General features: G+C 62.6%; 53 protein-coding genes and 2 tRNA genes (1 of these 55 only partly in view). 22 read left to right on the plus strand and 33 right to left on the minus strand.

Annotation, left to right across the window (positions count from 1 at the left end):
- Positions 1-48 precede the first annotated feature (48 nt).
- Together L8V01_RS07490 and L8V01_RS07495 are read right to left on the minus strand one after the other, a co-directional pair.
- A tRNA-Thr gene (locus tag L8V01_RS07490) sits at positions 49-124 on the minus strand.
- 76 nt (positions 125-200) lie between these two features.
- Positions 201-1,439 (minus strand): DNA polymerase III subunit delta', encoded by a 1,239-nt coding sequence (locus tag L8V01_RS07495; RefSeq protein WP_269946474.1) that lies wholly within the window; start codon positions 1,437-1,439, stop codon positions 201-203.
- Between L8V01_RS07495 and L8V01_RS07500 the strand changes: the two genes are divergently transcribed.
- Positions 1,438-2,970, plus strand: coding sequence for an adenylate/guanylate cyclase domain-containing protein (locus tag L8V01_RS07500; RefSeq protein WP_269946475.1), 1,533 nt, complete (start codon positions 1,438-1,440; stop codon positions 2,968-2,970). The two genes, L8V01_RS07495 and L8V01_RS07500, sit on opposite strands and share 2 nt — an antisense overlap.
- An 11-nt stretch (positions 2,971-2,981) precedes the next feature.
- Positions 2,982-4,220, plus strand: a complete 1,239-nt coding sequence (locus L8V01_RS07505; RefSeq protein ID WP_269946476.1) for a DUF418 domain-containing protein — start codon at positions 2,982-2,984, stop codon at positions 4,218-4,220.
- On the opposite strand, the gene L8V01_RS07510 is transcribed toward L8V01_RS07505, so the two are convergent.
- Entirely contained in the window at positions 4,170-4,766 is a 597-nt protein-coding gene (locus L8V01_RS07510) for a hypothetical protein (RefSeq protein WP_269946477.1), read from the minus strand. The two genes, L8V01_RS07505 and L8V01_RS07510, sit on opposite strands and share 51 nt — an antisense overlap.
- Before the next feature lie 18 nt (positions 4,767-4,784).
- A complete protein-coding gene (topA, locus tag L8V01_RS07515) occupies positions 4,785-7,760 on the minus strand; it encodes a type I DNA topoisomerase (RefSeq protein ID WP_269946478.1) in 2,976 nt (991 codons plus the stop codon).
- Positions 7,761-8,008: 248 nt separating this feature from the next.
- On the opposite strand from topA, the gene L8V01_RS07520 reads away from it, so the two are divergent.
- Entirely contained in the window at positions 8,009-8,638 is a 630-nt protein-coding gene (locus L8V01_RS07520; protein WP_269946479.1) for a DedA family protein, read from the plus strand.
- 44 nt (positions 8,639-8,682) lie between these two features.
- Here the strand turns inward: L8V01_RS07520 and L8V01_RS07525 are convergent, their stop codons facing one another.
- Entirely contained in the window at positions 8,683-8,886 is a 204-nt protein-coding gene (locus L8V01_RS07525; RefSeq protein WP_269946480.1) for a cold-shock protein, read from the minus strand.
- A 179-nt stretch (positions 8,887-9,065) separates the two neighbouring features.
- Here L8V01_RS07525 and L8V01_RS07530 point away from each other — a divergent pair, with 179 nt between their 5' ends.
- A complete protein-coding gene (locus tag L8V01_RS07530) occupies positions 9,066-11,429 on the plus strand; it encodes a Zn-binding domain-containing protein (RefSeq protein ID WP_269946481.1) in 2,364 nt (787 codons plus the stop codon).
- Between the two features lie 23 nt (positions 11,430-11,452).
- Here the strand turns inward: L8V01_RS07530 and L8V01_RS07535 are convergent, their stop codons facing one another.
- Genes L8V01_RS07535 through ssd form a run of 7 tightly spaced genes read right to left on the minus strand, consistent with a single transcriptional unit; the run spans position 11,453 to position 15,971 of the window.
- A complete protein-coding gene (locus tag L8V01_RS07535; protein ID WP_269946482.1) occupies positions 11,453-11,779 on the minus strand; it encodes an Rv3654c family TadE-like protein in 327 nt (108 codons plus the stop codon).
- Positions 11,772-12,086 (minus strand): hypothetical protein, encoded by a 315-nt coding sequence (locus L8V01_RS07540; RefSeq protein WP_269946713.1) that lies wholly within the window; start codon positions 12,084-12,086, stop codon positions 11,772-11,774. Before L8V01_RS07540 ends, L8V01_RS07535 begins: the two co-directional genes overlap by 8 nt.
- A 55-nt stretch (positions 12,087-12,141) precedes the next feature.
- Positions 12,142-12,330: a DUF4244 domain-containing protein gene (locus L8V01_RS07545; protein ID WP_269946483.1), complete on the minus strand. Its 189-nt coding sequence runs from the start codon at positions 12,328-12,330 to the stop codon at positions 12,142-12,144.
- Positions 12,331-12,354: 24 nt separating this feature from the next.
- Positions 12,355-12,951, minus strand: coding sequence for a type II secretion system F family protein (locus tag L8V01_RS07550; RefSeq protein WP_269946484.1), 597 nt, complete (start codon positions 12,949-12,951; stop codon positions 12,355-12,357).
- On the minus strand, positions 12,948-13,736 hold the full coding sequence (locus L8V01_RS07555) for a type II secretion system F family protein (RefSeq protein WP_269946485.1): 789 nt from the start codon (positions 13,734-13,736) through the stop codon (positions 12,948-12,950). Before L8V01_RS07555 ends, L8V01_RS07550 begins: the two co-directional genes overlap by 4 nt.
- A complete protein-coding gene (locus L8V01_RS07560; protein WP_269946486.1) occupies positions 13,729-14,907 on the minus strand; it encodes a TadA family conjugal transfer-associated ATPase in 1,179 nt (392 codons plus the stop codon). Before L8V01_RS07560 ends, L8V01_RS07555 begins: the two co-directional genes overlap by 8 nt.
- Positions 14,904-15,971, minus strand: a complete 1,068-nt coding sequence (gene ssd, locus L8V01_RS07565; protein ID WP_269946487.1) for a septum site-determining protein Ssd — start codon at positions 15,969-15,971, stop codon at positions 14,904-14,906. Before ssd ends, L8V01_RS07560 begins: the two co-directional genes overlap by 4 nt.
- A 464-nt stretch (positions 15,972-16,435) precedes the next feature.
- Between ssd and L8V01_RS07570 the strand changes: the two genes are divergently transcribed.
- Positions 16,436-17,302: an HAD family hydrolase gene (locus tag L8V01_RS07570; RefSeq protein ID WP_269946488.1), complete on the plus strand. Its 867-nt coding sequence runs from the start codon at positions 16,436-16,438 to the stop codon at positions 17,300-17,302.
- On the opposite strand, the gene L8V01_RS07575 is transcribed toward L8V01_RS07570, so the two are convergent.
- Positions 17,299-18,015: an oxidoreductase gene (locus L8V01_RS07575; RefSeq protein WP_269946489.1), complete on the minus strand. Its 717-nt coding sequence runs from the start codon at positions 18,013-18,015 to the stop codon at positions 17,299-17,301. The two genes, L8V01_RS07570 and L8V01_RS07575, sit on opposite strands and share 4 nt — an antisense overlap.
- 108 nt (positions 18,016-18,123) lie before the next feature.
- Here L8V01_RS07575 and L8V01_RS07580 point away from each other — a divergent pair, with 108 nt between their 5' ends.
- Positions 18,124-18,627 (plus strand): phage holin family protein, encoded by a 504-nt coding sequence (locus L8V01_RS07580; RefSeq protein WP_259887062.1) that lies wholly within the window; start codon positions 18,124-18,126, stop codon positions 18,625-18,627.
- A 137-nt stretch (positions 18,628-18,764) separates the two neighbouring features.
- Positions 18,765-19,679, plus strand: a complete 915-nt coding sequence (locus tag L8V01_RS07585; RefSeq protein WP_269946490.1) for an alpha/beta fold hydrolase — start codon at positions 18,765-18,767, stop codon at positions 19,677-19,679.
- Here the strand turns inward: L8V01_RS07585 and L8V01_RS07590 are convergent.
- Genes L8V01_RS07590 through nth form a run of 4 tightly spaced genes read right to left on the minus strand, consistent with a single transcriptional unit; the run spans position 19,676 to position 22,855 of the window.
- On the minus strand, positions 19,676-20,872 hold the full coding sequence (locus tag L8V01_RS07590) for a MarP family serine protease (protein WP_269946491.1): 1,197 nt from the start codon (positions 20,870-20,872) through the stop codon (positions 19,676-19,678). The genes L8V01_RS07585 and L8V01_RS07590 overlap by 4 nt on opposite strands.
- 55 nt (positions 20,873-20,927) lie before the next feature.
- Positions 20,928-21,629 carry an NUDIX hydrolase gene (locus L8V01_RS07595; protein ID WP_269946492.1) on the minus strand — a complete coding sequence of 234 codons (702 nt, stop codon included), beginning with the start codon at positions 21,627-21,629 and terminating at the stop codon, positions 20,928-20,930.
- Positions 21,626-22,189, minus strand: coding sequence for a TlpA family protein disulfide reductase (locus L8V01_RS07600; protein WP_269946493.1), 564 nt, complete (start codon positions 22,187-22,189; stop codon positions 21,626-21,628). The genes L8V01_RS07595 and L8V01_RS07600 overlap by 4 nt, the downstream gene beginning before the upstream one ends.
- A 9-nt stretch (positions 22,190-22,198) precedes the next feature.
- Positions 22,199-22,855 (minus strand): endonuclease III, encoded by a 657-nt coding sequence (gene nth, locus L8V01_RS07605; protein ID WP_269946494.1) that lies wholly within the window; start codon positions 22,853-22,855, stop codon positions 22,199-22,201.
- A 340-nt stretch (positions 22,856-23,195) separates the two neighbouring features.
- Between nth and glxR the strand changes: the two genes are divergently transcribed.
- The gene (glxR, locus tag L8V01_RS07610) at positions 23,196-23,879 is read left to right on the plus strand and encodes a CRP-like cAMP-activated global transcriptional regulator GlxR (protein WP_269946495.1); all 684 of its coding nucleotides are present in this window, start codon (positions 23,196-23,198) and stop codon (positions 23,877-23,879) included.
- 248 nt (positions 23,880-24,127) lie between these two features.
- Here glxR and L8V01_RS07615 read toward each other — a convergent pair whose 3' ends face one another.
- Genes L8V01_RS07615 through L8V01_RS07630 form a run of 4 tightly spaced genes read right to left on the minus strand, consistent with a single transcriptional unit; the run spans position 24,128 to position 25,947 of the window.
- The gene (locus L8V01_RS07615; RefSeq protein ID WP_259887055.1) at positions 24,128-24,943 is read right to left on the minus strand and encodes an MBL fold metallo-hydrolase; all 816 of its coding nucleotides are present in this window, start codon (positions 24,941-24,943) and stop codon (positions 24,128-24,130) included.
- 18 nt (positions 24,944-24,961) lie between these two features.
- Complete coding sequence (locus tag L8V01_RS07620) at positions 24,962-25,420, minus strand: RidA family protein (RefSeq protein ID WP_269946496.1); 459 nt, start codon at positions 25,418-25,420, stop codon at positions 24,962-24,964.
- Complete coding sequence (locus L8V01_RS07625; protein WP_259887053.1) at positions 25,421-25,579, minus strand: Sp36 family protein; 159 nt, start codon at positions 25,577-25,579, stop codon at positions 25,421-25,423.
- Positions 25,580-25,623: 44 nt separating this feature from the next.
- Complete coding sequence (locus tag L8V01_RS07630; protein WP_005323132.1) at positions 25,624-25,947, minus strand: WhiB family transcriptional regulator; 324 nt, start codon at positions 25,945-25,947, stop codon at positions 25,624-25,626.
- 144 nt (positions 25,948-26,091) lie between these two features.
- Here L8V01_RS07630 and L8V01_RS07635 point away from each other — a divergent pair, with 144 nt between their 5' ends.
- A complete protein-coding gene (locus L8V01_RS07635; protein WP_269946497.1) occupies positions 26,092-28,584 on the plus strand; it encodes a transglycosylase domain-containing protein in 2,493 nt (830 codons plus the stop codon).
- A gap of 27 nt (positions 28,585-28,611) precedes the next feature.
- Here L8V01_RS07635 and L8V01_RS07640 read toward each other — a convergent pair whose 3' ends face one another.
- The gene (locus L8V01_RS07640; RefSeq protein WP_269946498.1) at positions 28,612-29,076 is read right to left on the minus strand and encodes a GatB/YqeY domain-containing protein; all 465 of its coding nucleotides are present in this window, start codon (positions 29,074-29,076) and stop codon (positions 28,612-28,614) included.
- 33 nt (positions 29,077-29,109) lie between these two features.
- Between L8V01_RS07640 and L8V01_RS07645 the strand changes: the two genes are divergently transcribed.
- Both L8V01_RS07645 and L8V01_RS07650 read left to right on the plus strand, forming a co-directional pair.
- Complete coding sequence (locus L8V01_RS07645; RefSeq protein ID WP_269946499.1) at positions 29,110-30,000, plus strand: metallophosphoesterase; 891 nt, start codon at positions 29,110-29,112, stop codon at positions 29,998-30,000.
- Positions 30,001-30,077: 77 nt separating this feature from the next.
- Positions 30,078-30,154, plus strand: a tRNA-Pro gene (locus tag L8V01_RS07650).
- A gap of 35 nt (positions 30,155-30,189) precedes the next feature.
- Here the strand turns inward: L8V01_RS07650 and L8V01_RS07655 are convergent.
- Both L8V01_RS07655 and L8V01_RS07660 read right to left on the minus strand, forming a co-directional pair.
- Positions 30,190-31,554, minus strand: coding sequence for a CitMHS family transporter (locus L8V01_RS07655; protein WP_269946500.1), 1,365 nt, complete (start codon positions 31,552-31,554; stop codon positions 30,190-30,192).
- A 448-nt stretch (positions 31,555-32,002) separates the two neighbouring features.
- Positions 32,003-33,451 carry an ABC transporter permease gene (locus L8V01_RS07660; protein ID WP_269946501.1) on the minus strand — a complete coding sequence of 483 codons (1,449 nt, stop codon included), beginning with the start codon at positions 33,449-33,451 and terminating at the stop codon, positions 32,003-32,005.
- Between the two features lie 86 nt (positions 33,452-33,537).
- On the opposite strand from L8V01_RS07660, the gene L8V01_RS07665 reads away from it, so the two are divergent.
- Positions 33,538-34,140 carry a hypothetical protein gene (locus L8V01_RS07665; RefSeq protein ID WP_269946502.1) on the plus strand — a complete coding sequence of 201 codons (603 nt, stop codon included), beginning with the start codon at positions 33,538-33,540 and terminating at the stop codon, positions 34,138-34,140.
- 89 nt (positions 34,141-34,229) lie between these two features.
- Here L8V01_RS07665 and L8V01_RS07670 read toward each other — a convergent pair whose 3' ends face one another.
- A complete protein-coding gene (locus L8V01_RS07670) occupies positions 34,230-35,780 on the minus strand; it encodes a catalase (RefSeq protein WP_269946503.1) in 1,551 nt (516 codons plus the stop codon).
- 106 nt (positions 35,781-35,886) lie between these two features.
- Here L8V01_RS07670 and L8V01_RS07675 point away from each other — a divergent pair, with 106 nt between their 5' ends.
- Both L8V01_RS07675 and L8V01_RS07680 read left to right on the plus strand, forming a co-directional pair.
- The gene (locus tag L8V01_RS07675) at positions 35,887-36,429 is read left to right on the plus strand and encodes an RNA polymerase sigma factor (protein ID WP_269946504.1); all 543 of its coding nucleotides are present in this window, start codon (positions 35,887-35,889) and stop codon (positions 36,427-36,429) included.
- 285 nt (positions 36,430-36,714) lie between these two features.
- Entirely contained in the window at positions 36,715-38,127 is a 1,413-nt protein-coding gene (locus tag L8V01_RS07680; protein ID WP_269946505.1) for a YkvI family membrane protein, read from the plus strand.
- A gap of 100 nt (positions 38,128-38,227) precedes the next feature.
- Here the strand turns inward: L8V01_RS07680 and L8V01_RS07685 are convergent, their stop codons facing one another.
- On the minus strand, positions 38,228-39,259 hold the full coding sequence (locus L8V01_RS07685) for an aspartate-semialdehyde dehydrogenase (protein ID WP_269946506.1): 1,032 nt from the start codon (positions 39,257-39,259) through the stop codon (positions 38,228-38,230).
- 33 nt (positions 39,260-39,292) lie between these two features.
- Positions 39,293-40,558 (minus strand): aspartate kinase, encoded by a 1,266-nt coding sequence (locus L8V01_RS07690; protein ID WP_269946715.1) that lies wholly within the window; start codon positions 40,556-40,558, stop codon positions 39,293-39,295.
- A gap of 264 nt (positions 40,559-40,822) precedes the next feature.
- On the opposite strand from L8V01_RS07690, the gene L8V01_RS07695 reads away from it, so the two are divergent.
- Positions 40,823-41,665, plus strand: a complete 843-nt coding sequence (locus L8V01_RS07695) for a DMT family transporter (protein ID WP_269946507.1) — start codon at positions 40,823-40,825, stop codon at positions 41,663-41,665.
- On the opposite strand, the gene L8V01_RS07700 is transcribed toward L8V01_RS07695, so the two are convergent.
- Positions 41,662-42,789, minus strand: a complete 1,128-nt coding sequence (locus tag L8V01_RS07700; protein WP_269946716.1) for a mannosyltransferase family protein — start codon at positions 42,787-42,789, stop codon at positions 41,662-41,664. The two genes, L8V01_RS07695 and L8V01_RS07700, sit on opposite strands and share 4 nt — an antisense overlap.
- 217 nt (positions 42,790-43,006) lie before the next feature.
- Between L8V01_RS07700 and leuA the strand changes: the two genes are divergently transcribed.
- From leuA to L8V01_RS07735, 7 genes are all read left to right on the plus strand, one after another.
- Complete coding sequence (gene leuA, locus L8V01_RS07705) at positions 43,007-44,824, plus strand: 2-isopropylmalate synthase (RefSeq protein ID WP_269946508.1); 1,818 nt, start codon at positions 43,007-43,009, stop codon at positions 44,822-44,824.
- Between the two features lie 44 nt (positions 44,825-44,868).
- Positions 44,869-45,645 (plus strand): hypothetical protein, encoded by a 777-nt coding sequence (locus tag L8V01_RS07710; protein WP_269946509.1) that lies wholly within the window; start codon positions 44,869-44,871, stop codon positions 45,643-45,645.
- A gap of 108 nt (positions 45,646-45,753) precedes the next feature.
- Complete coding sequence (locus L8V01_RS07715; protein ID WP_269946510.1) at positions 45,754-47,937, plus strand: hypothetical protein; 2,184 nt, start codon at positions 45,754-45,756, stop codon at positions 47,935-47,937.
- A gap of 198 nt (positions 47,938-48,135) precedes the next feature.
- The gene (locus L8V01_RS07720) at positions 48,136-49,431 is read left to right on the plus strand and encodes a DNA polymerase III subunit epsilon (protein WP_316987071.1); all 1,296 of its coding nucleotides are present in this window, start codon (positions 48,136-48,138) and stop codon (positions 49,429-49,431) included.
- 27 nt (positions 49,432-49,458) lie between these two features.
- Positions 49,459-50,736 carry a Mur ligase family protein gene (locus L8V01_RS07725; RefSeq protein ID WP_269946512.1) on the plus strand — a complete coding sequence of 426 codons (1,278 nt, stop codon included), beginning with the start codon at positions 49,459-49,461 and terminating at the stop codon, positions 50,734-50,736.
- A complete protein-coding gene (locus L8V01_RS07730; RefSeq protein ID WP_269946513.1) occupies positions 50,729-51,502 on the plus strand; it encodes a type 1 glutamine amidotransferase in 774 nt (257 codons plus the stop codon). Before L8V01_RS07725 ends, L8V01_RS07730 begins: the two co-directional genes overlap by 8 nt.
- A 109-nt stretch (positions 51,503-51,611) precedes the next feature.
- The gene (locus L8V01_RS07735; protein ID WP_269946514.1) at positions 51,612-52,640 is read left to right on the plus strand and encodes an HNH endonuclease signature motif containing protein; all 1,029 of its coding nucleotides are present in this window, start codon (positions 51,612-51,614) and stop codon (positions 52,638-52,640) included.
- Between the two features lie 52 nt (positions 52,641-52,692).
- Here the strand turns inward: L8V01_RS07735 and recR are convergent, their stop codons facing one another.
- The 5 genes from recR to L8V01_RS07760 all read right to left on the minus strand — a co-directional run.
- On the minus strand, positions 52,693-53,349 hold the full coding sequence (gene recR / locus L8V01_RS07740; protein WP_005323161.1) for a recombination mediator RecR: 657 nt from the start codon (positions 53,347-53,349) through the stop codon (positions 52,693-52,695).
- A 72-nt stretch (positions 53,350-53,421) separates the two neighbouring features.
- Positions 53,422-53,790: a YbaB/EbfC family nucleoid-associated protein gene (locus L8V01_RS07745; RefSeq protein ID WP_005327377.1), complete on the minus strand. Its 369-nt coding sequence runs from the start codon at positions 53,788-53,790 to the stop codon at positions 53,422-53,424.
- 63 nt (positions 53,791-53,853) lie between these two features.
- The gene (locus L8V01_RS07750) at positions 53,854-56,151 is read right to left on the minus strand and encodes a DNA polymerase III subunit gamma and tau (protein ID WP_269946515.1); all 2,298 of its coding nucleotides are present in this window, start codon (positions 56,149-56,151) and stop codon (positions 53,854-53,856) included.
- Positions 56,152-56,169: 18 nt separating this feature from the next.
- Positions 56,170-56,766 carry a suppressor of fused domain protein gene (locus L8V01_RS07755; RefSeq protein ID WP_269946516.1) on the minus strand — a complete coding sequence of 199 codons (597 nt, stop codon included), beginning with the start codon at positions 56,764-56,766 and terminating at the stop codon, positions 56,170-56,172.
- Positions 56,714-56,898, minus strand: the 3' portion of a protein-coding gene (locus L8V01_RS07760) for an aspartate aminotransferase type Ic (protein WP_269946517.1). 1,087 nt of this gene lie beyond the right edge of the window; only the last 185 of its 1,272 coding nucleotides appear in the window; its start codon lies beyond the right edge, outside the window; its stop codon occupies positions 56,714-56,716. The genes L8V01_RS07755 and L8V01_RS07760 overlap by 53 nt, the downstream gene beginning before the upstream one ends.

A 56,898-nucleotide genomic window follows, 5' to 3' on the forward strand; every position in this document is an offset into this window, starting at 1 on the left:
TTTCCCCAAAACCGCGAAAGGCCGCAGGCTATACACCTGCGGCCATTGTGGAGCCGCCTGCGAGAATCGAACTCGCGACCTTTTCATTACGAGTGAAATGCTCTACCGACTGAGCTAAGGCGGCACGCTGCTCGGCATGCGCCAGTGCAGCAAGAGAGAGTTTAACCTAGGGGCGCCGCGGAATAGAAATCGGGCCCCACCTACAGGCACGCGCGGCGCAAGCGGCCCACTAGGCCGTCGAAGGCAATCTGCGTGCCGACGTTTTGGGTCAGCTGCTCGCGGCACAACGTGATGGCCGCCTGACAGTCCAGCAAGCCCTCCTCGCTCACGCGCTGCGCAATCTCACCAGAAAGTCCAGCGAAGTCCGGGTGGGTGAGATCCACCTGCGCGCCCACCTTCTGCATGAGCGCATCGCGGTAGACGCCGGAGAGATCAACAAGCACCAGATCCAGATTGTCGATCACGCGGCGCTTCGCCCGCTTTTTGTGCTGGTCCTGCAGGTCCTTGATGGCGGAGCGGGCGTCGCGCTGCGCCTTGGCCGCGCCCTTGCCCTTCGCACCCACGCCGAGGGTCTGTTCCAGCTTCGCCAGCTCGGCCTCTTCCTGGTCCTTATGCGACTCCTTCGCCTCCGAGTCCACCAGCTTCAGCAGCGAGGTCACCGCCTGGAAGCCTTGGGAGCCGTGGAAGACGTCCTCTGCCAGGTTGATGGCCACCGCGCGGCGTTTTTGCACCGCCGGGTCGTTGACTAAGCGCCGCGCCCGGCCGACGTGGCGGAGGGAGGTAAGGGCGGCCAGGTGGGCGTCGTGATCCGAAGCGCCCTCGCTGACCAGCTGGGCGGTAATGCTCTCCACCGACGGGGAGGGAATGTAGAGGTGGCGGCAGCGCGAGCGGAGGGTCTGGGAGAAGTCCTCGGGGGCGTCGGAAGGAGCACACATGATGATCACGGTGCGCGCCGGCGGCTCCTCCACCGTCTTGAGCAGGGCATTCGCGCCGTTATTGTTCAGGCGGTCAGCATTATTGAAGATCACCACGCGCCAAGGGGCCACCGTGGGCAGGCTCGCCGCGCGGCCGATGACCTCGCGCACCGTATCCACGGGAATGATGACCTCCTGTGGATCCACGAGGACCAGATCGGTGTGCTGTTTGGTTTCTAGCACCGCGCGGCAGGCCTCGCACCGGCCGCAGCCCGGCTCCTCCGGGTCCGTGCACATGAGCGCGGCCGCAAAATCGATGGCGGCCAAGGAACGGCCGGAGCCCGGCGGGCCGGTAAATAGCCAGGAATGGCTCATCGCCCGCGGGTCTGCCCCCGGCATCCCCCGAGCTGCCCGGGCGGCGCCCAGGATAGTGCGGGCCACACCTGGGGTATCTGCCAATCTTTGCGCAACGCTTCCGGTATTCACTCGCCCTAGCCTACTGGTCTTACTAAAGTATGAAAGCATGAATAGACTACTGCGCGGCGCACGATGGCTCATGGGTACCCAATGGCCGGTCTACGCCGCCTTAGTCCTTGGCGCGAACCTCATCGGTGCCATCGCGATTATGACCTTTGTCCTTTATTTCTTGCCGATGCCGGAGATTAAGGATTTTGCCGCCGAGCTGCCCAGCCTGATGGGCGTCGCCGCGGTGTACCTCATCTTTGCCGTGGTCATCGGCATCGCCGTCACCCTGCTGCTTTTCCGCCCGGTGCTGGACTGGCAGCGCAACCCGGACGAGCATGATCCGAATATGGTGCGCAACCTGGTGCTGCGCATCCCTGTCTACCAATCCGTGGTGGCGGCCGCGGTGTGGCTCATCGGCATCATTTTGGCCGTAGTGATTTCCGGCCGGGAATCCGGCCGCCTCGGGCTCGTCGTGGGCGTGTCCGCCACCCTGGCCGAGTTGGTGGTGGTCATCTTGACCTACCTGCAGGCAGAGCGCCTCGTGCGCCCGGTGGCCGCCCAAGCAGTGGCGCGCCGCTTTGAGGATGCCACCCTGGAGCCGCCCATCAAGTACCGCCTCATTTCAACCTGGCTGATGACCTCCGGCGTGCCGCTGGTGGGCATCTTGCTCGTGCTCATCGCCCAGCGCACCGGGCTCTTCTCCGGCACCGCAGGAGACCTGGTTCCCGCCATCACAGCCCTGGCGCTAACCGCCCTGGGCACCGGGTTTATTGGTACTAGCTTCGCGGTGATGAGCGTGGTGGACCCGATCGTGGAGCTCCAAGACGCCATTAACCGGGTGCGCCGCGGCGAAAACAATGCCGAGGTCGATATCTATGACGGTTCCGAGCTGGGCGTGCTGCAGGCCGGTTTCAACGAAATGATGCGCGGCCTGCGCGAGCGCCAGCGTGTGCGCGATATCTTCGGCCGCTACGTCGGCGCCGAGGTGGCGCAGCGCGCCCTAGAGGAGCGCCCCGAGTTGGGCGGCGAGGACCGCAAGGTCGCGGTGCTTTTCATTGACGTCATCGGTTCTACTACCTTCGCCGTCAACCACTCCCCCGAGGAGGTAGTGGAGGAGCTCAATAAGTTCTTCGAGCACGTCGTCAAGGTGGTGCACCGCAACAAGGGCATCATTAATAAGTTCCAGGGCGATGCCGCGCTGGCCGTCTTTGGCGCGCCGCTCAACGTTTATGATTCCGCCTCCATGGCCCTGCAGGCCGCCCGCGAGCTGCGCGGCGAGTTGCGCGGGCTGGAGCTGCAAGCAGGCATTGGCGTGGCGGCGGGGCACGTCGTCGCCGGGCACATCGGCGGCGCGGATCGCTTCGAATACACCGTCATCGGTGACGCCGTGAACGAGGCCGCGCGCCTAACCGAGCTCGCTAAGGACACCCCGGGCCAGGTTCTTACCAACGCCGCCACGCTCAAGACCGCCAATGAGGCCGAGCAGGCCCGCTGGACTATGATGAAATCCATTGAGCTGCGCGGGCGTCACCGCATGACCCAGCTGGCTCGCCCTATCCGCGCTACCCTGGCAGAACGTTCCGAGGTATAACGAGGTTTTCAGTGAGCTCAGCTCCACGGCCCCGCATGATCGTGCCCGATGTGGCGCGCGGCATGGCCCTTTTAGGCATCGCCATGGCCAATATGACCACGGCATGGATCATCACCACCGACCGGCCGGGCAGCTATTTCGGCGGCATCATCGATGGCAGCGCGTGGGATAAGGCGGCCGTCGTCTTCGGCGCCTTCTTTGTCCACAATCGCGGCCTGCCCATGTTTTCTACCCTGCTCGGCTTTGGCGTGGGGCTCATTGCGATGAGTCTGTGGCGGCGTGGGTTTCCGGTGCGGGCGGCACGCGGGGTCATCGCCAAGCGCTATGCCTTCTTGGCGGCGATGGGCGCAGTGCACCTGGTGCTGCTGTTTTGGGGCGACATTATGTTCTTCTATGGCGTGGCCGGAATTATCATCGCATTCCTGCTGCGCAAGCGGGATTCTACCCTCATGCTCATTGCCTATATTTTATTTGCACTGTGCGCGCTGGGCGGGGTGGTAGCCTTCATTTCCGGCGCTATGGATCCCCTCGGCGTGGTGGCCACGGAAGGCATTGGCACCATCGAGTCTTACCCAGATCTGCTCCTCAGCCAGCTTATTACCCTGGGCAGCCAGGCCGTTGCCACGCCGATCATTATGCTGATGTACCTGCCCGTCATGCTGGTGGGCTTTGTATGGGCGCGCCAAGGCGTGCTTGCCGACGTCCCCTCTCACCGCCCCACCCTCCTGCGCTGGGTCGCCATCGCGGTGGCCATTACCGTCGTAATCGGTACCTTATGGTCTTTGAGCACGCTGGGGGCCATCGGGCCGCGCTGGGCCAATGCGGCTAATAATGCCAACGCTTTCATCGGCGTCTTTACCGGGCCTGGCATCCTGGCCGGGCTCGCGCTGCTGCTGCAGCCGGTGCAGGAGCGGCTTTCAGCCGGCGCGCCGCTGCCCGCAGTGCTGTGGCCCTTTGCGGCCCTGGGCAAGCGCTCCATGAGCGGCTACGTGGGGCAGTCCATTCTCTTTTTCTTCCTCGTGCACCCGTTCACGCTGAACTTCGGCCACGATCTGGGCGCCTTCGGCCAGGCCGCGCTGGCCTTCGCGGTGTGGTTGGCCACGCTTATCGGGGCGTGCGTGCTGGAAGTCTTCGACCTCCGCGGGCCGTTCGAGGCGGTGCACCGCCGGCTGTCCTACGGTCCGACGATGCAGCCGCAGCTACCGCGTGCGGCACAAGCCATCAATAAGCAGCAGGTGGCCGACAACTAGGGCGCCCGCCTCGGCCGCGCCCACCAGGCGCGCCCCCTGCTTCCGCTTACCGCGATATTCCTGCGCGAGCCCCGCGCGCAGGGCCGTCAGCCCCTCGGCCGCGACGAGCAGGTTGGCGCCGTGGCTGATGCCCTTGCCGGCATCGGTGCGCAGCGCTGGATCCCCCGCTAAAGCCGAGGTCGTGAGCACGGCTGCGCCGCCCACCGCGACCGCGGCGGCTGTCGGCTGTGTGCGAGTGGCAGCAACGCCCGCGCCCCATGCGGCCGCGCGCAGGCCCCAGCCCAGGGCATCGTTGCGCGAGCCGCGGCGATAGAGGCTCCACGCATAGGCGGCGTGGTTCGCAGTTACGGCCGCCACGCCGAGCGCCGAAGGACGGGTCAGCCGGCGGGCCTTTTCCACCTGGCCAATCGCTCCGGCTACAACTCCGGCGCCTACGGCGGGCTCTTCGCGAACCGAAGCCAAAAGCTGCGGCCGCGCGCTGATGTCGGTGACGGCGCGCCACAGGGCCGCGGCGCCTTCTTGGGTGCGGGCAAGAAAATCGTTCATGCCCGCCACCTTACGCGGTTACTTCTTGCGCGAGCCGGCCTTTACCACGTTCTTCGTGCCGGGCGAAGGCTTCTTAGTTGCCTTCTTGCCAGCCTTCTTCGTGGATTTTTTGGTGGCCTTCTTGGTTGCCTTCTTCTTCGTCGTCTTCTTAGAGGACTTCTTGGTGGACTTCTTCTTGGTCTCGCCGGAGGCTTCCTTGGCGCGGCGCTCGGAAAGGAGTTCGTTCGCGCGGGCGTCGGTAAGCTGCTCCGGGTCATCGCCGCGGCGCAGGGAGGCATTGGTGGTGCCATCGGTGACATACGGGCCGAAGCGGCCGTCCTTGACGGTCATGGGCTTGCCGGAGACGTCGTTATCGCCCAGCTGCTTAATCGGCGGCTGGGCCGCAGCGCGGCCGCGACGCTTCGGCTCGGCGTAGATGCGGCGGGCCTCGTCCAAGGTGATGGTGAAGATCTGCTCTTCCTTAGCCAGCGAGCGCGAATCGGTACCCTTCTTCAGATACGGGCCATAGCGGCCGTTCTGCGCGGTGATCATCACGCCGTCGTCCTCTCCCACCTCGCGCGGCAGGGAAAGCAGCTTGAGGGCCTCCCCCAAAGTCACGGTGGAGGGTTCCATGGAGCTAAACAGCGAAGCCGTACCCGGCTTGAGCTTGTTCTCGATGTACTCCTTGACGCGCTTTTCTTTCTGCTTTGCGGCCGTCTTGGTTTCCCAATTCTTGGCGCGCTTGCCTTCCTCGGCGCGTTGCTTGTCTTCCTCGGCACGCTCCTTAGCGACGACCTCCTCGGCCTCACCCTCGGCCTTCTCCCGCTCATCGTCGCGGACGATTTCGGTGACATACGGGCCGAAGCGGCCCTCCTTGGCCACGATCATGCGGCCGTTTTCCGGGTTCTCGCCCAGCTCGCGGCCGCCCTGCGGAGTGGCGAAGAGTTTTTCCGCCAACTCCTCGTTCAGGCCGTCCGGGGTGACGGTCTCAGAGAGGTTGGCGCGCTGGTACTCAATACTGCCGTCGTCGTTAGTGCCAACGGCGCGCTCGATATACGGGCCGTAGCGGCCTACGCGCACGAAGACATCGCGGCCTTCGGCGTCGGTATAAAGCAGTAGCGAGTTGACCTTGCGGGCATCAATGGCTTCCAGGTTGACGTCGATAAGCGACTTCAGGCCGCCGTGACGGGCAATGGAGGCCGCCTTTTGCTCGTTGGCCTCGGCATTGCCAAAGTAGAAGCCGTTAAGCCAAGCGGTGCCGTCCTCGATACCGGTGGCAATCTGGTCTAGCTCGTCTTCCATGGAAGAGGTGAAGTCATAGTCCACCAGCTCGGTGAAGTTCTCTTCCAACAGGCCCACGACGGCGAAGGCAACCCAGGAGGGCACCAGCGCATTGCCGCGCGAGACCACATAGCCGCGGTCCTGGATGGTCTTGATGATGGACGCGTAGGTGGACGGGCGGCCGATGCCCAAATCCTCCATCTTCTTGACCAGGCTGGCTTCGGTATAGCGCGCCGGCGGGTTGGTGGAGTGGCCCTCCGCGGAAATCTCCTTGGCGGTCAGGGCGCGGCCCTCCTCCAAGTGCGGCAGGCGGGTCTCGCCCTTCTTGTCACCCTTGGCGTCATCAGCGCCGTAGGCCTTCAAGAAGCCGGGGAAGGTAATGGTGCGGCCGGTGGCGGAGAATTCCACGTCATAGCTGCCGTTATCCGTAGTGGCATTGCCCGCCACGGTGACCTTCATGGAGGTTCCCTTGGCATCGGCCATCTGGGAGGCGACGGTGCGCTTCCAAATCAGGTCATAGAGCTTAAACTCTTCCGCATCCAACTGGCCGGAGAGCTGGCCTGGGGTGGCGAAGGACTCGCCGGCGGGGCGGATGGCCTCGTGAGCTTCTTGCGAGTTTTTGACCTTGCGGTCATACACGCGCGGGGAATCAGAAACGTACTCTGCACCATAAATGCTGGTAGCAGAGTTGCGCGCGGCGGACAAGCCCTGCTTGGACAGCGAGGTAGAGTCCGTACGCATATAAGTAATGTGGCCGTTTTCGTACAAGCGCTGAGCAATGCGCATGGTGCGCTCGGAGGTAAAGTGCAGGCGGCGGCCGGCCTCCTGCTGCAGCGTGGAGGTCATAAACGGCGCATAGGGCTTGCGCGTATAGGGCTTGTGTTCCACCCCGGCGACCTGCATATCCGCACCGCGCAGCGCGGTTTCTAGCGCCTTGGCCTGCGGCTCGGTAATGACGATGACGTCCTTGCTCTTGACGTTTCCGCGGTCATCAAAGTCGCGGCCCAAGGCCACGCGCTTGCTATTGACGGCCGTGAGGCGGGCGTCGAAAGTAGCGGGGTTATCCGCATCCGCCGCGCCGGTATCCAAGGTGGCGGCCAGATCCCAGTAGTCGGCCGGGATGAACGCCATGCGCTCGCGCTCGCGCTCGACGATGACGCGGGTGGCCACCGACTGCACTCGGCCTGCAGAAAGCCGCGGCATAACCTTCTTCCACAGCACCGGGGAAACCTCGTAGCCGTAGAGGCGGTCGAGGATGCGGCGGGTTTCCTGGGCGTCGATAAGGTTGTAATCCAAATCGCGGGTATTGTCCGCGGCCTCCAGGATGGCGGACTTGGTGATCTCATTGAACACCATGCGGCGCACCGGCACCTTAGGCTTTAGGACCTCCAGCAGGTGCCAGGCGATGGCCTCGCCCTCGCGGTCGGGGTCTGTTGCGAGGTAGAGCTGATCGCACTGCTTCAGCTTGGATTTTAGGTCCGCGACCTTTTTCTTCTTATCGGGGCTCACCACATACAGCGGCGCGAAGTCATCCTCCGGGTTCACGCCGAGGCGCGCCCAGGATTCCTTCTTATACTTAGCCGGCACGTCCGCAGCGCCGCGGGGAAGATCGCGGATATGGCCCACGGAGGCCTCCACGATGTAGTTATCTCCGAGGTAAGGCTGGATCTTCTTCGCCTTCGTCGCCGACTCGACGATCACCAAGGTCTTTCCCGGCCCGGCTGCTTCTGCCACTTCGACTTCATCCCTTTCGATGATGCGAACAATAAGGTATGCACGCTTTCAGCAATCGCCCCTAGCGTACACAGTTGATCTGCATTTCCTTTCTCGCACCATATACGCGGTACTGCCAAAAGGCCGTTTTCAGGGGCACTATGTACCCCCACGGAACGGGTCTATACTGGCCTACTTAGAACGCCCAGTAGCTGTGAAAGCATTGTGGGGCACAATAGCACACCCAAGACGACGCCCGGGGAGGATTCATGGTTGACACCATCACTATGTGGATCGAAACCGTCATGTCCACAGAGTGGATCTACCCGCTGGTCGGCGTGCTGATCTTTGGTGACTGCTTCTTCCCCGTCCTGCCGTCTGAAATCCCGCTCAATATGGCCGGCGCGTGGTCCGGCTCCCAAGGCTTTCCACACCTGCCCACCATGTTTTTCGTGGCACTGATTGCCGCCATGATGGGCGATAATCTCTGCTTCCTGCTAGGCACACGGTTTATGCCCCTGCTCAAGCGCGTGCCTAAAGGCTCTAAGGCCTACGAGGGGCTGAACTGGGTAAGGCGCAATATGCGCCGCGGCGGCGGTGCGGCCATTATTATTGCCCGCTTCATTCCTTCAGCGCGCCTGTTTATGACCATCCTGCTGGGATCAATGCGGTTCCCATGGATCGTCTTTGTTTTCTTCGACACCATCGGCGTCGCGCTCTGGGCCAGCGAGGCGCTCGCCATTGGCTACCTCGGTGGCATGGCCTTTTCCAATTCACCGGTCCTCGCCGTAGTGGTCAGCATCATCGCCGCGATCATCATCGGCGTGGGGCTACAAAAGCTGCAGAATAAGTTCACCGAATGGTGGGATACCCGCCGCGGCTACGCAGAAACGCCGTAGCGGGAAGACCGTAGCGAGAAGGCCATAGCGAGGGAGCAGGCCGGCTAGAGTACGGACACGGACTGGGCTTGATCGCCCTTCGGGCCGGAGCCTACCTCGAAGGTGACCTGCTGGTTTTCTTCCAGGGTACGGAAGCCGCTGCCCTGAATCTCGGAGTAGTGGACGAAGATATCGCCCTCGCCGTCCGCGCGCTCGATAAAGCCGTAGCCCTTTTCAGAGTTAAACCACTTAACGGTTCCTTGTGCCATGGTGTGCAGTCCTTTTCTTGATTATCGGTGCGGCGATTCCGCACCAAGGGAGGTTTCGGTAAATGCGTCCTTTAGCAGTACCTTAAAGGGTAAACACCGCACCAAGACATCATTGGCCTCATATCAGTGTGACACGTTCCACGCCAAAGCGATAGACCAAACTCACGAGGGGGTAGAAATTGGCTCACCCGGAAACGGATAATCCCCTGGGAGAAGGGCTCCTCGAGTTCATCCAGCGCCGCCTCAATGAGTCCACTCTCACATTTCAGACCACCCTGCCGCCGCAGCGCGCGCAGTATGCCGAGTGGCCCGAGTGGGTGCTGCCGCAGTTGCGGGAAAAGCTGGTAGAAGGGGGCGTCGGCAAGCTGTATAGGCACCAGGCCGAGCTCGCGCAGGCCGCCTGGACGGGTAAGGATGCGGTGATTTCTACCGGCACTTCCTCGGGAAAGTCCCTGGGCTACCAGCTGCCCATCCTGAGCCGGCTGGCGCAGGAGCCGACCGCCTGCGCGCTCTATCTCACCCCCACTAAGGCGCTGGGATCGGACCAGCTGCAGGCGGTGCTCGAGCTGTGCCGGGGCATTCCGGCGCTCAAGGACGTAGTGCCCTCGCCCTATGATGGCGATACCCCGCAGGAATCCCGCGCGGGCGTGCGCGATCATTCGCGGTTCATTTTCTCCAATCCGGATATGGTGCATATGTCCTTGCTGGCGGCGCATGCGCGGTGGGCGCGGTTGCTGCGGCACCTGGAGTTCATCGTCATCGATGAATGCCATTCCTACCGGGGCGTTTTTGGTGCGAACGTGGCGCTCGTGCTGCGGCGCCTGCTGCGCCTGTGCGCGCACTATGGCTCGCGGCCGACGGTTATTTATGCCTCGGCCACCATGAAGGACCCGGCCCGGCATGCGCAGCGCCTTACCGGCCGGCCCGCCCGCGCGATTACAGAGGACACCGCCCCCACCGGCGCGCGCACCGTGGCGCTATGGGAACCGGGCTTCATCGAGGGTGCCGAGGGCGAGCACGGGGCGCCGGTGCGACGCGCCGCCACCACCGAAGCGGCCGAGATGATGGCCTCCTTCATCGCAGAAGGCGCGCGCACCATGACCTTTGTGCGTTCGCGCCGCTCGGCCGAGGTCGTGGCCATGCGCGCGGCCGAGGTGCTCTCCGGTAGCCTTGGCCGGCCCGATTTTGCCCAGCGCATCGCCACCTACCGCGCGGGCTACCTGGCCGAGGACCGCCGCAAGTTGGAGCGCGCGCTTGATGACGCCTCCTTGCTCGGCGTCGCCACCACCTCCGCCCTCGAGTTGGGTATCGACGTCGGCGGTCTCGATGCCGTGGTCACGGCCGGTTTCCCGGGGACTGTCGCAAGTTTTTGGCAGCAGGCAGGGCGCGCCGGCCGCCGCGGGCAGGGCTCGCTCGTAGTGCTCATTGCCCGCGACGAGCCGATGGATACCTATCTGGTCCACCACCCGGAGGCACTGCTGGGTCGGCCCGTGGAGGCCAGCGTATTCAACCCGGCCAATCCGTATATCCTCTTCGGCCATGTCTATTGCGCCGCGGTAGAAAAGCCGCTGGATGATGCCACGATTGCCGCCTGGGGCGCCCAGGACGTGGTTTACCAGCTGGCCGAGTCTGGCCTGCTGCGCCGCCGCGAGCGCGGCTGGTTCGCCGTGCCCATCCCTGCGCATTCGCCGGAGGAGCTCTCCCCGGAGACGGCACATACCGCGGTTTCGCTGCGCGGCGGGGCGGGCGAAGAAGTAATGATCGTGGATTCCTCCGACGGCCGACTGCTCGGCACCATCGATGCCGCCCGCGCCACCAGCCAGGTCCACCCCGGCGCGGTCTACCTGCACCAAGGCGAGAGTTTTGTCATTGAGGAGCTCATCCTCAGCGATTACCTGGCCCTGGCCCGCCCCGAGGCACCGGATTATTCCACGACTCCGCGCTCCACCACGGATATCCGCATCCTGCGCGAGGCCGATAACCTGGTCAATTACTCCCCGGGGCTGTGGGTAGCGGACGTGGAGGTAGAGGTCACCGACCGCGTCACGGGCTACCAGGTGCGGCTTGCCGACGGCACCATTGGCGATGACATCCCCCTCGATCTCCCCGAACAACGCCTGGTCACCCGGGCAGTGGCCTATACCATCGACCCAATGGCGCTTTCCGCCATGGGTGTGACGGCCTCCGATACGCCCGGTACCTTGCACGCGGCCGAGCACGCCGCCATTGGCCTGCTGCCGCTTATCGCCACCTGTGACCGCTGGGACATCGGCGGCGTTTCCACCGCGCTGCACCCCGATACGCAATTGCCTACCGTCTTTGTCTACGACGGCCACCCCGGCGGCGCCGGTTTTGCCGAGGAGGGCTTTCGCCGCTTCCCCGAATGGATCGAGGCCACCTTCGAGGCGGTGCGCTCCTGCCCTTGTGAATCCGGGTGCCCGTCGTGCGTGCAGTCGCCCAAGTGCGGTAACGGAAATAACCCGCTGAGCAAGGATGGTGCCATCAAGCTACTGGGTGCGCTGGTCACCATGACGCAGGGCTAGCCGCACCATTGCCTCCTGCCAGCTCATACCGGACCGGCCTTCGCCTGAGTGGACCGGCCACGGACCGTGGCGGTGACGATGACGTCGCGGCCGGATTCGGTGCAGGTTTCTAGGGTGGCGTCGTTCAGCGCGGCGGTATCGCTTGCGGCAGTGCAGGCATCCTCGCCGGTGGCGAGGGCCCAGGCACCGGCGACCGCCGCGAGATCGGCCGCCACTTGGGCCTCGTGTCGCGCGGCCACGCGCGAGCCCACTGCCGCCACGATAAGCAGCAGGCTCACAATCGCGACGATGATGCCGGCCGCGGCAATGGTGGCATAGCCTTCCTCGCCAAGGCGCCTCGGCCTATTCATGTCCGCCCACCTCGGCTGGAAATACGGCCTCGGAGCGCATGGTGCCAATGGGAGCATCCACGCTTACCGACGCCCTCACCAGCCCACCGTTTTCCTCCACGCTGACCTGGGCATCCTCGCGCGCGGGGTAGTATTCGACGCCGATGGCGTGCGAACGCGCGGCCGCGCCCGCCATGTCCACCGCGGCGATATAGGACGCCATCGTGGCAATGGCACCCACTATTCCCGCCGCAACCAAGACCAGGGAGCTTAAAGCCAAGGCGGCCTCGATGGTCACGGAGCCATCGTCATCAAATACCCTGTGCATCATTTCTCCTTTCTGCCGGCAAGATGGACCCGCCGGCCACAATTAGGTAGCGGTGCTAGCTCGGGGTATTCGATAGGGCGTCGGTAATAATGCCCTCGATGGCATCCACCACGCCGCCACCATTGATGACCATGTAGAGCACCCCGGCAAGCGCTGCGGCCGCCAGAGAGCCCATAGCGTATTCAATGGTGCTCATCCCCGCGTCATTGCGGATGAGCTGGGAATACTTATTAAGTGCGAGCATGATTAGTGTCCTTTCACATGAGGTTTAGAGAAGTTGCGCGCCCAAACTGATGACTACGGGCGCAAGTCCTAGAACGATGAACGCTGGCAGGAAGCACACCGCCAGCGGGAGGGCAATGAATACTCCTGCGCGCTCCGCCTGCGCTGTGGCGTGAGCGGATGCTTCCGCGCGCAAAGAAGTACAGATCCGGTGGCATCCGGCCGCGATGGTGGCGCCGGATTGGCCCGACATGATGACAAGCTGCGCTAAATCCTCCAGCCCCGCGTGACCCTTCATGTGGCCCCACGCAGAGTGCGTGGGAACTCCCACGCCGAGCAGGGCGGAAACGGTCTCCCACAGGTCCTTAGTCTGGGCATCCGCGGTGCGGGCTACCGCGGAGGTAGCACCGTGCACGGATAGCCCTGTGGCTAGGCACGCTGCGAAAAGTTCGACGTCGCCGGCTACTGCCAGTGGGTCCAGCGGTGCTGCGGGCTTGAGCTTGCTTATCAGTCCCCCGCGCGCGGTCGGGCCATCGCGCGGGGTCTTGGCGGTGGCCTCGGTGGTGTGCGCAGCGGCCAGCCGGCCAGTGTGCGACGGAAGGCCAACAAGGGCGGCTAAGGCCACAAAAATGAGCGGGATCATGCGGCTGCCTTCCGGATGATGACGCGCGACCAGGCGAACCCGCCGCAGGCCAGAGCCACGCCGACCACGAGGAGGAGGCCGCCCAGCCCGCCGCCGAAAAGGAAGCCGAGCGAATTGGCTCCCATGGCCCCTCCCATTGCGATTCCGGCTATGGGCAGGCACGCCAGCACCGTGGCGGTAGCTTGGGGGCCTTGCAGGCTAGCGGAGGTGGATTGCTGGTGGCGTCGGGAAGCATCGAGGCGGCTTTGAGCCTGGTCGAGCAAGCTGGCCACCGCATTGCCGTGGTAGGTGGAAAGCTCCAGCAAGTGGCCGAGGCGAGAGAGCTCTGGCAGGGGCTTGTCACCCTCCGCATCCGTTAGCGCCATGTGTGGTGGTGCGCCACGCGCGGCTAAGGTGGCCGTGGATTCTAGTGCGGCGGATACCTCGCGCGGGGTGGTAGCTGGGAGGGATTCCACGCCGCGGGCAAGTGCCCCGGCTAGCGTTGCCCCAGCGCGCAGATCCGCGGTGACCACGCCCAGGTAGGCGGCCAGCCCATCGCGGCCGCGGCGTTCCGCCCGGGCGGCCAAAATATCCTTCGCGTACCAGGACACGCACCATGCGATAATGGCGGCGGCGATGGCAATGCTGATGCGCCCCACCGAGTAGAACACTAGGCTGCCGCAAAATACCGCGCCCAGGATGACCACCGAGCTGGCATGTACCCGGCGCGTGGCGGACGCCAGGCGGCCAGCGATTGAAGGCGCGGGCACGAGCAGTGCGGCGGCGAGCAGGAGGAAGCTAAGCATGGTTTACCCCCTCGGCGTGCTGGCCCAGCACCTGCGCGGAGAAGTCCGCAAACCCGTCTGCTGGGCCATGTTCGGCGCTCCAAATGATGCGCGGGGTCACCGGGTTCCCCTCCAGCAGGCCGATGTGGGCGAGGCGGCGGCCCTGCGAAGTGCGCTCCATCGTAAGAACCATGTGTACGGCCGCTGCCAATTGCGAGTGCAGCGCCGCGCGGTCCAAGCCGCCGAAGGCGGCGAGGGCTTCCATGCGGGCGGGGACCTCGAAGAGCGAATTGGCGTGTAGCGTACCGGCGCCGCCATCGTGGCCAGTGTTGAGCGCAGCAAGGAGATCGACCACTTCGCTGCCGCGGATCTCGCCCACTACGATGCGGTCCGGCCGCATGCGCAGCGCTTGGCGCAATAATTGCGACATCGTCACCTCACCGCTGCCCTCTGCATTGGCTCGGCGCGAGACCAAACTGACGCAGTGCGCGTGGTGGGGAGCAAGCTCGGCGGTGTCCTCGATGACGAGGATGCGTTCGCGCTCGGAGACGGTTCCTAGCAGCGCGGATAGCAAGGTAGTTTTGCCGGAGCCGGTGCCGCCGATAACCAAGAACGAGATGCGCTTGTCCACCACGGCGCGCAGCAGCGCCGCAATGTCTTTTGGGACCGTGCCATTGTCCACTAGCTGGGGCAAGGTGGTCTGTGCTTGGCGCAGTACGCGCAGGCTCAGGCAGGTGCCTGCCACCGCGGGCGGGCTTAGCAGCGCGTGCACGCGCAGCACCGCACCATCGGGGCGGTTGACGCGGCCATCGGCAAAGGGCTGTGCATCATCGAGGCGTGTCCCAGACGCGGCCGCGAGCCTACTGGCCAGCTGGCGGACTTCGGCATCATCCCGGAAGGTGATGTCGGTTCGCTCCAACCCCTCGCCGCGGTCCATGAATACCGCGTGCGGCCCGTTGACCACGACGTCGGTGACCCCCTCGCGTCCCAACAGCGCATCCAGCGGCCCCATCCCGGTGGCGTCCTGGCGCAGGCGGCGCAAGAGGTCGAGCACCGCGACATCACTAATCACCCCGGCCTCCGCGCGGATGCGCCGCGCCAGTGCCGCGGCATCCTGCACCAAATCAGGCTCGGCGGCGATGATGCGCTGCATCTTTTCGAGTGTTTCCTGCGCTGCCATCTGCTCGCTCATGCGCCCACCTCCTGCAGGACCGCACTCGCAGCCTTGCGCAAGGGAGTGGGAAGGCGCTGTGGTAGGCCACCGATTTCCACCGTGCGCGTCAGACCCCGCACCGTTGGCAGCTCTGCCAGCACTGGGGTGTGGATGATGGTTTCTACTTCTGCCGCGCTTAGCGACGCCCACTGGCGTTGCCGCAGCACCACGACGTATCTGCACCGTGCGGCTTCCAAGCGCACAATAAGCTGCGCGGCCGACGCGGCCGACCGCACCTCCGCAGCCACGAGGATGACCACGTGGGTGCACGCATCCGGGATGGCATCTGGGGTGCAATCCACCACGCATAATCCTTCGCCCGCATGGGCCGCGCCCACCACCCGCGCGAGTAGATCCTGGTCTAGGCGGAAAGGGTCCGCGACGGTGCTGCGCGCGGCCGAGAGCACCGCTACCCTGTCCGGTGTGCTCGGCAGCGTGCGGTAGAGGTCGGCGGCGTCGATGCTGCCATCGCCCACGGTAAGCTCCGGCCAGCGCGCCCCCGGTTCCGCTTCTATGCCGAGCAGGAGGTCGAGGCCACCGGAGTACGGGGTGGCGTCGATAAGCAGGGCACGCCCATCGTCAGTGCACTGGGTGCGCGCCAACGCGGCGGCAAAGGTAGAAGCCCCCACCCCGCCGCTGGCACCAACCACGGCGATGGTGGCGCTGCCCGGCCGCGCTTCCTGCGGGGTGCCCGCCGCAGCGATGCTCGCCAACAACTCCTTGACCTGGGCGGGGATTATGAAGGCACTCTCCGAGTGACAGGCCAACGCCGCCTCGTAGTCAATCGGTCCGGGGTCCGCGGCGAGAAAAAGCACCGGCACGGGCACGGTGTGTGCGCGCTGCGCGGCCGCTACTACGCGGGCCATGAGGGAATCAACCAGCACGGCATAAGCGCCCGGTAGGCTGCGCGGGATATCGCGAGGATCGGTTACGGTCAGCACATCGTGGCTGGTGGCGGCCGCGGCATGGACGGCCTCGGCGCGCAGTGCCTCATCACCAACGGCGACCACGATGGCGGCGGATTCAGGTTGTAGTGCGTTCATGCCTCATAGCCTGAAGCATCCGCGCAACCGCAGCGAGGGCTCTCTGGCGGTGCTGTGGATAACTCACCCAAAGTCACCATGTGGACGCAGTTTGGTTGCCATTTCAACCAAAAATCTGTGGAAAACCCATAACCGGCACCGCACGGCGGTAGATATAGGTGACGGCCCGCGCATCGGGGGGTGTGCGCGCGGGCCGTCAGTAACCCGGCCTCGGGGGTGAGCCGGGGCAGGCCGCTCAGTATATCGGGGCCTTGCACGCATCATTATGACACGTTCGCTACCCAATCACAACAGCTACTTGCAGATTTCCGCAGTCACTGCGCTGACCTGCACCGAATACCTGTTCACTAGATTGGACTGCCACACAGACACCTAATCCTGCATCATTGACATACAAACCACCTTTAACAGCAGCCACTTCTACACCATTGAGTGCGCAAGGCGGCTACACTCGGCAGCACATCATGACTAATTCCTGCGAGTCACTTGGCCCCCGCCCCGCCGGCGGCGACCAAGCACGCACCGCAGCGTTTTTCGATCTCGATAAAACCATCATCGCTACCTCCTCGGCCTATGCTTTTGGCCGCGAATTCTTGCACAACGGGCTCGTCTCCCCGGCAGAGGCTTTCCAGCTCTCGTTGGCCAAGGCTAGCTATATGTTCTCTGGCCTCTCCAGCGAAGGCATGGACACTACCCGAGATCAGCTCACCGCGATGGTCACCGGCTGGTCTGTGGACGAGGTACGCAGCATTGCCCGAGAGACCATGCACCACGTGGTCACCCCCTCCATTTATGCCGAGGCCCGCGAGCTTATCCGTGCCCACCGCGCCGCTGGGCACCACGTGGTCATCGTCTCTGCCTCGGCCGCCGTGTTGGTGGATATCATCGCGGAGGAACTCGGAGTCGAGCACGTCATCGCCACGGAATTGGCAGAAGAAGACGGGCGTTTTACCGGCGAGGTGCTCTTTTATTGCAAGGGCCCGAATAAAGCAGCCGCACTGGAGGGCACCGCGGCCGCAGAAGATATCGATCTGCGCGCCAGCTACGCCTACTCGGATTCCGCTACGGATATCCCCATGCTGGAAAGGGTGGGCCACCCAGTCGCGGTCAACCCAGACCGGCAACTAAAGCGCCACGCCCTGGCCCACGAGTGGGATATCCGCTCCTTTAAGGACCCCGTACCGCTCCTTCCGGCTCCTACCGCCAAGGAAATTGGAATCGGTGCCTCCGTCTTGGCAGGCACCGCGGCGGTCATCGGCGCCGGGCTGTGGCTAGCCCAGCACCCGGGCCGCCCTGGTCCGCCTAAGCGGGGTCCACGGCGCGCCTCCTAGGCCGCTCGGGCAATCGCATCCGCCTCTTTGCCGCCAGCGGTCCAGGCGGCGAGGTGGGTGACGAGGGCTTCGGCAAGCGCGATGCGGTAATTATCCACAGCGGCAGCGTACTCGGCGCGGTGGCGGGTGTAGTAGACCTCGGGCACGGCGAAACCGCGCGGGTCAAAGCCCGTATGCACCGCGGCAAGACGAGCGGCTACGCGAGCCACAAGGCCGCTGCGGGGGCCGAAGAACTGACCGGCGGCAATTTCCGCATGGACCACGCTGGGCAATAAGAGATCAAAGGAGGGGCCGCTGCCTTGCGCAATGAGCCGGGCAATGCCCTGCAGACGCGCGCTCTCGCCGGCAGGAATGCCGGTGCCTCCGGCAGCGACGTCGATGCGCGCCAGCACCTGCAGCGGTGCCCGGGCGAAGGAACGCACCGTGGCATCCAGGAGCTCCGGCGCGGCTACGGAATAGGCGCTGACGGCACTAGCAAGCGGGCCTTCTTCTATATCTTCCGGGCTTGGTTGCCGGGGAATGGCATGGCCGTCGAGGGCCACGCTGGCGCGGGCGCCGCGCATGAGGGACTCCGCGGAGATAACCTCATACTTGCGCAATCCTGCAGGTCGGCGATGCGCCCGAGCGATGGTAGCGGCGGCCTTCTCTGCACTTTCTTTCACCCCCGGCAGGCGAAATAACGGGGATAACGCGTCATTTTCTGACATATCCATTAGGATAGCCGTGGAAGTCCCTAAGCATGCGTGGCACCATGGGATAATAGTGATTCCATTATTATTGGGGACATTACAAGGTTTAGATAAACGCGAGGAGAAATAATCGTGAGCAACGATGGACTTTTTACCGACGGTACCGATCGATTCGCACCGAAGGTGAACTCGATTCCTTTGAGTGACGTGGATACGTCCTCGTCCGAGACCTCGGTGGGCCAGCTGGTCTCTAATGCCACCGAGCAGATGTCCCAGCTCGTGCGCTCCGAGGTGGAGCTGGCAAAGACCGAGCTGGCAGAGTCCGCAAAGAAGGGCGGCATCGGTGCTGGCCTCTTTGGTGGTGCCGGCACCATCGCACTGTATAGCTCCTTCTTCTTTTTCTTCTTCCTGGCAGAGCTCCTCGCCATCTGGCTGGACCGCTGGGCTGCGTTCCTGATCGTATTCTTGATCATGATCGTCCTCGCCGGCATCTTGGCCTTCGTGGGCTTGAAGAACGTCAAGCAGGTTAAGGCGCCGCAGAAGACAATTGACTCCACCAAGGAGTTGAAGAATTTGGTTCCGGGCAAGGCGCAGAAGTCCCTGAACCGGAAGAATACCCACGGCCTCTATACCTAAACCGGCAACTCGCCACGCGCACGCACCGCGCCACGCGGTCGTGCACCCTATCCCCGCCCTAGCTAGCCTGGGGCGGTTTTTCTGTACTTTATCCTTTTCTCTACCGTTTCGGCCCCCGACTATAGAAAGGCGGCACCATGGCCTTTGCACCCCTGCCTCCCTCAACGGTGGAGCTGGAGGGCCCTTACGCGCATGAATTCGTCCACACCCGCGGCATCCGCTTGCACGTAGCCACGGCGGGCGATAGCTCGCAGCCGCTTGTTCTGCTCATTCACGGGGCCTTTGGCGGATGGTTCGATTTCCAGGACGTCATTGCGCCGCTCGCGCAGCGCGGTTTCCACGTCGCGGCAGTAGATATGCGCGGCTTTGGCATGTCCGATAAGCCGCCCATTGATGCAGGACAAGATATCCGCACATTGGTGGGCGATATCAGCGGGCTCATCCAGGCTTTGGGCCACGACGATGCCTTTGTGGTGGGCGCCGATACCGGCGGCGCCGTGGCCTGGTGCTTGGCCGCCGAGCGCCCCGCTCGGGTGCGCGGCCTGGCTTCTATTTCCGCCGCCCACCCGGTAGATCTGCGCCGCGCGATCGCTGCCCGGCCGTGGGATTTTGGCTGGATCAACCTGCGCTCACTGCTGTGCCGGCTGCCGCGCGTCACCCGCGCACACAACCTTTTGCTCAGCCCGCGCGCCTACCGCAAGGAGCTGGAGTTAGATACGGGGCCTTTGCTTGCCGACGCCGCCCTAGACCGCATCCTCGACCTTCGCCTGCGCGCCTCCCGAATCGGCAGCGTGCGCCGCGGCATCTTGTGGAACCACCGCATGCGCACCGCCGTCGTTCCTTTTACCTGGGTGGAGTTGGCCGTGGATCGACCCGTGCTTTTCATACACGCCCAGCAGCGCCTATGGCGCCCCGTTGTCCGCCGCGCCGCCCTGCGCGCCCGCCGCGGTTTTACCGCCACTACCATTCCCGGCGCGAAGAACCTCCCGCATCTGGAAGCCCCTAAGGAATTCGTCTCCGCGCTGGCCGCGTGGCTGCAAGAAAATAGCTAGTGGGCGACGCACTCGCCGGTATCAACCGGGTGGGTTAGCTGCGTAAGATCTCCGATCTGGCCATTGACTTCATCGGCAGTTAGCGCATAACCGGTCTCGGCGTCATCCACGGAAGCACCAAAAACCACGCCTAAGACCTCGCCGGCGGTATTGACCAGCGGTCCGCCCGAATTGCCCTGCTGGATGCTGCCGCGCACGGTGTAGGAATCGCGTTCCACATGGCCATGAGAATAGATATCCGGACCGGAAATGGTGATGCGGTCGCGCACGCGCGCCATCTCGGCGTCGAAAGGCCCGGAGTGCGGAAAGCCCATCACCATGGCGTCATCACCCGTCTGCGCTGGATCCTGCGCCCACGGCAACGGATCAATGCCGAGGTCACGCGAATGCAGCACCGCCACATCCACATCGGGGTTGTAATAAACCACGGTGGCATCTTTTAGCCCCAGCTTGGTATCTAGGCGCACGGTCTGCGTGCCGGCCACCACGTGGGCATTGGTGATCACGTAGTCATCGGCTGCCACAAAACCGGAGCCCATGAGGCGGCGGGAACACTCTTCGGCGTCGCCAAGCACGTGAATGATGGATGGACGCATGCGCCGCACCAGCTCTGGATCCTGTACGTCCGGATCCGGCTCTTCTACTTCCTCGGTGCTGATGGAGTTTTGCCACGGCGAGACCAGCGGCGGCAGGCCGGACTCATTGAGCATCGCCGCCACGCCATTGGGTAGCGATGCTACCTGCGCCGGCGCGGCCGAGTTGAGGTTGCTCAAGATGCGCGAATCACGCATGCCTTGGCCAGCGGCTCCGCCCAGATTGGTGGCCACGGGGATGGAAATTAGCCAGATCACCACGAGGGCGGCAAAGGCTTGGAATACCGCGCCCACCACGGAGTCGAGGCGCTGCGTTTTGCGCGCCTTCATGCGATCGCGCACGCTGCCGCCCAGCGAGGAACCGATGAGCTGGCCAATGCCCACAAAAAGCACCAGGATTCCCACCAACAGCAGCAAGCGCAGCGAGGGCTGATCCACCAAGCGCAGCGCGGCCGGTGCCACAGCAATGCCCAAGACCACCCCGGCACCCACGCCAATGGAAGCCAGTACCGCCGCGAGGGCGCCATTGCGCCACCCGCTCAGCAGCGCCAGCAGGACGGCAAGCACAATCAGGCCGTCAACAATGAGCGCAGGAGTCATGGGATGGGGTTCTTTCTATTTGTGGAGAGTCGTACACGTACCGCGGTACAAGCGGTTAGGACATCTTCTCATTATTTCGGGAGTTTTTAAGGGAGTCACGCAGGTCCATGACCGAATTAGTATCCCACGGCACGCTCCACCCGGAATGCTGCAAGAGCGCTGAAAGCACCCCGGCGGTAAAGCCCCAGATGACGTAGCCATTGGCATGAAACGCTGGCCCTTGCCATTTCCTAAAGCCCACCACAAAGCGATTGCGCGGATCGGCTAGCTCCCTAATGGGCACGAAAAAGACATCATCGGTTTCATCGGGGCTGGCGGGATAGACCTCCCCCGGCTGGGTCCAATGCGCCAAAATCGGGCTTACGGGGTTGCCGGTGGCGCGAATATGCAGTTGATCCCACTGCTCCAGAGGGGTGACCGAGTTGCGCTGCAGATCCGTTTCTTCCCAAGCTTCTCGCAGCGCGGTATCCACCAGCGAGGTATCCGCGGGGTCCCGCCGGCCGCCGGGGAAGGCAATCTGGCCTGAATGCGAACGCATGGACGGCGAGCGGTGTGTGAGCAATATGCTGCCGTCCTCTGCGCTCTTGCCGCTTAGGAGCATGAGCACGGCGGCCTCCCGCTTGACCGGTACCTGGATATTGGTGCCGTTGAGGGACGAGGCTTGGCGGTTGCCAATGAGTTCTTGCACCTGGCTAGGGTCCACCCCCAGCGCCGGCTTGAGCCATGCAGGCGCGCGCTCAGGAAGGAGTTGGCTCATGCCGCTAGCGCCTCCTCCACGGCGCGCTCAATTTCCGCTGCGGAGCTAAATGGCTGCGCAAATTGCTTGCGTACCTCGCCGTCCTTGAGTACCACGGTTACCGGCACCACCCCTGGCAGGCCCAATTCACCGGCAAAACTATTATCCGGGTCTTGGAAGCTCGGCAGATCCACCCCCAAGTCATTCAAGAAGGCCGCGCCATTGCCCGCATTCTTATCCGCGTGCACACCTACCACCTGCCACTGTGGGTGCTTGTCCGCCACGTGCTGCAGGTAGGGCAGCTCCGCGCGGCATGGCTCGCACCACCATGCCCAAACATTGACCACGGTCACGCCTTCATCAACACGCTTTCCGGCGGCCTGCCCACCCAGGCAGTCCAACTCCACCCCTGCCACGGTGCCGGCTGGGCAGTCCGGGCGCTGGGGAACTTCTTGCGGAGCAACCGCGCTTGGCGACGCCTCCTTATCTGCGTCCCCACCCCGCAACTGCGAAACCCCCACTACCGCAATAACGGCAATGAGGATCGCGGCAATCACCGTGCCAAGGACGTATTTCTTCATACCGTTAGCCTAGCGCCCACTAGCTGCTGGACACATATCCCGCAGCACGCACGCACCGCACTCCGGCGTGCGCGCATGGCACACCTGCCGCCCGTGAAAGATCACGCGGTGCGAAAACATCGTCCACTCTTCTTCCGGCAGCAGCTTAGCGATGTCCCGCTCGATCTTTACCGGTGTCTTCTCCCCCGTCAGGCGGAGTCGCTGCATGAGGCGGCCGAAGTGGGTGTCCACCGTCAGCCCGGGAATCCCGAAGGCATTACCAAGTACCACCAACGCCGTCTTCCGGCCTACGCCGGGCAGGCTGGTGAGGTCCTTTACCGTGCGTGGGACCTCGCCTTCGAATTCCGCCACCAGCTTCTCCCCGATGCCCAAGAGGTGTCCCGCTTTGGCGCGCTGAAAGCCCAGCGGCCGCAGGATGCCTTCCAGATCAGCCCGCTGCGCCGCTGCATAATCCGCAGCCTCTGGGTAGCGGGCGAAAAGGTCTGGGGTCACCGAATTCACGCGCTCATCCGTGCACTGGGCGGAAAGCACCGTGGCCACCAATAGCTGCAGCGGGGAATCATAGTCCAACGCGCAACGCGTATCCGGGTACTCCCGTGCCAAGCGCCGATTGATCTCCGGTGCCCTAAGCTCCGGCGCGCTGGCCGCTGACAGGGCTGAATTCATGGGCTTAAGCTTAGTAGACTAGGAAAACATGATTTCACTCGTGATTCTGGTACCGCTTGCCATCGCCCTTTTTGCCCTTCTGATGGAAAAGCTCGAAGCAGTCGTTTTTGCTGACTAGGCTGCAAACCCGCTGGCCGGACTCCTGCACTAGCACGATTAGAGTTTCTATAGTGTGACAAAATTTCACTGAAGTACCAAAAGTGACCAATTACACTGTAAGATGAAACCCGTTACACAGTGACCCTGCTTGTTCCGCATTGTCGAGTGCATGAAAGACCGCACCCAGATGTGGCGCAAGCTCATCTACGGACTTTCGTAGTCGACATCCAAGGAGTAAAACGTGGAAGGCGTACAGGACATTCTCTCCCGCGCCGGAATCTTCCAAGGCGTTGATCCCGTTGCAGTGCAGAACCTAATCGAACAGATGGAGACCGTGCGCTACCCGCGCGGAACCACCATCTTTGATGAGGGCGAGCCTGGTGACCGCTTGTACATCATCACCTCGGGCAAGATTAAGCTCGCCCGCCACGCCCCGGATGGCCGCGAAAACCTCCTCACCGTCATGGGCCCGTCCGATATGTTCGGCGAGTTGTCCATCTTCGATCCGGGCCCACGCACCTCCTCCGCAGTGTGCGTGACCGAGGTCCAGGCGGCCACCATGAACTCCGAGCTGCTCAAGAAGTGGGTAGGCGACCACCCCGAAATCGCACAGCAGCTCCTGCGCGTGCTGGCCCGTCGCCTGCGCCGCACCAATGCCAACCTGGCTGACCTCATCTTCACTGACGTGCCAGGCCGCGTGGCAAAGACCCTGCTGCAGCTGGCTAACCGCTTCGGCGTCCAAGAAGGCAGCGCCCTGCGTGTGAACCACGACCTCACCCAGGAAGAGATTGCCCAACTGGTCGGCGCTTCCCGCGAGACCGTCAACAAGGCGCTGGCCACCTTCGCCCACCGCGGTTGGATCCGCCTCGAGGGCAAGTCCGTGCTCATCGTGGATACCGAGCACCTCGCCCGCCGCGCTCGCTAACACCGCGCCAGCTCACGACCCCGCTTCGGCGGGGTTTCGCTGTTTTCGCACCCTCCCCTTGGCCCGTACCGGCTAAGGCCGACTCCACGATCACATATGCCACGTTATGCGCCGTTTCCCTCCGATATCCGCCGAGAGTGTGGCCATAAGTTGACCCCTCTGCCCAGCGGCAGCTTCCTCCTACACTACTGCGGCTAAAAAATTACGCCCCTCTTTCCGCAAAGGAAGAGGGGCAGTTGGAGAAAAGCTTATTTAGCAGTGCCGTCCAAGTACTTTAGCGCGGTGCGTGTGGACTGCTCGGCCGCGTGACGCAGCACCGGATCCACATCGTCATACATCTCATTGACCAGCGTATTCAAATCTACATCCTCACCCAAGCGGGAGCGGATTTCTTTGATTTGGTTGAGGCGGTAGTGGCGGCGGTCAATGTATTTGCGAGCCACCTGGGACGTATCGTCCAAGTCTGGGCCGTGCCCTGGAAACAACGCGATATCCTTACCGCGTTCCTCCAAGGTATCCAAGGTCTGCAAATAATCGGCCAAGTTGCCGTCCGTCTCCGAAAGGAGGACGGTGTGGCGGCCGGCGATGGTATCACCAGAAACAATTCCTTCAAGGCGGGAGTTTTCTACCTCACCGCTCCACACAAAAAAGCAGGTGGAATCCGCGGTATGGCCCGGCGTGTGCACGACTTCGAGGCGCGGCGTGATGCCATCGAGGGAAATGTGCTCGCCGTCCTGCAGCGCTTCGGCGCCATTGCAGTAGCTCGGATCAAAGGCGCGGATGGGGGCGCCGGTCATTTGCCGAAGGCGTTGCGCGCCCGACGCATGGTCATCGTGGCGGTGGGTAAGCAAAATCAAAGCCACCTCACCTGCGTTGCGGTGCACAACGTTGAGATGGCCTTCATCCTCAGGACCCGGATCCACGACGATGGCTCGTGAATCTTCAGCGGCGCGAATAATCCAGGTATTCGTACCCTCCAAGGCGGTGTAGCTGGGATTATCACAAAGTACTACGCCAACGGATTGGCTAACGGGACGCAATTGACTATATGCGGGGTGCTCCATAGTTCCTAGCCTATCCGATCAAGCAGCGATTTCTACGATTAGTTCGATCTCTACCGGCGCGTTTTTAGGCAACGCGGCCACACCCACAGCAGAGCGGGCATGCGTTCCGGCATCCCCAAAAACCTCACCGATGAAATCGGAGGCGCCATTAATAACTACTGGCTGGTCTTCATAGTCTGGGGCAGAGGCCACGAAACCCACGACCTTAACCACGCGGGCGACATTATCCAGGCCTACTTCTGCATCAACCGCGGCCAGTGCATTGAGCGCTGCAATGCGGGCCTGCTCTTGGGCCTGGTCAGTTGTCAGATCAGCACCGACCTTGCCCGTCAGCGGCAAAGACCCTTCCACGAGGGGAAGCTGGCCCGAGGTCCAGACTTGGTCACCCACACGTACGGCAGGCACATAGGAAGCTAGCGGCTTGGCGACGCCCGGAAGCTCGTATCCCAGCTCCCGCAAGCGAGCATGAAAGCCCATTTACTCTGCCACCTCACGCTTGAAGTAGGCCACGACGTTTTCCGGGTTTGGGCCCGGGGTGACAGAGACCAATTCCCAGCCATCTTCTCCCCAGGAATCGAGGATCTGCTTGGTGGCGTGGGTAAGGACAGGTGCGGTTGCGTATTCCCATTTAGTCATGGGCCCATTCTAACTATTAAATACGCACTATGCCGTCGAAATATTTAAATGCCGACGAGCTCGCCACCCTGGGCCAAGTAGTGGGCCCAATCTGTGATGTGCGGGTTCTTGCGCAGCAGGGCACGACGCTGGCGCTCGGTCAACCCGCCCCACACGCCGAACTCGACGCGGTTATCTAGGGCGTCGGCGCGGCACTCGGTCAACACCGGGCAATGGCGGCAAATCACGGCCGCCTTGCGCTGCTCTGCGCCACGCACGAATAAGGCATCCGGGTCACCCTTGCGGCATTTAGCCTGGGTGACCCACTCACCACGCTCGGGATTTCGGGCTGTATTAGACATGCCAGCTGTCTTCACACGAACGGTCATGGGTGAGTGTGCTCCTTCCCAGACGGAATACTATGTAACACAGCCGAGTCTATTCACCGAGGTAGAAGATTGTCTAACACGTCACACTTTAGGGGGTGCGAGTGATCTTCCGCCTACTAGGGGCAACCACGTAGGGTATGGGACGTGACTGTCATCAAATCTCTGGCCAAGATAGCCCTGTCTACGGTTTTGGTAGGCGCGCTCATCGCCCTAGCCCTTGCCCCCTTTGCGGGCATTTCTGGCGTGGCGATTGCCCGCACCAATGAAACCATGCAATCTGACCTGCAAGATCTGACTGCCGGCAATATCCCTGGCGTAACCACGATCAAGGATGCCAAGGGCAAAGATATGGCCTATGTCTTCAGCCAGCGCCGCCATCCGGTAGAGAGTAAGAAGATTTCGAATGCCATGAAAGACGCCATCGTCTCCATTGAGGATGAGCGCTTCTACGATCACGAGGGCGTAGACTTCCAAGGAAATTTCCGTGCCCTGTGGACCAACCTGACTTCCGGCGGCGTCTCCCAAGGCGCATCGACCATCGATCAGCAATACGTTAAGAACTACCTGCTGCTGGTTTCTGCCACCACGGATGAAGAGCGTGCCGCGGCCACCGAGCAATCCGTTGCCCGCAAGCTGCGCGAGATGCGCATGGCCACCAAGATGGATGAGGAATTGGACAAAGATGACATCCTCACTAACTATCTCAACTTGGTTTCCTTTGGTAACCATGCCTACGGCGTCGAAGCGGCAGCTCGGACCTATTTTGGTACCCACGCCTCTGAACTGACGGTGCCGCAAGCAGCAATGCTGGCCGGCATGGTCCAGTCCTCCGAGCGCCTCAACCCCTATACCAACGCCGAGGAAGTAACCGACCGGCGCAACCTAGTCCTGCAATCCATGGCGGATAACGGCCATATCAGCCAGCAGGAAGCGGATAAGTATAAGGGAGAGAAGCTGGGCGTCGGCAAGAAGCCTAAAACACTGGCCAATGGCTGCATCGGCGCAGGCGACCGCGGTTTCTTCTGCGATTATGTGCTCAAGTACCTAGATAAAAAGGGCATTAGCGAGGAACAGCTGGCCCGCGGCGGCTATACCATCAAGACCACTTTGGACCCGACCGTGCAGGATAAGGCCCTCCAGTCGGTGCAAGATCACACCAATCCGGACGCCCAAGGCGTGGCCGAGGTCATGGACGTCATCAAGCCCGGCAAATCGGATCGCAAGGTGCTGGCCATGGTCTCCTCCCGCGACTACGGCCTAGAGTTGGATAAAAATGAGACCATCCTGCCGCAGCCCTACTCCTTGGTGGGCAATGGCGCAGGGTCCGTATTCAAGGTCTTTACGGCCGCGGCCGCGCTCGAGGCGGGCTACGGCATCAAAAATACCGTGGACGTACCCACCCGTTACGAGGCGGAAGGGCTCGGACATGGCGGCGCCGACGGCTGTCCGGCGGACCGCTACTGCGTGGAAAACGCCGGCTCCTATAAGGCCACAATGACCCTGCAGGAAGCGCTAGCGCACTCCCCGAATACTCCCTTTATCAAGCTCACCGAGCAGGTCGGCGTGGCTCCCATCGTCGATATGGCCGTGCGCTTGGGCCTGCGCTCCTACGATGACAAGGGCAGTTTTGATAAGGCCAATTCCATTGCCCAGCACACCAAGGACGCCAATTCCGGCTCCTTTACCCTCGGCCCGGACCCGGTCAACCCGCTGGAGCTTTCCAATGTTGGTGCCACGCTAGCCTCCGATGGCAAATGGTGCGAGCCTAACCCCATCACCCAGGTCACGGACAAGGACGGCAACGAGGTCTACCTCAAGGAAACCCCGTGCGAGCAGGCGGTGGATAAGGACATCGCCCGCGCAATGAGCAATGCCTTGTCCGAGGACGCCAAGCAGGGCACGGCCAAAAATGCCGCTCAGGCAGCCGGCTATTCCAGCCCGATCGCGGCAAAGACCGGTACTACCGAGTCCAACCAGTCCTCTGCATTCTTGGGATTCAACGAGGGCATTTCCGCCGCTCCCTATATTTATAATGACGGCACCTCCACCGTCCCGCTGTGTACCGGGCCGGTGCGCCAGTGCGCGGGCTGGGGCAACCTCTATGGTGGTTTGGAACCGGCGCAGACATTTTTCAGCATGGCTTCGCAGCTGCCGATAGCCACCAAGGCCGGACTGCCAAATTACAATAAGAAGTACGATAACGGCACTACGGCCGATAGCACGCTCGATAGCCTGCGCGGCAAATCCGAGGCGGAAGCCCGTCAGGCATTGGAGTCGAAGGGCTACGTGGTCAAGACTTCCCGCGTCATCGGCGGCGACGTGCCCTATGGCCGCGTGGTGCGCGCCATTACTGGCAAGGACGGGAAGAAGAAGGGCGCGGAAATTACGCTGCAGCTTTCCGACGGCTCCGCGGCCTCCCAGTCCCCCTCCTCCGGCGTGGCCGATGCTAATTCCACCGGCGCACAAGATAGCACCGCCGGCGGAAATGCCGACGGTGCTGCTAGCCCGGGCCGCTCAACCGGCGGCACGGGTGGTACGGACACGGGCGGTGGCGGATTCAAGCCGGAGGACTTTGGTATCCGCCAAGAAGACATCGACAACTTTGCCAACGATGTCCGCAGCCTGCTCGGCCGCTAGGCCTTGCCCGTCGAGGACGCACTCAAACTAGCTGAGCTGCTCCTTGACTTCTGCGGACAAGCGCTTGCCGTCCACCTGGCCGGCGGCCTTGGCATTAGCCACCTTCATTACTGCACCCATCTGCTTCATGGTGGGTGCTTCGCTGTTTTCGGCCTTGACCTTGGCAATGGATTCTTCTACCAAGGCCTTAAGCTCAGCCTCATCCAGCTGGCGGGGCTGGTAGGTCTCGAAAAAGGGGACGTCAGCAAGCTCTGCTTCTGCCAGCTCGGGACGGCCGTTTTCCTCATAAACCTCGGCGGACTCGCGGCGCTTTTTAATCTCGCGCGCAATTACCTTCAAGATGTCTGCGTCTTCCAGCTCATGCCGGGAACCATTGGTCTCTTCGGCCTGGATGGCCGCCAGCAAGGCACGGATAGCGCTGGTACGCTGCTTCTCCTTCGCCTTCATTGCGGTTTTCAGATCTGCACGAATGGTTTGCTTTAGCTCGCTCATGCCTATCAATGTACGCCAGGTAGTGTGGTAGCCGTGAAACTTCTACGTATTCTTGGCGGCCTCACCGCTGCCGGCCTGGGCGCCGCGGCATGGGGCTATAGCGAACTGACCAAATTCGAGCTCAAGGAATATACGCTCCCCCTCCTGCCTAAGGGCACGCTGCGCGGCAAGCCGGAATTTCGGCTGCTACACCTGTCCGATCTGCACATGATCCCGGGCCAGGAAACCAAGATCGCCTGGGTATCGGCCCTCGATGCCTTGGAGCCGGACCTCGTGGTCAACACCGGCGATAATCTCTCCGATCAGCAGGCCGTTCCCGATACGCTGCGCGCGCTCGGCCCGCTACTAGCCCGGCCCGGCCTCTTTGTTTTTGGCACCAATGATTACTGGGCGCCGCAGCCGGTCAACCCCTTCAAGTACTTGCTAGGCAAAAAGCGCGAACCTTCCTACGTGGATTTGCCGTGGCGGGGTATGCGCGCCGCCTTTATGGAGCACGGCTGGCGCGATGCTAACCAGGCGCGACACGAGTTCAAGGTGGGAAACGTGCGCCTTGCCGCCGCCGGCGTGGACGATCCGCACCACGATTTAGATGACTATTCCGAAATCGCAGGCCCGCCCAACGAGGACGCGGATCTGTCGCTGGCCCTCCTCCACTCCCCCGAGCCCCGCGTGCTGGAGAAGTTCGCGGACGACGGCTACCAACTCTCGCTGTCTGGCCACACCCACGGCGGCCAAATCTGCCTGCCCGGTTCCCGCGCGCTGGTGACCAATTGCGGCATTGACCGCGAGCGCGTGCAGGGCCTTCATGACTTTGGTCCGATGAAGATGCACGTCTCCAATGGCTTAGGCACCTCCAAATTTGCCCCCGTGCGCATCTTCTGCCGGCCTTCCGCCACGCTACTAAAAATCACCGAGGTGGACTAAACCCAGCCACCTGCCGTTTTGTTGATTGCGCTCAGGTTGCGTTAAAGTATTCCAGTACCGCTTTTGAGGCGGAACGCCGGGATATGGCGCAGGTTGGTAGCGCGCTTCGTTCGGGACGAAGAGGTCGCAGGTTCAAATCCTGTTATCCCGACCATCAGCCCGCAGCTTCGCTGCGGGCCTTTTCCGTTGCTAAGCCAGTATCCCAGTAAAGAGCGCTACGGCGACCAAGATGGCGGAGAAAATCCACGCAATCGGGAAAGCCAGTTTAAGGTACTTGCCCATCTGCCCCTCTGCCAGCCCGAGCGCCAGCCATAGTGCAGGCGAGAAGGGCGAGACGAAGGTACCCACCACGTTGCCAATAATGAGCGCGCAGGCCGCCCCCATGCCGCTGACCCCAAAGCTTTCAACGGTTCCCTGAACAATAGGAAGCACCGAGAAGTAATAGGCATCCGTCGAGGTCAAAAGATCTAGCGGCACACCGAAGAAGCCCACAATCACGTGCAGGTGCGGGGCAACGCCCTCTGGCAGAACGTTCACTAGTGTCAGGGCGATTTCCTCAAGCATTTTGGTTTCATTGAGGACACCCAAGAACATTGCGGCTGCAAGAATGACGCCGGCCATAGCTAGTGCATTAGGCGCATGGCGCCGCAGTGCCTCGCCCTGTTCCATGGATCCGCTGAAGTTGATGGCCAACGTGATAGTCGTAGCGATAAGGAAAGCCGGCGCGGGCGGGACGACGCCCGACAGCAGGGCGGCTAGTACGGCTAGAGCAACTACAACATTAACCACGGTCACCCAGCGACCTGCGCGGTAGTGGTAGCCCAATTTTTGTTGTTCACGCACTTGTGCCGCAGAGAATTCATCGGCCAAAGCGTCAACATCTACTGCGGTGCCGCCCGTTAGCTCCCCACTTTCGCGCAAGCCGGCTAGGCGGCGCTGTTCCTTCCACCCCAAAAGCGCGGCCAAGAGGAACACCAGCACAATCGCTACGCCTTGAATCGGCAATAGCTGCACCCAGATAGCATTAGGTTCCTGCGCAACCACCGCCCCGGCGCGGCCAAGCGGGCCGCCCCAGGGAACCATATTCATCACCGAGGCAGCCATCGCGACAATGGTGATAAGAACATAACGCGACATGTGGAGCGCACGGTACAAAGGCAGCAAGGCGGGGATAGTAATCAGGAAGGTGGTAGAGCCCGATCCGTCAAGGTGTGCCACAACGCCAATCGCCGCCGTGCCCAAGGTTACGGCCATCACTTTGCCCCGAGTCGCCTTGATGAGCGCCCGAATAACCGGGGTAAATAGGCCAACATCCTGCAATATGCCAAAGAAAATGATGGCAAAGATGAACATCACCACGACGTTGATGACGGAGGTTAATCCTTCGCTGAAAAAGTCAGAGATCTCACCTAGACCAAATCCGCAAATTAAGGCACCAACAACGGGCACCAGCGTCATAGGGATGATGGGATTGACGCGGCCGCGAATCAGGATTCCCACCGTCACAAAGATGATGATGAGGCCCATGACCGTAAGCCCGAGCGGGGTCTGCATAGTGCTCCTTCACAAGTCGACGGCACGCCATGTCCCAAGACGTGAAGACAGGCGAGTGTGACTCAGATTAAACCCCGGTAAGGTGCAAAGTATACCGCTACCCCCGAATACCACACCGCTGCAAGCGGAATTGTGTAGAGGGAGCTGGCAAAAAGGAATGCGGTGCCGGCCTCGCAATTCCCCACGCGCTAGCCAATTTCTCCTGAATCTTCCGCAAAAAATTGCAGCTCAACACCCCACATATGGGGAAACGACGCGGTGCCCCTACAGCGCCGCGTCGTCCCTATTCCCTATCACTCACAACGGATTGGAGAAACCGTTCGCCTACCCCCTAAGTAGGCTTTGTGAGCAAGACCAACTGTAGCACTCGTAAAATGCAAACGGTAGCGCGCACCAAAATTCCCAGTTTCTACCAATAATTTTTTCTCTTAGGTATGCATTTTCAGACTTAATTAATGGGATCCTCAGTGTTTGCTGTGGATGGGGCCCACCACCTTGCACTCAGCCCAATGAGAGTGACGGCGAGCAGTACCGCAATCCCGACCCACAAGACACCTTGTTCGCCATCGTTGCCCGCTACGGTAACGGCCGCGGTAGTCCAATTCAGCGGCAGCAGGTTAGCAACGGCCTGCCACAGCTTAGAAACACCGGCGATGGCCGCGGATTTCCACAGCCAGCCCACCAGCGCCGTTTGGCCGATGCCGAAAAGTGCTGCGATGATGCTGCCCGCGGTGGTGCCGAATGCGCCAAGCAAGCCGCGAGTAATGGCCGCCGCGGACAAGGCGCCTAAAAACAGCGCCACCCCGGCCCAGACCGCCGCCGCGGGGGTGAGACCAGTGGCGAGCACGAAGAGCAGGATCTCGCCGATGGCTACCGCGGCCACCGAACCGCCAAGGACCGTTAGCCAGGAGCGAATCCGCAGGTGCCAGGTCACACCGGCCACCGCGCCTGCCAGCAGTACCAAGGCAGAAATTAACATCGCCACTATGGGGCTGAGCAGGTGCGCTGGGCCTTCGGAAGTGGCCTGCGCTGGGGGTAAGGCACGCTGAATATCGCCCACATTGGTCTGGTTTTGGGCAGCCATGCTGGAGAGCCTTCCGGCGCCGTCGTCAAGCTTGTCCACGCCCTCCAGCGCCTCATCGACCCGCTGGTTGAGTTCCGCAATGCCTGCATTGAGCTCCTGCGCGCCAGAGACGGCCTGGTTCACGCCATCATGGTAGGCGTAGCCATCTACCGCCAGCTGATTCGACAGATCGCGCGAGCCGTCTTTGAGCTTCTTGAGCTGGTCCGTCACCGAGTTATCCAAGCGGAAGTTATTCACCTGTGCGCGAAGATCCCCAAGCTGCGAACGAATCTGCTTGGCTTCCTTGGTTTTATTGCCTTCTAGATCGTGCATCGTGCCATCAATGGCCTGCAGAATTTGCCCTTGCACGGCGCCGAGCCCCACCACTTGGTCCACGGCACCGCCTACGCCATTGGCCAGCTCCGTTGCGCCGCCGCCAAGCGTATTGGTGCCGGATTGCAGCTGGTTGAGGCCGGCAACTAGCTCCTGGGAGCCATTCGCCAGCTTGTCGACGCCCCCTCCGAGCTCATCCGCCCCCTTATTCAACTCACCCGTGCCATCATCGAGCTGCTTGGCACCCGACTTGAGCATGCTTGCCTGCGCTTGGGCGCGGCTAGCCGCCTCGGCGGCTTCCTTCACCTCTGGGGACGCGGAATTTTCCCGCGGGGCACCAAATGGCTGCGCGGCACTAGACCAAGCGTGGGCGGGTTCCCACTGGGAAAGGCCCGCCACCACAGCTCCGATAATCAGCGGCAGGGCAAGCAAAACGATCAGCAGGAAGCTGCGCCAACGAGAAGGGGGTGCAGCATCCGGAGAAGCAAGGCGTGAGGTCATGCTACTGAACCTATCGTTGCAGGTCACTCCCCCGTTGCAGGCGCGCCGAACACCTTCGCAATGCCGCTTGCTCTACGATGTATGGCATGGCCCACAAATATTCCCTTTCCGGCTCCCATGTCCTTACCGCCGCAGCCATCGCGCCGCTGTGTTTCAGCCTTATTTCCTGCTCCGATGATGAGGAGACTTCAGGAGAGCCTGAGTTCTCCGAGGCCGCCGCGGCCGCAGTAAGCTCCTCCACCGAAGAGACCTCTTCCGAAGAAATAACGAGCGAATCCGAAGCCTCGGAAACAGAGAGCGATGCAGGCGAAAATAAGGAATCAGAGCCTACAAATAAAGAAGATTCCTCCACCGAAGCACCCGCAGAATCAGGCGAGGAGAAAAGCGAAGACAACGCCGCCGCCTCTGCCGATTCCGGCCGCGGTGACTGTTCCCCAGAAGCACTGCAACCCGCAGCGCCAAGTATGACCAATATCCGGGTCAATGACTGCGATGGCCAATGGGCACACTTTGGCAAGGACAGTACGGACTGGACGGTATGGGCGCGCTATGAGGACGGCCAATGGGTAGCCATTGAATCCATCGGCGAGACCACCTCCGGCCTAGCCGCCCCGTGCTACGACGTGGATAAGTGGGCCGCCGAGGGCGCCCCCGCTTTCCTTACCGAAAATATGCGCCGCTGCGACTAGCTGCGCAGAAGAAAACCGCCCAGTAACGCACCACAACGGTGTGCGAAACGGGGCGGCCTGATTACTGCGCAAGTGCGGCCGCGGAAGGGCTACTTCTTTTCGGCGTAGACCTCGCGTACGCGCTGGCCAAGGGCAGGATGAACGTTGGTCCAGTACTGGTACACGCGCTCCTCGGTCTCCTCGGATACGCCGGCCATCGCGTTGGTGATATTGGTGACCAAACGCTCCTTGGCGGCATCATCGTAGACGCTCTCGTACAGGTCGCGAGCCTGGACAAAGTCATCGTCCTCGGCGTGGCGAACATACGGTGCACGCACCAAGTCGCTGCCGTGGGAGTTCGGGTTGATGTACAGCTCCGCGGCGGTGGTGGTCTCCAGCTGGGAGCGGTCGTTTACGGCGGCGTCGTCAAGCACGCCCGTGCCCTTCTCATAGCGGTTGGGCGAATAAACTGGATCCTCCGGAGCGTTGAAGAGGTACTGCATCGGGCCCTCATGCTCATAAGTATTGACTTGGTCCACGTTCTGCGGCTGGTTAACCGGCAGGTGCTTATAGTTCGGTCCGATGCGGTAGCGCTGCTGGTCAGCATAAGCAAAGACGCGAGCCTGCAGCATCTTGTCTGGGGATAGGCCAACGCCCGGCACAATATTGGAAGGATCGAGCGCTACCTGCTCAATCTGGGCAAAGAAGTTGTGTGGATTGCGGTTGAGGACGAAGTAGCCCACGTCATGCAGCGGGTAGTCCTTCTTGGACCAGACCTTGGTCAGATCGAAGGGATTAAAGCGGTAATTCTCCGCCTCATCCAGCGGCATGATCTGCACCTTCACGTCCCAGACCGGGTAGTTGCCCTCCTCGATGGCGTTATAAAGATCCTCGCGGTGGCAATCCGGGTTCTGGCCAGCGGTGGTGGTGGCCTCTTCATCGGTGAAGTTCTCTACGCCCTGGCGGGTCTTGAAGTGGTACTTCACCCAAAAGGCCTCGCCTTGGTCATTAACCCACTGGAAGGTGTGGGAACCATAGCCATTCTGGTGGCGGGTGGACTTCGGGGTACCGCGATCGCCCATGAGGTAGGTGACCTGGTGGGCGGATTCTGGGTTACGAGTCCAGAAATCCCACTGCATATCGGCATCGCGCAGGCCATTGGTGCCCAAGCGCTTCTGGGAGTGAATGAAGTCCGGGAACTTCAGGCCATCGCGGACGAAGAATACCGGGGTATTATTGCCCACGATGTCGAGGTTGCCATCTTCGGTATAAAAGCGCAGCGCAAAGCCGTGCACATCGCGCCAGGTGTCCGGAGAACCCTGCTCACCAGCGACGGTAGAAAAACGGCCCATCATCGGGGTAACAGTGCCCTTTTGGAAGACCTTAGCCTTGGTATATGCAGAAACGTCTTCAGTAATGTGCAGCTCACCAAAGGCACCGTGACCCTTAGCGTGCGGGGTGCGCTCTGGCACGCGCTCGCGGTTAAAATGTGCGAGCTTTTCAATAAGGTGGATGTCATTGAGCGCCACTGGCCCCTGCTGGCCGGCGGTTACCGAGGTGTTCTCGGACGGCACCGGCTGGCCGGACGGGCGGGTGGTATTTCCCTTGCCAGCGGGGCGCTGGCCCTTGTTCAGGATGTCATCAGCGGTAAATTCACTCATATTTGCCTCCTGGCATTGTGCGGTTAGATAGCACCAGTGTGGCAAAACTTTGCACGGTTGTCAGGGCTCGCAAAGGAGAGTAAGGCGTGCTGGTAGATTCATTCAGGTGACCCACCACTCCGCAGCAGACGACGCCCGCGTCACCGATCTAGCCCTGAGGGCCGGGCGTGGCGACCGCGCGGCGCTGACGGAGTTTATCAAGGCCACCCAGGATGATGTGTGGCGTTTGCTGGCTCATTTGGGCGGTCCGGAAGGCGCCGATGATCTCACCCAGGAGACCTACCTCCGCGTCATCAGCGCCCTGCCCCGCTTCGCGGCTCGCTCCTCGGCGCGCACGTGGTTGCTGTCCCTAGCCCGGCGCGTGTGGGTGGATAATATTCGCCACGATATGGCGCGGCCGCGCAAATCCGCGACGGAGTATGAGGACGCGATGGACGCGGCACCGGAAGACTCCGCGGCGTGGAGCGACTGGATCGACGCCCGTACGCTTATCGATGCCCTCCCGGCCGACCGCCGCGAAGCGCTCATCCTTACCCAAGTGCTGGGCTATACCTATGAGGAGGCGGCCAAGATCGCCGGCGTACGGGTGGGAACGATTCGCTCCCGCGTGGCCCGCGCCCGCAAGGATCTCATCGCGGGGACAAGTTAGCACCCCCATATCGCCCCCTTTGACTGAGGAAATAATTTCACACTGAAATTGTTACGCTCTGGTTACCTTGCGCCCCAAGTGCCCCAAATTTTGCCACTAAGCTGCCATTTTCGCACCGCACGTGGGGTGAACAAGGCCACAGTTGGGGTGATTCTTGCCCGAAATATCTGGCACATGTGTGGTTGTATTAGATGTGTACACACGTGATAAATCGACCGTCGATCCGGGCCCGCGCGATACCAATGCCGGGCCCGGCGCGTGTGAGTAAGAGAGTTTCTCCCTTTCATGTTAAAACGCGCAATCGGAATTTCCATGGCGTTTATCGGCGTCGTCGTGGGCGCAGGCTTCGCCTCCGGCCAGGAGGCTATGCAGTACTTCGTAGCCTTCGGTAACTGGGGCCTGTGGGGCATTGCCTTGGCCGCTGGTTTGATGATGATCACCGGCGTGTCCATCCTGCAGCTCGGCTCGTACTTCCAAGCCGAGGAGCATACCGCGGTCTACGACAAGGTCGCGTCGCCGTTTACCGCCAAGATTTTGGACTGGTCCACCCTGGTCACCTTGTTCTCCATCGGCTTCGTCATGTTCGCCGGCGGCGGCTCGAATATCAATCAGCAGTTCCCATCCATCCCGGTATGGGTGGGTGCCACTGTCATGCTGGTATTGGTGCTGCTCGTCGGCCTCATGGACGTCGACCGCGTGACCGCGGTGATTGGTACCATCACCCCGTTCATCATCGTCTTCGTGGTGCTGGCCACCGGATACACCATCTGGAACGCGGACGTCGATTTCTCTTCCCTTAATAATTGGGCCGTAGATAATGTCGATACTTCGTTGCCCAATTGGTGGCTGTCCGCGCTAAACTACACCGGCCTGAACGTGATGACGGCGGTTTCCATGTCCATCGTCATCGGCGGTAACTTCTTGGACAACCGCGCGGTAGGCATCGGCGGCCTCATTGGCGGCCTGCTCTACCTGATTTTGCTGGCCCTTTTGGTCTTCGCCCTCTTCTTTGAGGCCAAAGACGTCAACGGCCAAGATATGCCGGTCCTGAGCCTGATTACCGGCATTCACCCGATACTCGGCGTACTCATGACGTTCGTTATTTACGGCATGGTCTTTAATACCGCCATTGGTATGTTCTACGCGCTGGGCAAGCGCTTGACGCGTAATAAACCCAAGTACTTCTACCCGGTTTATGCCGCCTCCTGCATTATCGGCTTTATCCTGTCCTTCGTGGGCTTCCAGGCTTTGGTCAGCAATGTATACCCGATCCTGGGCTACTTGGGCCTGCTGATGATCGCGGTGATGGTATTCAACCGTATTAAAAACAGCGGCAAGCTCTCCGATGAGTCTGACCGCCGTATGCGCGCACACGAACTGGTCTCTCGCCGGCTGGACCCGCGCAAGCGCTTCACCAAGAAGAATGAGCGTGAGCTGCGCAAGCTGGCTGCGGCGTCCAATATGGAAACCACCGAGTTCGTCACCAATATCGCAGAAGAGATCCACGAGGAGCTCGAAAACGACGACGATATTGACTACGACCGCGAGGATCCAGAACCGTCCGTGACCTACGTGCAGCACACCAAGCCGGAGGTCCCTTCCGTGGATAGCGACCTCGACTTTGGCAAGAAGGATTCCGCGGCTGGTAGCGCCAAGGGCACCGGCACCGGAACTGCTAAGCCGGTCTCTGAGGACTAGCTCCTCCGCCCGCAGCGCAAAAAGCTCGGCGCCCCCTTTCTTGTAGCTAGGAAGGAGGCGCCGAGCTTTTTATTGTGCCTTGCGGAGCACCGGTGTTGGCTTAGACGAGCAGCTCCGCGATCTGGATGGTGTTCAGCGCTGCACCCTTGCGCAGGTTATCGCCGGCGACGACGAGCACGAGGCCCTTATTGTCATCCACCGTCTGGTCTTGGCGGATGCGGCCCGCCAAGGAATCGTCGATGCCGGTGGCGGCGAGCGGAGTGGGGACGTCGGCAAGCGTGACGCCCGGGGCGCCACCCAGCAGCTCGTTCGCCTGCTCAGGGGTGATCGGCTTATCAAATTCTGCATGGATGGTCAGGGTGTGGCCGGTAAAGACCGGAATGCGCACGCAGGTACCCGCAACCTTCAGCTCCGGAATGCCCAGGATCTTGCGGGACTCATTGCGCAGCTTTTGTTCCTCATCGGTCTCCAAGGAGCCATCATCAACAAGATTGCCGGCCAGCGGCAGCGCGTTATAAGCGATGGGAGCGACGTACGGGCCGAAGTCCTCTTCATTGAGCGCGGAGCCATCGTGGACCAAGCCGACGTTATGCTCGCCTACGGAATAAACCTGTGCGGCCAAAGTCTGCACGCCAGCCAAACCGGAGCCGGAAACGGCCTGGTAGGAAGACACGTGCAGCTTATTCAGGCCAGCGGCATCGTGAAGGACCTTGAGCACCGGCATGGCAGCCATGGTGGTGCAGTTCGGGTTCGCGATGATGCCCTTCGGGGTCTTCTTGGCTGCCTCGGGGTTTACCTCGGAGACGACGAGGGGAACCTCAGGGTCCTTACGGTAGGCCGAAGAATTATCCACCACGGTCGCACCTGCGGCGGCAAATACTGGGGCCCACTGCTTTGAGGTGGAGCCGCCGGCAGAAAATAGTGCGATATCAACATCAGCAACGGACTGTTCGGTGACCTCGGCGAGGTCCTCTACGGTTACCTTCTCGCCGCGGAATTCCAGCTCGGTGCCGGCGGAACGGGAGGAGGCGAAAAAGCGCACCTTATCCGCCGGGAAATTGCGCTCTTCCAGGATGGAGCGCATAACGCGGCCGACCTGGCCGGTAGCGCCTACGACTGCAACAGTGGTCATGACTTAAAAATCCTCTGTAGTTGCTTTGGGTATTTAACGTCCGGTTCCAGCATAAACCGTGGCTTCTTCTTCGCCACCAAGCTGGAATTTATCGTGCAGCGCACGGGCGGCCTTATCCAAGTCCGCCTCGCGGGTGAGCACGGAGATGCGGATCTCCGAGGTGGAGATGAGCTCCATATTCACGTCCACATCGCGCAGGGCCTCGGTGAACTCCGCGGTAACGCCTGGGTGGGACTTCATGCCGGCACCGACGAGGGAAACCTTGCCCACCTGGTCGTCGTAAAGCACATTGGCCCAGCCGCCCTCAGACTTCAGCTTGGTCAACAGCTCCATGGCGCGCGGGCCGTCTGCTCGCGGGCAGGTGAAGGTGATATCGGTGGTGCCGTCCTCCAAGGAGGAAACGTTTTGCAAGACCATGTCAATATTGATCTCTGCATCCGCAATCACGCGGAAGACCTTCGCGGCCTCCCCTGGGCGGTCCGGAATGCCCAGGACGGTGACCTTAGCCTCGGACTTATCGGTTGCTACACCAGTTAGTACTGCTTCTTCCACGGGGATATCCTCCATTGAGCCGGCCACTAGGGTGCCGGGGTCATTCGAATAAGACGAGCGAACTCGCAAAGGTACATTGAACGCACGGGCGTACTCCACGCTGCGCAGGACCAAAATCTTGGAACCTACTGCGGCCATCTCCAGCATCTCTTCAAAGGAGAGCTTGTCTAGCTTCTGTGCATCGGGGACGATGCGCGGGTCCGCGGTATAGACGCCATCGACATCGGAGTAAATCTCGCACACATCCGCATTCAGCGCGGCCGTTAGGGCCACCGCGGTGGTATCGGAGCCGCCGCGGCCCAGCGTGGTGACATCGCGCGATTCCTTATTTACGCCTTGGAAACCGGCGACGATGCAAATCTTTCCCTCATCCAATGCTTCGGTCAGGCGGCCCGGGGTGACGTCCACAATCCGGGCGTTGCCGTGGCGCTCGGTGGTAAGCACGCCGGCCTGAGAGCCGGTAAAGGACTGGGCGTGGGCGCCAAGTGATTCCACTGCCATAGCCACGAGGGCGTTAGAGATGCGCTCGCCGGCGGTGAGCAACATATCCATCTCCCGCTGCGGCGGGACGGGGTTGACCTGGGCGGCAAGGTCAAGCAGGTTATCGGTGGTATCGCCCATGGCGGAGCACACCACAACAACGTCATTGCCCTGCTTCTTTGTGGCCACAATGCGTTCCGCAACGGCGCGGATGCGGTCTGCCGATTCAAGGGATGAGCCGCCATATTTTTGCACGATCAGGGCCACGGTGTGGATGCCGCCTTTCGTCTTTCCAGGCATTTCCGGAGTGTACGTTTGCGCGCGTCCAGAAATATCTGTCGGTCATTAGTCAAATACCCATGCTACCCCGCAGGGGCCTAGCCCTCATCATAATTCCCAGACAATGCTTGCTTTTTATTCACACGCCCCTGGCCTTGGGCACTCCACGCGCTACCCACGCTTCCGGATAAAAACACGCGCCATGCAGCGGAGAATATGCAATAAACGGGAATTTTTACTAGCGTTGAGCGAGTGTTAAGCAACCTCCTCGCCATCTTTTTCGCGCTCGCATCCGCGCTGACGGTTGCTTGGGGTACGGTCATCCGCCACCGTATCGCCCTCGACGCCGATGATTCGGTCATGCGCGCCGCCATGTCCAACCCCTTGTGGTGGGTGGGCACCGCGGCCGCCATTGGCGCCTACGGCCTGCAGGTCATCGCGCTTGGCTTTGGTACCTTGCTGGTGGTTCAGCCTATCTTGGTGCTGTCCTTGATGTTTACCCTGCCGCTTTCGGCGTGGTACTCCGGCCGCAAGATGCCCTTCCACGAGGTCTTTTGGTCCGTCGCATTGACCATCGCGGTGGGCATCATGGTGGTCTACGGCCGGCCGGTTGCCGGCAACCCCCGCCCAGAGTGGAGCGACTGGTGGCCGGCGCTGCTCGTAGGTGTACTCACCCTCGCGGCGCTGGGAGCGGTGGCCTCCAAGTTGCCGGAGCACCGCCCCTTGGCCTTGGGTACGGCCTGCGGCGTTATCTACGGCTTCGTCGCCCTGCTTTCTAAGGCCGTGGTGGATATTTTCACCCACGAAAGCCTCACGACTTTGCTGGCGAGCTGGCAGCTCTATGGCCTTATCGGCCTCGCGCTTACCGGCACAGTGGTGCAGCAGTATTCCTTCAATGCCGGGCCGCTGGCCCATTCCCTACCCGCCATGACCATCTTTGAGCCCATTGTGGCCTTTGGCTTGGGCTATATGGTGCTGGGGGAGAAATTCCTTATTGATACCGCCGTCGGCTGGACAATCATGCTCATTGCCCTTGCCGTTATGGTGCTTTCCACCATCGTTCTCTCCCGCAGCCCAATTAGCCAACGCGGCTAGATGGCCCACTCAAATACGCCGAGCATATAAGCCGAAAACCACGCGCCGAATACCGCCCAAGCAAGTGCCGCCGCGCTTGCCGACGCCCCCTTTTTCACCCACGGCAACAACACAATCACCGCCGGCAGGAGCAACCGGGGCCGCGAGTGCATGATGCCATCAGACAATAAGACGTTGGCCATGAGTACGGCGGAAAATAGCCAGGCCGCCAACGGTAGCCGGCGCCAGGCCAGCACCAGGCATACCGGGGCGGCGATCATTACCCCGGCGCTGAGCAGGTAGCCACCGTTGGTAGCCCCACTGAGTGTCTCCCACAGCCAGACAGCCGTGGCTTTGCCGCCATCGAAGCCGGAGTTCCAATGCTCCTTCTGAATCCCGAAGTAGCCGCCGGCTTCCTTTAAGTGGCTGCTCGACCACCACAAATATCCCGCCAACGGCACGGTGGAAAACACCACCGCAGCCCAGGCTCGCCAATTCCTGCGTGCGCGCAGCAGCACCATCAAGGCAAAGACTGCCACGAGGTCCACCGCGGTAAGGCGCACGAGCCCGGCTAGAAAGACAAATGCCGCAGCTCCCCACCATCTCTCATCCACGAGGGCCACCACCGCCCAGATGGCAAGGGCCCCAAAGAGCGCCTCGGTATACGGCATAGTGAACACAATGGACATCGGTGCACCGGTTACCACCACGGCACTGAGCACCTGTGCGCGCTTTCCCTTACCCATCCGCGCGGCCAATGCCATTACGCCGGCGGCCAATGCGACGCTAAATAGCACGTTGAGCACAATGGCCGTTCCGGCCACCCCGGTCCCCAGCAGGCCGCTGACTATACGGACCAGAAACGGAAAGCCCGGGAAAAAAGCCATCGTGGTCTCGTGGACCGGACCATCCGTGGAAATATCGGCGCCAAAGTATCCACCGCGAGCGATTTCTACGTAATGCTTGGCGTCCCACTTATTAAGCAAGCCCCACAGGCTATCGTCCTGCGCCGCGGCCACTGCCGCGAGCACGCCTACGCGTAAGGCGGCTCCAAGGAGCGCAACAAGCGCGGCAGGCGCCCACAAAGAGCACAAAGCAGACGGTGAGGTGGATGCAGAATGGCGGGCGGTAGACACGAAAGGCATCGTACCGCACCGGCGCCGCGTCTCATTGAATGAAATCTCTTGCCACATAGTGAGAAAGCCTGTAGTGTGACCGATATGACACAGCGGAATGACCTACTCCTTATCTGCCGCGGCGGGATTTCGGCCTAACACTGGCCAGCGCCCCGTCGCGGAGTCCGGCTACCCAAGCCCAGCTGGCCGTCTCCCACAGACACCACAGAAAAGGAAACCGCACTTCATGTCCCCCACTGATTCTTTCATCAGCGCCCCGCGCGAAATCACCACCCCCAACGGCCCGCGCCGCGAAGGCCAGCCCGCGTGGAATAAACAACGCGGCTCCGCCATGCCTCACGAGCGCTACCAGCCCTTTGCCGTAGAGGTAGAAGACATTGACCTGCCGGACCGCACGTGGCCCAGCAAGAAAATCACCCACGCGCCCCAGTGGTGTGCGGTAGATCTGCGCGACGGCAACCAAGCGCTGATTGATCCCATGAGCCCAGAGCGCAAGCACCGCATGTTCGACCTCCTGGTCAAGATGGGCTACAAAGAAATCGAGGTCGGCTTCCCGTCCGCCTCCCAAACGGACTATAACTTCGTCCGCGAAATCATTGAGGGTAATAAAATTCCCGATGATGTAACCATCCAGGTCCTCGTCCAAGCCCGCGAGCACCTCATCCGCCGCACCTTTGAAGCCTGCGAAGGCGCCAAGAACGTCATCGTCCACTTCTATCATTCCACCTCGAAACTGCAGCGCCGCGTTGTCTTCCGTAAGGACAAACCCGCCATTAAAAAGCTGGCCACCGATGCCGCCGAACTCATCAAGTCCATTGCTGCCGACTACCCCAATACCAATTGGCGCTGGGAATACTCCCCCGAGTCCTTCACCGGAACCGAGCTGGACTTCGCCCGCGAGGTCTGCGATGACGTCGTGGCCATCATGGACCCCACCCCGGATAACCCGATGATCATCAACCTGCCGTCCACCATGGAGATGATTTCGCCCAATATTTATGCCGATTCCATCGAGTGGATGCACCGCAACCTGGCCCGCCGTGAGGACATTCTGTTGTCCCTGCACCCGCACAATGACCGCGGCGAAGGAATCGCCGCCGCCGAGTTGGGCTTTATGGCCGGCGCGGGCCGCATCGAAGGCTGCCTTTTTGGCAACGGCGAGCGCACCGGCAACGTTGACCTTATTACCCTGGGCCTGAATATGCTCACCCAGGGCGTGGACCCACAGATCGATTTTTCCGATCTGCCGCAGATTCGTGAGACCGTCGAATACTGCAACCAGCTGCGCGTGCCGGAGCGCCACCCCTACGGCGGCGATTTGGTCTTCACCGCCTTCTCTGGCTCCCACCAAGACGCCATTAACAAAGGCCTTGACGCACTGGCGGCTACCATTCGCCCCGGCGCGAATAATACCGAGGTCTCCTGGGAAGAACTGCGCGAAGCCATTTGGGAGGTTCCCTACCTGCCCATCGATCCAAAGGACGTGGGCCGCGACTACCAAGCCGTCATCCGCGTCAATTCCCAGTCCGGCAAGGGTGGCGTTGCCTACATCATGAAGACCGACCACGGCATCAATATGCCGCGCGCCATGCAAGCGGAATTTTCCACCGTGGTGCAAGAAATCACCGACTCCGAAGGCGGCGAGGTCAATTCCAAAAACATGTGGGATATCTTCGCCACCGAGTTCTTGGACCGCGAGACTCCGCTGTCCCTAGAGTCCTTCCATATGGACAATGCCCCAACGGACGAGGAGGACGCTGCCGTGACCGCGACCGTGACATTCAATGGGGAAAAGTCCACCGTTACCGGCACCGGCAACGGCCCGATTGCTGCTTATGCCAACGCCTTGGAGTCCCTAGGCATCGACTTCGAAGTCATGGAATATTCCCAGCAGTCCCGCTCTGCCGGCGACGACGCCGAGGCCGCCTGTTATATCGCCGCGGACGTTAACCAGAACAAGGTATGGGGTGCCGGCATCGCTGGGTCCACCACGCGGGCATCTATCAACGCGATTAACTCCGCCATCAACCGCGCCCTAGCTTAAGGCCGCACGTCGGCGCCGCGCCGCGGCGTGGTAGAAGGGTGGGTATGCCTTCTTCTACCTACCTCATCCCCCACCGTGGCTTAGGCGCCGTGCAGGCGCTGCCCATCTACGGTGCGCAGACGAAGGAAAACCGGGAGTTCACCGTCACCTTGGCACCCCGTAAGGACGGCGGCTTGCAGGTGCGCACCGACTCCCCCATCGGGCACATCACCAGCGCCGACCGCGCCGAGTACCCCGAGATTGATCTGCTTTTTCGCGCCGGGCTCACTCCTGCGGCCACCGCCGCACCGCAGCCCGATGGCTCCCTCTCGCTGCTCCTTCCCCGGCCGGGGCTCTGTTTGCCGGCCAATAACCCGCCGGCGGGCCCGTGGACGATGTTGGGCTACGCCCCGCCCATCAACATCACCGATCTCCCCGCGGATCTAGACATCCCTGCCCAGGCCCGCATGCATGTATTGGTCACCCTCACCCCCAGCGCCGCCGGTACCGGCGCCGATGCTTATTTGGGCCCACGGCTGGTGGGGCGGTTGGATGGAGTGGACGTCGCCAAGCAGGGCACAACCTTGGCCCATGCCTACCATGCCCCGCGCAGCACCGGCCGCGTACTCAGCATTTACGCGGGCCCGCCACTGCCGGACTCGCTGGAAGCCTCGCTTGCCGACGCCACCCCAACCTCCCCCGCCGCTACCGAGACCTTCGAAACCACCAGCTTCCGCGCCGTGAGCATCGATAAGCCTGAACCACGTCGCCGTTGGTGGCCTATCGTTCTCGCCGTGCTCGGCATCGCCGCGCTCATTGGCGCTATCTTATTGATTCTTTAAATACTTTAGGCAGGCCAGCACCCCATTTTCCATTCCTCGGGAATTGGAAATAGCCCAAGGTAGTGCTTAGAATACGGTGTTATCATTGTCTCGCGAGGAAAGGTCGCCATGACTGCACTGGATTCCGCCACCTACGTGGTCCCTGACCACGGTTTTGGCGTAATCCACAACCTGCCCATCGCGGATGTTTCGCCGGAAATCTTTAGCGATCTACTCGAGGCAACAGCCTCGGAGGCCGGCTACCTCTCCGCCGAGCTCGGCCCGCGCACCGCTAACCAAGGCTTTGCAATCTCGGTCGGTGACTCCCTCATTGGCCACCTCAGCACCGCCGATTCCCAAGCCTACGCGCTATTTGACTGGATCCTCGGTGCCGGTTTGCACCCGCGCGTGACCGCACACCTGAGCATGACGGATGCCTCCGGTGAAGAGTGGCCCACACTCGAGCTACTAATGCCGGCCCCGCACCTGTGCATCCCCGCCAATAACCCGCCCGCACAACGCTGGACCATGTTGCAGGGTGAAGCAGCGGCGACGTTGACCGATTTCGCCAAGGACGTCATCTCCTTCCCTGAGGCTGAAGAGCACTACCTAGTCTCTTTGCGCACGCGGGGATTCCTGCGCCGCCACACGGTCGATGTCTATATCAATAGCACCTTCTTGGGCTCCCTCCCTCGCGAAGCAGCGCGCGAGATTGCGCCTTCCGTGCTCGACTGCACCAAGACCGGCCGCCTCGCAATTGCCCATGGTTACTTCCACTACAATGCCGATAACCAGCCCGCGCTCACTATCTACGCGCACAACGCGGCCAATAAGCACCACGCCGGCTTAATCTTGGGCGCTATCGCTGGTGGAAGCGCCGTGATGTCCGCGGCCACCGCCGCGCGCGCCCAAGCCGCATCCGCCGTGCCCACCGCCCCCGCTGCCGCTACCGCTACAGGCACTTCTACCGCAGTGGGTGGCTTCGAAATTGCTGCTGCCGCCGGCGCTTCTGGCGCTATGACTTCAAGTTTTCTCGCCGCGGCCGGGGTAGCAGTACTCGTCGGCGGCGGGGCCACCGTGGCCACTAACCTGCTCAGCGACGACGAAGCTCTTTCGGACACCACCGCGCATTCCACCTCACCCGCCCCGGAAGACAACCCCTCCACCATCGATTCTTCCCATTTCGAGGGCACTGGCCCCAAGCACCCCGCGCACCCCGCCACGCCGCGCATCCACGATGCCGGCCCCACCAGCGGCACCTCCACGTCCTCAGCCAACCACCCGCTTACCGACTCCCCCTCCAAGGCAACCCAGCGCCAAACCTCCACGCTGCAGGCATCGCAGCCGTCTAAGTCGTCGAGGACGGCGCACCCCACTCATACCGGCCGTGCCAAGGCCCCCGTTGCCAACCACCACGAGAACCGCCGTGACACGCACAGCGGCGAACACCTTGGCAAGCACCAGGGCACAGATTCTCAGACAATTTCCCGCGCCGCCGCTGCCGCCATGGCCCCGGCCAACAACGTCGACCCATCCCCCACCTCAGCACCGGCGTCCGAATTATCTCCAACCAAGGCGACCTCGACGCCGTCTTCCAGCTCTGAACCCACGCCCCAGGTTGCGGCCGAGGCACCGACCGCAACCTCCTCGTCTTCCCAGGCCGCCAAGTCTTCCCAGGCCACGACGTCCACGGAGAGCACTGCATCTACTGAAGCTCCAAAGAAGACCACGACGCCCACAGAGATATCCTCGCCTGCCGAGCCGTCCGATCTACCGACCTCGAACACGCCAGTCTCGACAAAGACAACTTCGGAAAAGGCGAAGGCTGAAACCACCGCCGCAGCCTCAACAGATAATCAGACGGCAGAGCCTTCTAGCTCCGCAACCAGCTCCCCCACAAACGAGCCAACCCTTGAACCAACCCAGGCTGCAGACTCGTCTACGCCTACGCCTGCATCCGCATCAGCACAGCCCGAGCCAGAGTCCTCGGGACCTAATTCCTCAGAGCCGATCACACCTACGACGACGTCTACGCTGCTGACCTCGGAGCCCGAGCCTGACCCGGCGCCGGATACCACCGTGCCAAGCACCACTATCCCAGGCTCTGAGCTCGAGCCCACGCCCGAACCGGAGCCAGAGGTCACCGTAGAACCGAAACCGGCGCTGCCTACTACGGACCGCAGCGCACCGGATGGACCCGACGTGCCCCTGGTACCGCTCGATCCAGCAGAGCCGGAGGAACCGGGACGACCTGAGGAGCCCGAGGAGTCAACGACCCCGCCGAAGGTCATTGTCATCGTTGTGGAAGATTAAGCGGCGCGCCCTGTCCCCCTGCGCGAAATTTGGGATACTACACTGAGTTTAATGAACAACGCACCTGGCCCCTCTCCGCAGCACGCGCCGGCATCGGCCCCAGCGCCGTCGCCCGCGACGGTGGCTTCGCGCCACGCAGCCAGGTCCGCAACGCCCAAACCGGGCACGGAACAGCGGCGCGCTAGGCCACGCCGCGCAGTGCGGCCGTCCGGCGAACCGGATGCCGCGAAGCCCAAGCCGAAACCGAAGCCGCACCCACCTGCCCGCCACGAGCGACCGGCCGTACCGGAAGCGGCTAACAAGAAGCCACAGCAGCCTCAGCAGGCCGACTCATCCACCGATGCGGCCGACTACCCCTACGTGGCGCTGACCCTGCAGACCACCGGCATCCATCCCACGACGGGGCGCATCGTGACTATCGACGCCATCGCATTCAACGACGCCGGCGAACACGGCCAGCTCTTCCACGCCGTCCTCAAGCCCGATGTCGATGCCGGCCCGCGCCACCTGCACGGGCTGAGTACCACCGATATTGAGCAGGCACCCGCCTTTGGCAAAATCCTTAAATCGCTGGACAAGCTTATCGATGGCCGCACGCTCATCGTCCACGATCTCCCCTATACCTGGGGCTTTCTCGTCGCCGAGGCCCGTCGCGCCATGATGGCCGCCGCCCGCCAAAATCGCGCCCGCAACCGCGGCCGCAACAAGGGCCGCCGGCGACGCCAAAAGGTCGGGCATGTGCCCACGCCGGTTCGCATTATCGATACCCTGGCCACCTCCTATGCGCAGCAGGTGCGGTCGAATGATGTGCGTTTAGGGGGCGTCGCCAAGCAGAGCGGCCTAGACGCCACGCCGGAGGCCTCGGTGGAGCGCGCCGGCCGGCCCGAAGCGGAGACTTCCCGCGAGCAAACCGAGCTGCTCATCGCGCTCTACCGCAAGCAACACGGTGGCACGGTGCGCAGCTATACCCCTGATGACGTGCGCGCCGATCGCTTTGGCCTGCAACGCTCCCACGTGCGCGTCGACGCCGCCGAAGCCCCGGTCCAGCACCACAACCCCGGCAAATACGAGCCGGGCAAGGAGCTGCGCCGCGGCATGGAAATCGTCGTCGCCCCGGAAATCCTCGAGGATCCGGACACCATCATCGCCGCGCTGATGCGCGAGGAGCTCAATTATTCCGAGAAGCTCACCCGCGAGTCCTCGCTGGTGGTCTGCAATGTCACCACGGACTTGGTGGGCAAGCCCATGCACGCTCACCGCAAAGGCATTCCACTGATGTCGGACGCCGCCTTTCTCGATGCCCTCACCCGCATCGAAGACGCCGAGCCCGAACCCGAATCCACCAACCCCACACCGCGGCCCCAACGCTCGCCGCAGAACAACAAGAAGGGCGGTGGCAAGAACCAGAAACGCCGCCGACGCCGAGGCGGCCGCGGTGGCCGGGGCAGAGGCCGGCGAAATTCTGGCGGCTCGGCGGGGAAAAAGAACGACTAGGCCGCCCGCCCGACTACCCTAGGGGACATGAGTTTTAGAGTCCCGGGTGCGTTAAAGAAGTTGCGCACCACCACCGCCACCACCGCCGCGAAGCTGGCCACCACCGCTTCCCGCGCCACCGGCCGTGGCGCCGGCGGAATGATCGGTGGCCTAATCGCCAATGCCATTGACCCTTCGATCATGAACAACCTAGGCGGTGGGCGCCCGGCCGTGCTGGTTACCGGCACCAACGGCAAGTCCACCACCACCCGCATGCTGGCCGCCGCGGTCCGCGCCGAGCACACCGTAGCCACCAACGACGGCGGCGACAACATGGATGCCGGCATCATCTCCGCGCTCATGGCCGGCAAAGACGCCTCCCACCTCGTGCTCGAGGTAGACGAGCTCCACGTGCCCCACGTGGCCGATAGCCTCAACCCGCAGGTTCTGGTTCTGCTTAATCTCACCCGCGACCAGCTGGACCGCGTGGGAGAAATCAACAAGATCGAGCGCGCCCTGCGCGGCGCCGTGGAGGCCCATCCGGACATGCTCGTCATCGCCAACTGCGATGATGTGCTCATGACCTCCGTGGCCTACGACGCCAAGAACGTCATTTGGGTCTCGGCCGGCGCCGGATGGCTCGGCGATTCCGTCACGTGCCCACGCACCGGCGGGCACGTCGTGCGCACCGAGGATGACTGGTACGCCGTTAAGCCGCTTGCCGACGGCCGCGAATTCCGTCGGCCGCAGCCTACCTGGGGCGTCGATAAGCATGGCATTATCACCCCCACCGCCAAGCGCCCGCTGAACCTAGCGCTGCCGGGCCGTGCCAATCGTGGCAACGCCGCCCAGGCCATTGCCGCGGCCGTAGCCGGCTTTGGCGTGGACCTGGATAAGGCCATTGCGGCCGCCGAGAGCATCGACGACGTCGCCGGCCGCTACTCCACCATCCATTGGAAGGGCCGCGAGATTCGCCTGCTGCTGGCCAAGAACCCGGCCGGCTGGCAAGAAGCGCTGTCCATGGTGGACCGCAGCGCCGATGGCCTGGTTATCGCCACGAACGGCCAGGTGGCCGATGGCATCGACATGTCCTGGCTCTGGGACGTGAAATTCGAAGGCTTCAATGGCTTAAGCGTCAAGGCCGCCGGCGAGCGCGGCGCCGATCTGGCCGTGCGCCTGGTTTACGCCGATATTTCCCACGAGCTCATCCCCGATCCCATGGACGCGCTCACCGCCTGCCCAGAGGGCCGCATCGAGGTCCTCGCCAACTACACCGCCTTCCGCGATTTGAAGAAGGCGCTTTCCAAGGAGGCCACCAATGCTTAATATCGGCCTAGTGCTTCCCGACGTCCTCGGCACCTACGGCGACGACGGCAACGCCCTCGTCTTGCGCCAGCGCGCCCGCATGCGCGGCCTAAAGGCGGAGATTCACCCCATCCGCTTGGGCGAACCGGTGCCCGAAACGCTGGACATCTACACCCTCGGCGGCGGCGAAGATACCGCGCAGATTCTCGCCGCGGACCACCTAATTTCCGATGGCGGCCTCACCCGCGCCGCTAACGCCGGCCGCCCCGTCTTTGCCATTTGCGCCGGCCTGCAAGTCCTCGGCGAATCCTTCCGCGCCTCCGGCCGCATTATCGACGGCGTCGGGCTGCTCGACGCCACCACGGCCGGCATGCAGGACCGCGCCATCGGCGAGGTGGCTTCCGAGCCCACCCGCGCCGGTATTACCTCAAACCTCACCGAGCCGCTGACCGGCTTTGAAAACCACCTAGGCGCCACCATCCTCGGCCCCTCCGCGCAGCCGCTCGGAACGCTCACCCGCGGCAATGGCAATGCCGACCAAGCCGCCACCGCCGATCTCAGCGACGGCTCCGCCCAGCGCACCTACGAAGGCGCCGTCCAGGGAAGCGTCATTGCCACCTATATGCACGGCCCGGCGCTGGCCCGAAACCCGCAGTTGGCCGATCTCCTCCTCGCCCAAGCCATGGGCGTGGCCCTCGCGGACCTCGAGCCGATTGAGATCCCGGCCGTCGACCGCCTGCGCGTCGAACGTTTCAACGCCTCTGAGCCCCCGCGCTCCCAAAGATAGGCCCACGCCTGTGGATAACTTCGCCCGGCGGCCGCGAACACCCCAAGTTATCCACAGGCCCGGCCGTTACCCCTTGTAGCCGCCTGCCCCCGCCCATAGGCTGCGGGGCATGACGTTATTGGAGCAGCTGGGCGACATCGCTAAGCGCGGCGTGGAACTTCTCGAAGAGGCCCACGCCGCCTCCAGCCTGCCCCTGCCTGCAGACCAGGCACGCACCCTGCGCCGCACCGCCGCGGCTTTCCTCTCACCCACCAGCCACTCGCGCTACCAATCCCGCGCGCTTGCCGCCGCGCGCCGCAACCAACACAGCCTGGAGACCCTCGCGCTCATCGCCCGCCGCTCGCGCGGCATTTCTGACCCCACCAAGCGCTGGCAATTCCGCGAGAAGCTATGCGCCACCGCTGGCACCACCGCGCAGGTCTCGCGCGCGGCGACTCGGCTGCTGCGCGAAATCAACCCGCCGCCCAAGCGCGAAGACGGCGGCCGTCGCATCATGCACGGTGAGAAAACCACCCTGAGTTTTACCGGCCCCGCCGCTCAAATGGCCGATATTTGGGCCGCGGCCAAATCCGACCCGCTGGCCTGGCTCACCGGTTCGCGCGCCGCCGCACCCGCGACCGTGACCACTAATGTCATCATCGAATTGCCGGAGTACCTGAAAATCCTGGCTGGCGACGGCGACGAAATCCGCCTCGCCCTCACCAACGGCGCTACCATCACCGGCACCGAGTTGATCCGCCGCACCCTAGCCGGCGCCGGCCTCTTCACGCTCATCCACCCCGAGCGCGGCCCAGTCAACCTCTACCGCACCCGGCAGGCCTCCGCGAAGCAGCGCCGCATGCTCGAGGCCGAAGGCACCCACTGCGCCTGGCCCGCTTGCCGACGCCCCGCCGCCGAATGCCAAGCCCACCACCTCATCGAATACTCCCGCGGCGGCCACACCCACCCCGAGAACATGACGCTATTGTGCCCGTATCACAACTCCATCAACGGGCTGCCGGGCCGCGGCCGAATGGCGCGCATTCGCGGTCGAATCGGTTGGCTCCCGCCCACGAAGGCCAGCAAAGCACACGGGCCACACGGACCGCCGGTGTTCACCGGCCGCGCGCGAACCGGGCCCACGGCCGCCGTACCTTAATCCGCGCTCACCCGCGCACGCACGCAGGCCACTGGCCGGGGCACTCAACGTGCTAAATGGTCAGGCGGCCAGAGAGCGCGCGGGACAAGGTGAGCTCGTCCACGAACTCCAAATCGCCTCCGAGCGGCATGCCGGAGGCCAATCTGGTGATCTTCAAATCAGGGAAGTCGCGCAGTAACCGCACCAGATACGCAGCGGTTGCCTCGCCCTCCGTATTGGGGTCGGTGGCGAGGATGACTTCGTGGATGGTGGGGGTGGCGTCGTAAAGCGGGGCTTCGGGGGTGGAATCTGCCAGCTCACGGTCCGGCAGCACGCCACCCAGGCGCTGCAGCAGCGTGGAAATGTTCAAATCGCGCGGGCCCACGTTCGCCAGTGGATCCAGCGCACCGCCCAATACGTGATAGCGACCTTCATACTCGCCGGTGCGCTCGATGACCTGGATATCCTTCGGCTCCTCCACCACGCAGATGGTAGAGGCGTCGCGCTGCGAGTTAATGCAGATGCGGCAGACATCCTCGCGGGAAATATTGCAGCAAATGCGGCAGAAGGTCACGCCATCGCGCACCGCGCCCAGCGCGTTTTGTAGCCGTTCGATGTCCTCGGGCTCCATGTGCAAAACGTGAAACGCGATGCGCTGCGCCGACTTCGGGCCGATGCCCGGCAGGCGCGAAAACTCGTCGATGAGGTCTTGCAGAGGTCCTTCAAACATCAATTTCTCCCAAAATCAGCAAAAGGCCGCGGCCCCAACTCGGGGCAACGGCCTTTTATCGTATCGCGCGGGCTACTGGTTACCGCCGAAGACATCCTCAAAAGACGGGCCGCCCTGGCCGCCCATGCCCTGGGACAGCGGGCCAATCTTCTCCTGCGCCAGGCGGCCGGCCGCAGCGTGGGCCTCCTTGAACGCACCCATGACCAGGTCCTGCAGGGTGTCGACGTCCTCTGGGTCCACGACCGACTTATCGATCTGCAGGTCCACGAGCTCGGCGCCGCCGGTCATGGTCACCTTAACCAGGCCGTTGCCTGCCTGGCCCTCGACGTTGGTGGCCAGGATTTCTTCCTGCGCCTTCTGCAGGTCCGCCTGCACCTGCGCGGCCTGCGCGATGAGGTCGTTCATGTCATTTGCCTGCTGCATTGGGTCTTGGTCAGCCATGTTGTTTCCTTTCTAAATCAACCGTAAATTTCGCTACCGCCCGAGTGTACCGTGCTCGCTGGGTCAGGCACGCCGCGCGCCCAGCTCGCGCTCCAGCAGCTCCATAGCTACCTCGGTAGCGCTGCGATGATCCATCTCGCCGGTGGACTGCGCGGCCTCCATCATGTCGCGTTCTTCGTCATCACGGGTATAGGCCGGCGGCTCCTCGGGCGGTGCCTCATACATATCCGGTTCGGGTTCGGGCGGCAGCGGCACGCCGTTGCTGAACTGCGATTCATCGCGCTGCTTGGCGGCCTGCGTCGCCCGTGCGATGCGCGAGCGCCACCCAGGCTTGCTTTCTGGTTTACTCTCCGCCTCCTGGTCGTCAGCAGGCTCGCGCGCCGGCTGATTCGGCGTCCACGCTTCCTTGCGCTGCGGCGGCCGCGGCGCATCGAATCCGGCGGTCTTCGGGTCGGTGCCCACCACGCAGTTCACGGCCACATCGCGCTGGAACTCCTCCTTGAGTACCTCCACGATGACAGCATTATTGGCGGGCGCGTTGATGCGCTCGGCCAGCGCACCGGTAGTGTGCCCCAGCGTCAGGGTGTCATCACGGAAACCAAGTACGCGGGCTTCGGCCAGCATGATTTCGGCCACCTTGTTCCGCTTTCCGACGCTCCCTCTCAACGCCACCCATTTCTCCCTCACGGCCTCCGCGAAGTCGCCTTCCGGCTCCTTCGCTGCCTGCGGTTGCGCCATTTCCGACGCCTTCTCTGCACCAGGCTCCGCCCCTGATTCCGGCTTGGTTTCCTCGACAGATTCCTCTGCACGGGCCGGCACGGGCTTTTCCAACGGTTCGTGAGGATCCGGCTGGGCCGGCGTTGACTGCGGGATTTGCCGCTCACGCTGCCATGGGTCCCCGGCCTCTTGCTGTGTCGGTTGTTTAGGCGCGGCTGGTTCTTCCCGCTGCGGTTGCTGTTGCGGCTGCCGCTCCTGGTTCTGTGGTTTCTGCGGGCTTTGCGGCTCGGCGGCCGGCGCAGAGGATGGCGCAGAAGCCTGCTGCTCCTGGGACTTGGCGCGGCGGCGAGCGATGATGGCGGCCGCGGCGGATTGAGGGTCTTGGGCGCCGGCGACGGCGGAGTTGGCCGCAGGCGCGCCGCCTGGGGTCGCGGGGCCGGCCGGAGCGGGCGAGGCCGCGGCGGGGGTGGCATCAGGAGCTGCACCAGGGGCCCCACTCGCGGCCGTGCCTGCCCCCGCTCCTGGCGCCGCCACGGAGGCGGCAGGGCCGGTAGAGCCGATAAGCAGGTGCGCACACATGATTTCCAGCAGCAGCCGCGGAGAGGTCGCACCGGTGAGGTCGCTGATGCGGTCGTTGACCGTGGAGGCCAGGTAGGTCAGCTGCGGTCCGGAAAAACGCTGCGCTTGGGCGGTAAGCACGGAAGCGCGGTCGGTGGGCGCGGAGACGAGGCCGGCGTCGATGGCACCGGGCACGGCCTGCAGGATCATCAAATCGCGCAGGCGGTCGAGCAAATCGACGGCGAAGCGGCGCGGGTCGTGGCCGGCCTCGATGACGTGGTCGACCATCGCGAAAAGGCCGGGTTTGTCTTGGTTGGCGAGGGTTTCGATGGCGTCGTCAAGCAGCGAGACATCGGTGACACCCAAAAGCGGCCGGGCAAGGTCATAGGTTAGGCCATCGGGCCCGGCGCCGGCCAGCAGCTGGTCCAGCAGAGACAAAGTATCGCGCGGGGAGCCGCCGCCCGCCTCAATAACCATGGGGTACACGGCGTCTTCGACATGTACGCCCTCGGCCGCAACGGTGCGCTGCAGCAGGCCCTTCATCGCCGGCGGGGTCAGCAGGCGGAAGGGATAGTGATGGGTACGCGAGCGAATGGTGCCGATGATTTTCTCCGGCTCCGTGGTCGCGAAGATGAAAATGACGTGCTCGGGCGGCTCCTCCACCACCTTGAGCAGCGCGTTCGCACCGGAGGGCGAGATCATGTGCGCCTCGTCAATGATGAAGATGCGGTAGCGCGATTCGGCCGGCGCGTAGTAGGCGCGGTCGCGCAACTCGCGCATGTCCTCCACGCCGTTGTGCGAGGCGGCGTCAAGCTCCGTCACGTCCAAGTTACCGGGGCCGCCGGGGGCGAGTGAGACGCAGGAATCGCACTTGCCGCACGGCGTCGAGGTGGGCCCGTGTTCGCAGTTGAGCGAGCGGGCCATAATCCGCGCCGAGGAGGTCTTGCCGCAGCCGCGCGGGCCGGAAAAGAGGTAGGCGTGGTTGATGCGCCCCGCATCAAGGGCGGCGGATAGCGGCGTGGTGACCTGCTCTTGGCCCACGACCTCCGCGAACGTTGCTGGACGGTATTTCCGGTATAAAGCCACGGTTAGCCAGTTTACCGGCTAACCCTCGCGCGACCAGTCCAGCAGGTCAATGCCCTGCTCGGCCACCGCGCCCTGCAGCTTGCCGACGCCCTCTTCGACCCCAAACGCATATTCCGAATCCGTCAGCATGACTAGCTGCAAGATGAGGGTCAGGCGGCCCTCCTCGCGAAACTGCGGGGTCTGCCCGCCCCACAGGTACGGCGCGATGAAGAGCCCGTGGTGCACGGTGACGCCTGGGATGTCGAGGATGGACGGCAGCATCACGCCCGGCTGCGCCGGCAGCAGGCCATCGGCCTTTTCGAAGGTAGCGGCCGCGGCGTTGACGGCGGCGGCTACCTCGGGCTGCCCGGTGCGCGCCACCGTGAGCAGCTCACAGCGCACATCGGCACCGTCGTCCTGGCTTTGCAGGCCGGTGTCGGTGTTGTTGAAGGTGGTGGTAAGGGCGAGCGATTGGGCGTCGGCAAGCGAGGCAAGGCCTAGCCGGCGCTCCTCGACGTAGCGGAACTCCAGCTGCGCCGGGATAATCTCGCTCAACCACAGGGCAGACTCATCGGCGTTGATATTAGGCCCCCAGCTTCTCCACGGCGGCGAGCAGCACGCAGGTAGCGACGCCATCCATGGCGGCCTCGACCTCTTCCTGTGGCGGCAGGGTGGGGGCGAGGCGGATATTGCGGTCGTTATCGTCCTTTCCGTAAGGGTAAGCCGAGCCGGCTTGGGTGAGCAGGATGCCGGCATCGCGCGCCAGCT

This window comes from Corynebacterium curieae, assembly GCF_027570035.1.
GTDB lineage: Bacteria > Actinomycetota > Actinomycetes > Mycobacteriales > Mycobacteriaceae > Corynebacterium > Corynebacterium curieae.

Bases quoted from the DNA above. Each gene is read 5' to 3' on its own strand.
- nth (WP_269946494.1), bottom strand. From the start codon at position 22,855: ATGAATTCAGCCCTGTCAGCGGCCAGCGCGCCGGAGCTTAGGGCACCG.
- L8V01_RS07520 (WP_269946479.1), top strand. From the start codon at position 8,009: ATGGTTGACACCATCACTATGTGGATCGAAACCGTCATGTCCACAGAG.
- L8V01_RS07745 (WP_005327377.1), bottom strand. From the start codon at position 53,790: ATGGCTGACCAAGACCCAATGCAGCAGGCAAATGACATGAACGACCTC.
- L8V01_RS07600 (WP_269946493.1), bottom strand. From the start codon at position 22,189: ATGAAGAAATACGTCCTTGGCACGGTGATTGCCGCGATCCTCATTGCC.
- L8V01_RS07715 (WP_269946510.1), top strand. From the start codon at position 45,754: ATGACTGCACTGGATTCCGCCACCTACGTGGTCCCTGACCACGGTTTT.
- L8V01_RS07700 (WP_269946716.1), bottom strand. From the start codon at position 42,789: ATGCCTTTCGTGTCTACCGCCCGCCATTCTGCATCCACCTCACCGTCT.
- L8V01_RS07590 (WP_269946491.1), bottom strand. From the start codon at position 20,872: ATGACTCCTGCGCTCATTGTTGACGGCCTGATTGTGCTTGCCGTCCTG.
- L8V01_RS07655 (WP_269946500.1), bottom strand. From the start codon at position 31,554: ATGCAGACCCCGCTCGGGCTTACGGTCATGGGCCTCATCATCATCTTT.
- L8V01_RS07575 (WP_269946489.1), bottom strand. From the start codon at position 18,015: ATGGATATGTCAGAAAATGACGCGTTATCCCCGTTATTTCGCCTGCCG.
- L8V01_RS07495 (WP_269946474.1), bottom strand. From the start codon at position 1,439: ATGCTTTCATACTTTAGTAAGACCAGTAGGCTAGGGCGAGTGAATACC.
- L8V01_RS07685 (WP_269946506.1), bottom strand. From the start codon at position 39,259: ATGACCACTGTTGCAGTCGTAGGCGCTACCGGCCAGGTCGGCCGCGTT.
- recR (WP_005323161.1), bottom strand. From the start codon at position 53,349: ATGTTTGAAGGACCTCTGCAAGACCTCATCGACGAGTTTTCGCGCCTG.
- L8V01_RS07535 (WP_269946482.1), bottom strand. From the start codon at position 11,779: ATGAATAGGCCGAGGCGCCTTGGCGAGGAAGGCTATGCCACCATTGCC.
- L8V01_RS07570 (WP_269946488.1), top strand. From the start codon at position 16,436: ATGACTAATTCCTGCGAGTCACTTGGCCCCCGCCCCGCCGGCGGCGAC.
- L8V01_RS07620 (WP_269946496.1), bottom strand. From the start codon at position 25,420: ATGGGCTTTCATGCTCGCTTGCGGGAGCTGGGATACGAGCTTCCGGGC.
- L8V01_RS07545 (WP_269946483.1), bottom strand. From the start codon at position 12,330: ATGCTCGCACTTAATAAGTATTCCCAGCTCATCCGCAATGACGCGGGG.
- L8V01_RS07540 (WP_269946713.1), bottom strand. From the start codon at position 12,086: ATGCACAGGGTATTTGATGACGATGGCTCCGTGACCATCGAGGCCGCC.
- L8V01_RS07550 (WP_269946484.1), bottom strand. From the start codon at position 12,951: ATGATCCCGCTCATTTTTGTGGCCTTAGCCGCCCTTGTTGGCCTTCCG.
- L8V01_RS07510 (WP_269946477.1), bottom strand. From the start codon at position 4,766: ATGAACGATTTTCTTGCCCGCACCCAAGAAGGCGCCGCGGCCCTGTGG.
- L8V01_RS07755 (WP_269946516.1), bottom strand. From the start codon at position 56,766: ATGGCGTCGCTACCTGCGTGCTGCTCGCCGCCGTGGAGAAGCTGGGGG.
- L8V01_RS07560 (WP_269946486.1), bottom strand. From the start codon at position 14,907: ATGAGCGAGCAGATGGCAGCGCAGGAAACACTCGAAAAGATGCAGCGC.
- L8V01_RS07725 (WP_269946512.1), top strand. From the start codon at position 49,459: ATGAGTTTTAGAGTCCCGGGTGCGTTAAAGAAGTTGCGCACCACCACC.
- leuA (WP_269946508.1), top strand. From the start codon at position 43,007: ATGTCCCCCACTGATTCTTTCATCAGCGCCCCGCGCGAAATCACCACC.
- L8V01_RS07500 (WP_269946475.1), top strand. From the start codon at position 1,438: ATGAATAGACTACTGCGCGGCGCACGATGGCTCATGGGTACCCAATGG.
- L8V01_RS07730 (WP_269946513.1), top strand. From the start codon at position 50,729: ATGCTTAATATCGGCCTAGTGCTTCCCGACGTCCTCGGCACCTACGGC.
- L8V01_RS07615 (WP_259887055.1), bottom strand. From the start codon at position 24,943: ATGGAGCACCCCGCATATAGTCAATTGCGTCCCGTTAGCCAATCCGTT.
- L8V01_RS07710 (WP_269946509.1), top strand. From the start codon at position 44,869: ATGCCTTCTTCTACCTACCTCATCCCCCACCGTGGCTTAGGCGCCGTG.
- L8V01_RS07595 (WP_269946492.1), bottom strand. From the start codon at position 21,629: ATGAGCCAACTCCTTCCTGAGCGCGCGCCTGCATGGCTCAAGCCGGCG.
- L8V01_RS07670 (WP_269946503.1), bottom strand. From the start codon at position 35,780: ATGAGTGAATTTACCGCTGATGACATCCTGAACAAGGGCCAGCGCCCC.
- L8V01_RS07680 (WP_269946505.1), top strand. From the start codon at position 36,715: ATGTTAAAACGCGCAATCGGAATTTCCATGGCGTTTATCGGCGTCGTC.
- L8V01_RS07735 (WP_269946514.1), top strand. From the start codon at position 51,612: ATGACGTTATTGGAGCAGCTGGGCGACATCGCTAAGCGCGGCGTGGAA.
- L8V01_RS07665 (WP_269946502.1), top strand. From the start codon at position 33,538: ATGGCCCACAAATATTCCCTTTCCGGCTCCCATGTCCTTACCGCCGCA.
- ssd (WP_269946487.1), bottom strand. From the start codon at position 15,971: ATGAACGCACTACAACCTGAATCCGCCGCCATCGTGGTCGCCGTTGGT.
- L8V01_RS07660 (WP_269946501.1), bottom strand. From the start codon at position 33,451: ATGACCTCACGCCTTGCTTCTCCGGATGCTGCACCCCCTTCTCGTTGG.
- L8V01_RS07525 (WP_269946480.1), bottom strand. From the start codon at position 8,886: ATGGCACAAGGAACCGTTAAGTGGTTTAACTCTGAAAAGGGCTACGGC.
- L8V01_RS07640 (WP_269946498.1), bottom strand. From the start codon at position 29,076: ATGAGCGAGCTAAAGCAAACCATTCGTGCAGATCTGAAAACCGCAATG.
- L8V01_RS07585 (WP_269946490.1), top strand. From the start codon at position 18,765: ATGGCCTTTGCACCCCTGCCTCCCTCAACGGTGGAGCTGGAGGGCCCT.
- L8V01_RS07625 (WP_259887053.1), bottom strand. From the start codon at position 25,579: ATGACTAAATGGGAATACGCAACCGCACCTGTCCTTACCCACGCCACC.
- L8V01_RS07555 (WP_269946485.1), bottom strand. From the start codon at position 13,736: ATGCTTAGCTTCCTCCTGCTCGCCGCCGCACTGCTCGTGCCCGCGCCT.
- L8V01_RS07630 (WP_005323132.1), bottom strand. From the start codon at position 25,947: ATGACCGTTCGTGTGAAGACAGCTGGCATGTCTAATACAGCCCGAAAT.